The sequence below is a fragment of the Enterococcus sp. SMC-9 genome, from assembly GCF_021011285.1.
GTDB lineage: Bacteria > Bacillota > Bacilli > Lactobacillales > Enterococcaceae > Enterococcus_C > Enterococcus_C montenegrensis.
This window is the reverse complement of sequence record NZ_JAILYE010000003.1, coordinates 346,028-392,136: the sequence shown is the minus strand read 5'-3', so window position 1 is coordinate 392,136 and position 46,109 is coordinate 346,028. Positions and strand designations below refer to the sequence as shown.

General features: G+C 39.1%; 44 protein-coding genes (1 of these 44 cut by a window edge). 17 read left to right on the top strand and 27 right to left on the bottom strand.

All coding sequences use genetic code 11. The features are described from left to right. Positions 1-466 precede the first annotated feature (466 nt). The 5 genes from K4422_RS06545 (at position 467) to K4422_RS06525 (ending at position 6,620) form a co-directional block, all read left to right on the top strand. Positions 467-1,156, top strand: coding sequence for a response regulator transcription factor (locus K4422_RS06545; protein ID WP_206903056.1), 690 nt, complete (start codon positions 467-469; stop codon positions 1,154-1,156). Then, positions 1,146-2,363, top strand: coding sequence for a sensor histidine kinase (locus tag K4422_RS06540; protein ID WP_206902888.1), 1,218 nt, complete (start codon positions 1,146-1,148; stop codon positions 2,361-2,363). Before K4422_RS06545 ends, K4422_RS06540 begins: the two co-directional genes overlap by 11 nt. Positions 2,364-2,763: 400 nt before the next feature. Continuing rightward, positions 2,764-4,041 carry a serine--tRNA ligase gene (gene serS / locus K4422_RS06535; protein WP_206902890.1) on the top strand — a complete coding sequence of 426 codons (1,278 nt, stop codon included), beginning with the start codon at positions 2,764-2,766 and terminating at the stop codon, positions 4,039-4,041. A gap of 357 nt (positions 4,042-4,398) precedes the next feature. Next, the gene (locus K4422_RS06530) at positions 4,399-5,862 is read left to right on the top strand and encodes a polysaccharide deacetylase family protein (RefSeq protein ID WP_230709912.1); all 1,464 of its coding nucleotides are present in this window, start codon (positions 4,399-4,401) and stop codon (positions 5,860-5,862) included. Between the two features lie 302 nt (positions 5,863-6,164). Continuing rightward, positions 6,165-6,620, top strand: coding sequence for a DUF2798 domain-containing protein (locus K4422_RS06525; RefSeq protein ID WP_230709910.1), 456 nt, complete (start codon positions 6,165-6,167; stop codon positions 6,618-6,620). A 203-nt stretch (positions 6,621-6,823) separates the two neighbouring features. On the opposite strand, the gene guaB is transcribed toward K4422_RS06525, so the two are convergent. From guaB to K4422_RS06485, 8 genes are all read right to left on the bottom strand, one after another. Then, complete coding sequence (gene guaB / locus K4422_RS06520; protein ID WP_206902893.1) at positions 6,824-8,308, bottom strand: IMP dehydrogenase; 1,485 nt, start codon at positions 8,306-8,308, stop codon at positions 6,824-6,826. Between the two features lie 186 nt (positions 8,309-8,494). Continuing rightward, positions 8,495-9,184: a DUF1129 domain-containing protein gene (locus K4422_RS06515; RefSeq protein ID WP_206902894.1), complete on the bottom strand. Its 690-nt coding sequence runs from the start codon at positions 9,182-9,184 to the stop codon at positions 8,495-8,497. 71 nt (positions 9,185-9,255) lie between these two features. Further along, complete coding sequence (gene ychF, locus K4422_RS06510; protein WP_230709908.1) at positions 9,256-10,356, bottom strand: redox-regulated ATPase YchF; 1,101 nt, start codon at positions 10,354-10,356, stop codon at positions 9,256-9,258. A gap of 268 nt (positions 10,357-10,624) precedes the next feature. Further along, positions 10,625-10,813 (bottom strand): DUF951 domain-containing protein, encoded by a 189-nt coding sequence (locus K4422_RS06505; RefSeq protein WP_071865595.1) that lies wholly within the window; start codon positions 10,811-10,813, stop codon positions 10,625-10,627. A gap of 44 nt (positions 10,814-10,857) precedes the next feature. Further along, positions 10,858-11,748 carry a ParB/RepB/Spo0J family partition protein gene (locus K4422_RS06500; protein ID WP_206902895.1) on the bottom strand — a complete coding sequence of 297 codons (891 nt, stop codon included), beginning with the start codon at positions 11,746-11,748 and terminating at the stop codon, positions 10,858-10,860. After that, positions 11,738-12,502 carry a ParA family protein gene (locus K4422_RS06495; protein WP_206902896.1) on the bottom strand — a complete coding sequence of 255 codons (765 nt, stop codon included), beginning with the start codon at positions 12,500-12,502 and terminating at the stop codon, positions 11,738-11,740. Before K4422_RS06495 ends, K4422_RS06500 begins: the two co-directional genes overlap by 11 nt. A 463-nt stretch (positions 12,503-12,965) precedes the next feature. Beyond that, complete coding sequence (gene rsmG, locus K4422_RS06490; RefSeq protein ID WP_206903058.1) at positions 12,966-13,679, bottom strand: 16S rRNA (guanine(527)-N(7))-methyltransferase RsmG; 714 nt, start codon at positions 13,677-13,679, stop codon at positions 12,966-12,968. Between the two features lie 258 nt (positions 13,680-13,937). Continuing rightward, positions 13,938-14,954: an NADP-dependent oxidoreductase gene (locus K4422_RS06485; RefSeq protein WP_230709942.1), complete on the bottom strand. Its 1,017-nt coding sequence runs from the start codon at positions 14,952-14,954 to the stop codon at positions 13,938-13,940. Positions 14,955-15,206: 252 nt separating this feature from the next. Between K4422_RS06485 and K4422_RS06480 the strand changes: the two genes are divergently transcribed. Further along, positions 15,207-15,545, top strand: coding sequence for an ArsR/SmtB family transcription factor (locus K4422_RS06480; protein WP_206902900.1), 339 nt, complete (start codon positions 15,207-15,209; stop codon positions 15,543-15,545). After that, positions 15,542-16,219: a type 1 glutamine amidotransferase domain-containing protein gene (locus K4422_RS06475; RefSeq protein ID WP_230709906.1), complete on the top strand. Its 678-nt coding sequence runs from the start codon at positions 15,542-15,544 to the stop codon at positions 16,217-16,219. The genes K4422_RS06480 and K4422_RS06475 overlap by 4 nt, the downstream gene beginning before the upstream one ends. Before the next feature lie 105 nt (positions 16,220-16,324). Here K4422_RS06475 and K4422_RS06470 read toward each other — a convergent pair whose 3' ends face one another. From K4422_RS06470 to K4422_RS06460, 3 genes are all read right to left on the bottom strand, one after another. Further along, positions 16,325-17,356 carry a Gfo/Idh/MocA family protein gene (locus tag K4422_RS06470; protein ID WP_230709899.1) on the bottom strand — a complete coding sequence of 344 codons (1,032 nt, stop codon included), beginning with the start codon at positions 17,354-17,356 and terminating at the stop codon, positions 16,325-16,327. An 87-nt stretch (positions 17,357-17,443) separates the two neighbouring features. Continuing rightward, the gene (locus K4422_RS06465; protein ID WP_206902903.1) at positions 17,444-18,412 is read right to left on the bottom strand and encodes a sugar phosphate isomerase/epimerase family protein; all 969 of its coding nucleotides are present in this window, start codon (positions 18,410-18,412) and stop codon (positions 17,444-17,446) included. A 49-nt stretch (positions 18,413-18,461) separates the two neighbouring features. Then, positions 18,462-19,541: a Gfo/Idh/MocA family protein gene (locus K4422_RS06460; protein ID WP_230709897.1), complete on the bottom strand. Its 1,080-nt coding sequence runs from the start codon at positions 19,539-19,541 to the stop codon at positions 18,462-18,464. A 710-nt stretch (positions 19,542-20,251) separates the two neighbouring features. Between K4422_RS06460 and K4422_RS06455 the strand changes: the two genes are divergently transcribed. The 4 genes from K4422_RS06455 to K4422_RS06440 all read left to right on the top strand — a co-directional run bounded on the left by K4422_RS06455 (position 20,252) and on the right by K4422_RS06440 (position 22,583). Further along, positions 20,252-21,112, top strand: coding sequence for an AraC family transcriptional regulator (locus K4422_RS06455; protein WP_230709895.1), 861 nt, complete (start codon positions 20,252-20,254; stop codon positions 21,110-21,112). 250 nt (positions 21,113-21,362) lie between these two features. Further along, the gene (locus tag K4422_RS06450; RefSeq protein ID WP_230709886.1) at positions 21,363-21,662 is read left to right on the top strand and encodes a hypothetical protein; all 300 of its coding nucleotides are present in this window, start codon (positions 21,363-21,365) and stop codon (positions 21,660-21,662) included. Continuing rightward, positions 21,620-21,988, top strand: coding sequence for a hypothetical protein (locus K4422_RS06445; RefSeq protein WP_230709884.1), 369 nt, complete (start codon positions 21,620-21,622; stop codon positions 21,986-21,988). Before K4422_RS06450 ends, K4422_RS06445 begins: the two co-directional genes overlap by 43 nt. A gap of 31 nt (positions 21,989-22,019) precedes the next feature. Continuing rightward, entirely contained in the window at positions 22,020-22,583 is a 564-nt protein-coding gene (locus tag K4422_RS06440; protein ID WP_230709882.1) for a hypothetical protein, read from the top strand. A 55-nt stretch (positions 22,584-22,638) separates the two neighbouring features. On the opposite strand, the gene K4422_RS06435 is transcribed toward K4422_RS06440, so the two are convergent. From K4422_RS06435 to K4422_RS06410, 6 genes are all read right to left on the bottom strand, one after another. Continuing rightward, positions 22,639-23,025, bottom strand: coding sequence for an MmcQ/YjbR family DNA-binding protein (locus K4422_RS06435; protein WP_230709880.1), 387 nt, complete (start codon positions 23,023-23,025; stop codon positions 22,639-22,641). A gap of 12 nt (positions 23,026-23,037) precedes the next feature. Continuing rightward, complete coding sequence (locus K4422_RS06430) at positions 23,038-23,289, bottom strand: hypothetical protein (protein ID WP_230709878.1); 252 nt, start codon at positions 23,287-23,289, stop codon at positions 23,038-23,040. After that, positions 23,279-24,709 (bottom strand): alanine/glycine:cation symporter family protein, encoded by a 1,431-nt coding sequence (locus K4422_RS06425; protein ID WP_230709871.1) that lies wholly within the window; start codon positions 24,707-24,709, stop codon positions 23,279-23,281. The genes K4422_RS06430 and K4422_RS06425 overlap by 11 nt, the downstream gene beginning before the upstream one ends. After that, positions 24,694-24,861: a hypothetical protein gene (locus K4422_RS06420; RefSeq protein WP_230709869.1), complete on the bottom strand. Its 168-nt coding sequence runs from the start codon at positions 24,859-24,861 to the stop codon at positions 24,694-24,696. The genes K4422_RS06425 and K4422_RS06420 overlap by 16 nt, the downstream gene beginning before the upstream one ends. A 145-nt stretch (positions 24,862-25,006) precedes the next feature. Further along, positions 25,007-25,156 (bottom strand): hypothetical protein, encoded by a 150-nt coding sequence (locus K4422_RS06415; RefSeq protein WP_230709868.1) that lies wholly within the window; start codon positions 25,154-25,156, stop codon positions 25,007-25,009. 181 nt (positions 25,157-25,337) lie between these two features. After that, entirely contained in the window at positions 25,338-25,946 is a 609-nt protein-coding gene (locus tag K4422_RS06410; RefSeq protein WP_206902910.1) for a TetR/AcrR family transcriptional regulator, read from the bottom strand. A gap of 148 nt (positions 25,947-26,094) precedes the next feature. On the opposite strand from K4422_RS06410, the gene K4422_RS06405 reads away from it, so the two are divergent. Next, the gene (locus K4422_RS06405) at positions 26,095-29,091 is read left to right on the top strand and encodes a YhgE/Pip domain-containing protein (protein ID WP_230709866.1); all 2,997 of its coding nucleotides are present in this window, start codon (positions 26,095-26,097) and stop codon (positions 29,089-29,091) included. A 153-nt stretch (positions 29,092-29,244) separates the two neighbouring features. Here the strand turns inward: K4422_RS06405 and K4422_RS06400 are convergent, their stop codons facing one another. Further along, complete coding sequence (locus K4422_RS06400; RefSeq protein WP_230709864.1) at positions 29,245-29,877, bottom strand: FusB/FusC family EF-G-binding protein; 633 nt, start codon at positions 29,875-29,877, stop codon at positions 29,245-29,247. 664 nt (positions 29,878-30,541) lie between these two features. Between K4422_RS06400 and K4422_RS06395 the strand changes: the two genes are divergently transcribed. After that, a complete protein-coding gene (locus K4422_RS06395; protein WP_230709861.1) occupies positions 30,542-31,240 on the top strand; it encodes a hypothetical protein in 699 nt (232 codons plus the stop codon). Positions 31,241-31,295: 55 nt separating this feature from the next. Here the strand turns inward: K4422_RS06395 and K4422_RS06390 are convergent, their stop codons facing one another. Then, a complete protein-coding gene (locus K4422_RS06390; RefSeq protein ID WP_230709935.1) occupies positions 31,296-32,180 on the bottom strand; it encodes an SPFH domain-containing protein in 885 nt (294 codons plus the stop codon). A 52-nt stretch (positions 32,181-32,232) separates the two neighbouring features. Then, positions 32,233-32,448, bottom strand: a complete 216-nt coding sequence (locus K4422_RS06385) for a hypothetical protein (protein WP_206903061.1) — start codon at positions 32,446-32,448, stop codon at positions 32,233-32,235. A gap of 174 nt (positions 32,449-32,622) precedes the next feature. Here K4422_RS06385 and K4422_RS06380 point away from each other — a divergent pair, with 174 nt between their 5' ends. Both K4422_RS06380 and K4422_RS06375 read left to right on the top strand, forming a co-directional pair. Beyond that, entirely contained in the window at positions 32,623-33,537 is a 915-nt protein-coding gene (locus tag K4422_RS06380) for a hypothetical protein (protein WP_230709859.1), read from the top strand. A 205-nt stretch (positions 33,538-33,742) separates the two neighbouring features. Continuing rightward, complete coding sequence (locus K4422_RS06375) at positions 33,743-34,936, top strand: amidohydrolase family protein (RefSeq protein WP_230709857.1); 1,194 nt, start codon at positions 33,743-33,745, stop codon at positions 34,934-34,936. Between the two features lie 153 nt (positions 34,937-35,089). On the opposite strand, the gene K4422_RS06370 is transcribed toward K4422_RS06375, so the two are convergent. The 7 genes from K4422_RS06370 to mnmE form a co-directional block, all read right to left on the bottom strand. Further along, the gene (locus tag K4422_RS06370) at positions 35,090-36,109 is read right to left on the bottom strand and encodes a DUF916 and DUF3324 domain-containing protein (protein WP_230709855.1); all 1,020 of its coding nucleotides are present in this window, start codon (positions 36,107-36,109) and stop codon (positions 35,090-35,092) included. A gap of 14 nt (positions 36,110-36,123) precedes the next feature. Further along, positions 36,124-36,756, bottom strand: a complete 633-nt coding sequence (locus tag K4422_RS06365) for a hypothetical protein (protein ID WP_206902918.1) — start codon at positions 36,754-36,756, stop codon at positions 36,124-36,126. A gap of 17 nt (positions 36,757-36,773) precedes the next feature. After that, on the bottom strand, positions 36,774-37,349 hold the full coding sequence (locus K4422_RS06360; RefSeq protein ID WP_230709853.1) for a WxL domain-containing protein: 576 nt from the start codon (positions 37,347-37,349) through the stop codon (positions 36,774-36,776). After that, entirely contained in the window at positions 37,342-37,620 is a 279-nt protein-coding gene (locus K4422_RS13615; RefSeq protein WP_230709850.1) for an LPXTG cell wall anchor domain-containing protein, read from the bottom strand. The genes K4422_RS06360 and K4422_RS13615 overlap by 8 nt, the downstream gene beginning before the upstream one ends. 10 nt (positions 37,621-37,630) lie before the next feature. Beyond that, entirely contained in the window at positions 37,631-40,213 is a 2,583-nt protein-coding gene (locus tag K4422_RS06350; protein WP_230709848.1) for a hypothetical protein, read from the bottom strand. Between the two features lie 229 nt (positions 40,214-40,442). After that, positions 40,443-42,335, bottom strand: a complete 1,893-nt coding sequence (gene mnmG, locus K4422_RS06345) for a tRNA uridine-5-carboxymethylaminomethyl(34) synthesis enzyme MnmG (RefSeq protein WP_230709846.1) — start codon at positions 42,333-42,335, stop codon at positions 40,443-40,445. Between the two features lie 617 nt (positions 42,336-42,952). Continuing rightward, on the bottom strand, positions 42,953-44,350 hold the full coding sequence (gene mnmE, locus K4422_RS06340) for a tRNA uridine-5-carboxymethylaminomethyl(34) synthesis GTPase MnmE (protein ID WP_230709844.1): 1,398 nt from the start codon (positions 44,348-44,350) through the stop codon (positions 42,953-42,955). A 465-nt stretch (positions 44,351-44,815) separates the two neighbouring features. On the opposite strand from mnmE, the gene K4422_RS06335 reads away from it, so the two are divergent. Then, a complete protein-coding gene (locus tag K4422_RS06335; RefSeq protein ID WP_206902924.1) occupies positions 44,816-45,145 on the top strand; it encodes a heavy metal-binding domain-containing protein in 330 nt (109 codons plus the stop codon). A 198-nt stretch (positions 45,146-45,343) separates the two neighbouring features. Beyond that, positions 45,344-46,109, top strand: the 5' portion of a protein-coding gene (locus tag K4422_RS06330) for a glycerophosphoryl diester phosphodiesterase membrane domain-containing protein (protein WP_230709841.1). It continues 1,013 nt past the right edge of the window; 766 of the gene's 1,779 nt are visible here — the first part of the coding sequence; its start codon is at positions 45,344-45,346; its stop codon lies beyond the right edge, outside the window.

The following is a 46,109-nucleotide window of genomic DNA, read 5'->3' as shown; positions in this document are numbered from 1 at the left end:
ATATTTCAGAAGTTCGCCGCTCATCAAGCAACTTCGTTAGTTTAACAGTCGTTGTAGCAACTGTCAACAACTTTTTTTAACTTTTTTCAAAGTTTGTTTTCTTAAGAATCTCGTTCTTAAGGACAAGTAATAATATACCAACTTTGAAAGTTTAAGTCAACGAAAACTTATTGATTTAACAACATTTTTCACAACTCTAAACTATAGATTTGAAACGACGGAAAATCGTTCGTGATTTTTCTGAAATAGAACTTTTTAAAACTAGGTTAAATGAAATTTCGTTCGTTAATTTTTTGAAGCTGATTTTTAAGGAATCGTTAAAAAGGGGCTCTGAGTGTTTTCTTTAGCACTTTTTTGATACTATAGCTGTAGAAAGTACGGTAAATTTTTCTACTTAAATTTGTTTTACAAATCTTTTCTTCTATAGAAAGAACAAATTATTTTTAATACAGGAGGATTTTTTATGATGAAAATTTTAGTTGCTGATGATGACAAAGAGATTGTCGAGTTATTGAGCATTTATATTCACAATGAAGGTTACGAAGCGGTCAAAGCTTATGATGGTAAAGAAGCCCTGTCAAAAATCCGCACAAATCCCGATATTGAGTTAATGATTTTAGATATCATGATGCCCGAAAAAGACGGGATGCAAGTTGTCAAAGAGCTACGCAAGGAATCACAAATTCCGATTATTATGTTAACGGCTAAAACAACCGACATGGATAAAATTAAAGGATTAGTTGCAGGCGCTGACGATTACGTAACAAAACCATTCAATCCATTGGAAGTTATGGCCCGAGTAAAATCTCTTTTACGCCGAACAAAAATGCAAGTTACGCCAGATCAGCCTGATATTCTAGAAGTAAATTCATTAATCATTAACAAAGATTCCCATGAAGTGAAAACAATGGATGGTAAAGAAATACAACTAACAGCGTTGGAATTTGGTATTTTATATCTATTGGCTTCTCATCCAAATCGCGTCTTTAGTGCCGATGAAATCTTTGAACGCGTTTGGAAACAAGAAAGTGTTGTTTCAGCTAAAACCGTAATGGTCCACGTGAGTCACTTGCGAGATAAAATCGAAGAAGCCACTGGCGGCGAAAAAGTGATCCAAACAGTTTGGGGTGTTGGCTATAAGATCGATGCAAAATAAAAGTAGACAACGCAAAGTCGAAAAGAAAAAACGCATAACTTTGACATCAAAAGAAATCAGCGAACTTTTGGCCGAGGGAATTGTTACGATTATCTTACTACTATTAGTAAACGTAGCTGTTTTAGTAGTCTTAGCTTCGATTATTAAAAACTCCCCTTCTCTGGAAAACGCCATTTGGGATTCTAAAAATATTTTTGCCCACCGGCTTGATTCTGACTTTTTCTGGAATGGTCGAAATTTTATTTTGCCGCTATTTTTATTACTTGATGCTGGTGTCTTGTATTGGCGGCTGATTCGCCGTTATCGTCAAATGCAATTGCGGCATATTATCAGTGAACTTCACTATATCGCCAACGGAAATTACGATCATCGCATTCCCTTTGAATTAAGCGGCGATTTAAGTCGTGTCGTTTCCAGCATTAACGGTTTAGTCGATAGTACCGTTGCGGCTATTGAAGATGAGCGCAAAATTGAAAAGTCCAAAGACGAACTCATTACAAATGTCAGTCACGACATTCGCACGCCCTTAACTTCTATTATTGGGTATTTGGGGCTAATCGAAGATGGCCAATATCAATCAGAAGCTGATTTGCTAAAATACACCCACACAGCTTTTGTGAAAGCCAAACAGATGAAGTCTCTCGTAGATGATTTATTTGAGTACACAAAAGTACGTCAGCCTAGTGTGCCGATCAACGTTACTTCTTTTGATATGATTCAGCTGGTAGAACAATTGGCCGCAGATTTTGAATTGGAAGCCAAGAAAAAAAATATTACAATTGAAGTTTCTTCACCAAAAGAACAGCTGATTATGGATGGAGACACCGAAAAAATTGTGCGCGTTTTTAACAACTTGTTCACAAATGCTTTTAAATATGGCAAAGGTGCTACTAAAATCGTGATTGAAGTCGATCAAATTGGAACAGAAGCAGTTATTATTGTTAAAAATAATGGCGCGATGATTCCAAAACAAGCGTTAGACTCCTTGTTCGACCGTTTTTATCGTGTAGAAGAATCTCGTAATCAAGCTACTGGCGGAACCGGCTTGGGCCTTGCCATTACGCAAAGCATCGTTGCGCTACACGGCGGCTATATTTACGCTAAGAGTAATCCTAACTGGACTTCTTTTATTATTCACTTGCCGGTGAAAAGCAATGTCTCACCAAAAGCGCGGAAATCTGATCACTATTTGTATCCAAAAGAGTAAGTTTATGCTGTTTTAACGTTTGACGGGTTAAACTTTTCTACGAAGATGCCAGTTGACGAAAATTCAAAAGTTGAGTATGCTAAAGTTAACTTGATAGAAAAACGAGAAAACCTAGTAAATGGTGTAACTTTAAAGAGAGCTGATGGTGGTGTGAATCAGTAGGCCAAACCGTTGAATCCAGTTTTTGTTTACGTACGCTTATGACAAATAAGCGCGGCTGACTGACGATACCAGTCAACAAGGGCAGCGTAAGCTGAACTTGGGTGGTACCGCGAACAAACTATTTCGTCCCAAGCAATTTGGGATGGAATAGTTTTTTTTATTTCTCCTGACGTGATAAAGTTCGCAGCTGTTATACGTTTAAAAAGTCTTATCGAAAAAAATAAAGTGAGGGAAAATAATGTTAGATATCAAAATGATTCGCCAAAACATGACGATGGTAAAAGAAAAATTAGCAACAAGAGGTGTGCCCGCAGATGTCTTAGATGAATTTGTTAAATTAGATGAAGAACGCCGCACGCTTTTAGTCCAATCAGAAGAATTGAAAAAACAACGCAATGATGTTTCAGCAGAAATTGCCCAATTAAAACGCAATAAAGAAAATGCCGAAGAAAAAATCGCGGCCATGAAAACTGTCGGCGCAAAAATTAAAGAATACGATACTAAAATCGCGGCAATTGACGACGAATTAAAAACAATCGCGACAACCTTACCAAACTTGCCTAACGACTCTGTGCCAATCGGTAAAGATGAAGAAGATAACGTCGAAGTCCGTCGTTTTGGTACGCCACGAAACTTCGCTTTTGAACCAAAAGCCCACTGGGAAGTAGCAGAAGACTTGGAAATTTTAGATTTTGAACGGGGCGCAAAAGTTTCCGGTAGCCGTTTTGTTTACTATCGCGGTCTAGGCGCACGCTTAGAGCGGGCCTTGTATAACTTTATGCTGGATTTACACGTCTATGAACACGGCTATACTGAAATGATCCCACCTTACATCGTGAACAGCAATTCTATGTTTGGTACCGGTCAATTTCCGAAATTCAAAGAAGATGTCTTCCAGTTAGCAGACACTGACCTAACCTTGATTCCAACAGCTGAAGTGCCTTTAACAAACTATTATAATGGCGAAATTTTAGATGGTGCAGACTTGCCAATTTATTTCACTGCACTAAGCCCATCTTTTCGTTCTGAAGCTGGTAGTGCCGGTCGCGATACCCGCGGCTTAATCCGCCTGCACCAATTTAACAAAGTTGAAATGGTGAAATTCTCTGATGCCGAGCATTCTTATGAAGAATTGGAAAAAATGACCAATAACGCCGAAGAAATTTTACAAAAATTGGGCTTACCTTATCGCGTGGTGGCTTTATCTACGGGCGACATGGGCTTTTCTGCTGCTAAAACGTATGACTTAGAAGTCTGGATTCCAGCGCAAAATACGTATCGCGAAATCAGCTCATGTTCAAACTGTGAAGATTTCCAAGCTCGTCGCGCTATGATCCGCTATCGTGATGCAGAAGGCAAATTGCACTACGCCCACACTTTAAACGGATCTGGTTTGGCAGTTGGCCGCACTGTCGCTGCTATTTTGGAAAACTATCAAAATTCTGATGGCACCGTTACTATTCCCGAAGTTTTAGTCCCTTACATGGGTGGTTTACAAAAAATCGCCAAAGACTAATCCACTATTTAAAAGCACAGTTGGAAATTTTTCTTACCGAAATTTTTCAACTGCGCTTTTTTACTATCAGGAAAATATGAAATTTTTACATAAATAATTGCTTTGCAAACTAGCTTTAACACCCCTAGGTAAAAATGTTTTTGATTTGGGCAATAATTTCGAAATATTCTGGTCCCATTGCCCAAAAATTAAGGCAGACGGGCAGTCTTTTTACTTAAAATGCCAGGAGCGGTTTTTCTTTAAGAAATTTGAAAATGACGATAATGTAAGGCTTGCGCCAACCTTTTTGTGTTGAATGGATAGGCCAATAATGGTACAGTGAAAATAATCACGGACAATTAGGGAGTTACGCGTAAAATGGAAGAAAACAACAGTACCCGCAGCAGTCGGCACTCGCAAAAACCAAGTAACAACTTGGGTAAGAATATTTTTACCTTGCTTAGCATTTTATTAGTCGTCTTGTTCGGCTTTTTCGCCTATACCTTTTATCAAATGAAACAAGCAGAGGCCAAAGCGCAAAAAGTTTTTGAAGAAAAAACGACTGCGCTCTTACAAGAAGTACAAGAAGAACGGAATCAAAGTGGGATTCCTAGCGAAAAAACAGAAAAAAAAGCGACTGATTTGGTGACGGTGACTTACCTACCAAAAGAAGACAAAGTTTTTTCTGCAGCAGATAGTAACAAAGAATTAACCGCCCTAACCAATAAAGCCAAAGAAAGTCTAAAAGATAAAAAAGGCCTGATTGTCGCAAAATTGGAAGTTAATCCTGTTAGCGATCAGTTAGATACTTACGAATTAGTCGCTGAGCCTTATGTGTGGCACAAGGATAAACAAAGTTTCACCAAAGGTAAACCAGTCAGCAACAAGCCCGCCTATATTGCCCATAAAACTGGCAAAGCTGTAACAGTTAAAGAGCTGATTCCAGAAGAAGGCGACCTACTTGGCATTCAACAAGTGATTCAACAAAAGATTTTCAATGAAGCAAAAGATAAAAAAGCGGTTATCGATAGTATTTTGGATTTACCCCGCATTAATTATCAAAATAAAATTGAATTCACACCAGATGAATTAACCATCGACTTGGCAAAAAATAAAACCGGCGTTGATCAGGTTACGCTGGATTACAAAGATATTGCCGCCTATGTGAATACAGATTTTGTCAATCCAGAAAAAATCAAGGATGCCTTTCCGCAACTTGATCCAAAGAAAAAATACGTGGCCTTAACCTTTGACGATGGTCCTAATCCAGCCACAACGCCTAAAATTTTAGATATTTTAAAAAATAAAAAAGCTAGCGCAACTTTCTTCATGCTGGGTAAAAATGTCAGTGACAACCAAGATATCGTCAAACGTGTTGTAGCCGATGGCCATGAAGTTGCCAGCCATTCTTACACCCATCCGGTCTTACCTAGTTTGTCAGATGCGGCTTTGAAAAAGGAAATTCGCGATACAGATAAAGCTATTTTTGAAGCTTGCGGTATCTTACCACGAAACCTGCGTCCGCCTTATGGTGCTGCAGATGAACGCGTGGCCCGCGTGGCTGGAAAACCCATCATCAACTGGGATGTTGACTCAGAAGATTGGAAATCCAAAAATGCCGGCATGATTCAAGGCCGCATCAAAGCCACTTTAACTGAAAATGCTATCGTCTTGATGCATGATATTCAACCCGCCACCGTTGAAGCATTACCTGGTGTAATCGACAACATGCGCCAACAAGGATTCGAATTTGTGTCCGTTGATACACTCTTGAAAAAACAACAAAAACCAATGTACGTCTACTTCGGCGCCGAAGACTACCGCTTAGCTAAAGACCTATAGAAAAGCTTTATGAACGCGCCCAGCTTCCAAGTATTAAGTCGGAAGTTTAATAAATTACGATTACCAAAGAGCCAATTACTTCTCTCACCTTGCACTCTGCTTTCCATTAGGAAATGCCGAGTACTGCAAGGTGAGTTTTTTTTGTATACATTGCGTGTTAACCAAATTATTAAGAAATTCTAAAGGGAGCAAAAAGAACTTACGAAGAAATTTTTCTCTTGATACGATAGCTAACGTTGCAATTGAAAAATAGCGTATTTACAGAAAATATCTGTCATACGCAAACTGAAAGGAAGTTTTGTATGCCCCAAACAAAAAAAGAAAGTTGGCTTTTCACCTGTAGTATGTGTCTATTCATGGTATTTGGCATGACGATTTATAATGTTGCTTTACATGGCGCGTTATCGTTTGGTGCCGTTTTTGGCGGTTTCCCCTTTGCCTTTATGATTGCTCTTATTTTAGATGTCTTTGTTGTAGCGAAACCGGCTAAAAAAATCGCCTTAAAATTACCTACTAATAAAGAAAAAATGTGGCAAGTTGGCATTTCCATTAGTGTCTGCATGATTTTAGGCATGGTTAGTTTTATGTCGTTATTTGGCATTGTCGTAGAATCTGGTTGGCACCAGCTAAGTTTGGCAACGTATTTGCATACCTGGTTATTTAATTTTGTGATGGCATTACCATTACAACTATTAATTGTGCGTCCACTCGCTTTGACTATCTTAAGTGCCAGCCGCAAAATGACAGCCTCAGCTTAAGTCGTACTATTAATTTAAGTTATTATGAGCCACTCGTCTAAAAAATTTTAGTCCCCAACAAGACGACTAAAATTCAACTTTTTGTCGCGATAAACGCTATTTTTTATCACGACAAAAAATACCCGAACCTGTTTTCTAGTTCGTCAAAAAGGTGACGACAAAAAACAGGTCCGGGTATTTTTAATATTTAATTTTAAAAGAAATTAGGATTCAACGGAGTAGTTTGGTGCTTCTTTTGTAATTTGAACATCATGTGGGTGAGATTCTTTCAAACCATTGCCACTCATTTGGACAAATTGTGCATCGTCACGGAGTTGTTTCAAATCAGCTGCGCCTACATACCCCATCCCTGATTTCAACCCACCAATCATTTGGAAGATGATATCAGACACGCTGCCTTTATAAGCCACACGACCTTCAATACCTTCTGGCACCAGTTTGTTGGCTTCATTGACACCGCTTTGGAAGTAGCGATCGCTAGAACCTTTTTCCATTGCGCCAAGCGAACCCATCCCACGATAAGTTTTGAAGCGACGACCTTGATAAATTTCAAATTCACCAGGAGATTCGTCCGTACCAGCTAACATGGAGCCGAGCATAACTGCATGACCGCCTGCGGCCAATGCTTTCACGATATCACCAGAATATTTGATCCCACCATCGGCAATAATTGCTTTGCCATATTGGCGAGCAACAGAAGCAGCATCATAAATGGCTGTTAATTGGGGCACGCCAACACCGGCAACAACTCGTGTTGTACAAATTGAGCCTGGGCCAATCCCGACTTTTACAACATCGACGCCAGCATCATACAATGCTTTTGTTCCTTCAGCAGTTGCAACGTTACCGGCAATCAAAGTGGCTTGTGGAAATTTTGCCCGAATTTCAGCAATTTTACGTAGAACGCCGGCACTGTGGCCATGCGCTGTGTCGATTACAATGGCATCTGCTCCAGCGTCAAGTAACGCTTGCGCTCGTTCAAAAGTGTCGCTCGTTACGCCCACAGCAGCCGCAACTAACAGGCGCCCGTGTTCGTCTTTTGCTGCATGAGGAAACTCGATTACTTTTTCAATGTCTTTGATGGTAATCAAGCCGCTTAAACGACCGTCTTCATCCACGATCGGTAATTTTTCAATTTTATGTTTTTGGAGGATATTTTCAGCATCTGCTAATTTGGTACCAACTGGGGCGGTAACAAGATTTTCTTTGGTCATCACATCGTCAATCTTAATGCTGTAATCTGTCACAAAACGCATATCGCGGTTGGTGATAATCCCAACTAATTTGCGATTTTCCATTGTTTCGACAATCGGCACACCACTAATGCGATATTTTGACATCAAATGTTCAGCATCTTGCACTAAATGATCAGGAGTTAAGAAAAATGGATCGATAATAACGCCAGATTCCGAACGTTTCACTTTGCGTACTTCATCAGCTTGCATCGCGATACTCATATTTTTATGAACAACACCTAAGCCGCCTTGACGTGCCATGGCAATTGCCATTTTACTGTCGGTTACAGTATCCATGCTGGCAGAGATGATTGGAATATTTAAACGGATATTTTTCGCTAATTGAACATGCATATCCACTTCATTTGGTAGGACGTGACTTTCACCCGGAATTAATAAGACATCATCGAAAGTTAGACCTTTTTTAGCGAATTTCGTTTCCCAGTTAGACATTGTTAGTACCACTCCTCAGTTTTATTTTTATCTATGAAACTAACAGAAAATAAGCGACAAGTCAACAGCTGCAATTGTTTACGTAATATTCTGAAAATTCATCGTAACACCTTTAGACAATGTTCGGAAATTACTTAAACAAAAAAACTGACCGGAATAATTTTTCCAGTCAGTTTTAGCGACGAATTAATTTTTGGGAATTGTAAGGGAACCTTCGATATTGTATTTTTTCTTCAAGTACCAGCGTAATGCAAAGACAGCGGCACCTAAAACCAATTGGATAAATGGATCCAACACAATATTGTATGGCAACATTGCGCTAACCGTAAAGACTAAAATCCATAAGAAGAATACAGGAACTAAAATTAACATTGTTTTCCATAATTTCGGCCGTTTGCTCTTATCTGCCCCTGGGCGTTCGTATTGGTAAATGTATTTATACATTAAGTAAAATGCATAACCCCCAAATAATGAGGCAATAATCAATGTCAATAAGCCGTAAGTTTGTTGTCCACTATTTTTCGTGAACAGGCGCATTAAGCCTAACATTACCGCAAACAAACCAAAGATGAACATCGCATTATCTGCCCACATTAAAAGTGGTTTGGTTTCTTTTTTAGGTTCTGGCTTGGCCAAAATAGCTTCTGTCCGTTCTGAAACCGTTCCAAATAATTGGCGCGCGGTTTTCCCGCCTTTTTGTTCTTTGACTAAAACCGGCAGAATTTCATTTAAAGCTGTTGCCATTTCTGCTTCGGATAAATTCGCTGCTTCTAAAGATTTCTTCAAATCAAAAATATATTGTTGGTTACGTTTGGTCAATTGCGGTTCTAATTCGCGATTTTGTGCAACCATTGCGCGTAGTGCTTCTGCATCCATGAATGACTTCCTCCTGAACTTCTTTTACAAAGGGCATTTTAACATATTGCAGCCAAGATGACACCGTTTTTTTAAACGTTAAAACGGAATAACATGACATCGCCATCTTGTACGACGTAATCTTTGCCCTCCAAACGAACCCGACCAGCTTCTTTAGCCGCGTGCATATTGCCGTATTTATCCAAATTTTCAAACGAAACTGTTTCCGCCCGAATAAAGCCCCGTTCAAAATCGGTGTGGATAATTCCCGCTGCTTGTGGCGCTTTAATTCCTTTGCGGAAGGTCCACGCCCGCACTTCTTGTTCACCGGCAGTAAAGTAAGTTGCTAAACCTAATAAATCATAAGCTGCATGAATCAATTGATCCAAACCAGATTCTTCAATTCCAAGCGCTTCTAAAAATTCAGCTTTATCTTCATCGTCCAATTCAGCAATTTCTTCTTCTGCACGGGCACAGACAACGATTACTTCTGCATTTTCTGTTGCCGCAAAATTCCGGACTTCTTGTACATAGTGGTTATCATCGGCATTGGCTACATCGTCTTCTGAAACATTGGCCACATATAAAACAGGTTTTGTTGTTAATAAGAATAAACTTTTCACGATTTTTTGTTCATCATCGGAAAATTCAATGCTACGAGCAGATTGGCCTTCTTCTAAAACTGGTTTGATTTTATCTAACACCGCTAATTCCGCTACGGCATCTTTGTCTTTTGTCTTCGCGATTTTAGCAATACGAGTGTATCGTTTATTAATCGATTCCAAGTCGGCTAAAACAAGCTCTAAATTAATCGTGTCGATATCTTCTAATGGATCAACCCGACCTTCAACGTGGGTGATATTGTCATCGTCAAAACAACGCACAACGTGACAAATCGCATCTACTTGGCGAATATGGCTTAAAAATTGATTCCCTAAACCTTCCCCTTTGCTGGCGCCTTTTACAATACCGGCAATATCAGTAAATTCAAAAGTTGTCGGCACCGTTTTTTTCGGATGCACAAGTTCTGTCAACCGTTGTAAGCGCCAATCTGGCACTTCAACCATTCCCACATTTGGATCAATTGTTGCAAAAGGATAGTTTGCAGCCTCTGCACCTGCTTTTGTGATTGCATTAAATAAAGTTGATTTCCCAACGTTGGGTAACCCAACGATTCCGGCAGTTAAAGCCATTTTCTTCACTCTTTCTTTTTTTAATTATAAAGTTGAATGAGCTTGTTTAGAAAAGGAGTAATAAGACAGAAAACGAAAAAGCTGCTCTTTAGCTTTGTAGTTTTCTTGCTTTGGTAAGCCTTGGAAACGAACTCGCTACGACAATAAGTTGAAATTTTGAGAAATTTGAAAAGCAATTTATCAAAATTCCACCTTATTGCTTGAGAGTTAAACACGTTTACAAAGCTCTCATGTCTTATTACCGACTTTTCTAGCTCATGAAACTGGATTATTTTTCGGGCGCTTTTTCCAGTATTTTTTTCATTTTCTTCTCAAAATCGCGGCGGGTCATCATGACGATGTGGCCACAATTGGTACACTTAATTTTAATGTCAGCACCCATCCGAATAATTTCCCAGCGGTTGGCTTGGCAAGCATGGGGCTTTTTCATTTCCACGATGTCACCTAAATCGTACATTTGAATCCTCCTCGCTTTAATAAAAATTTGGTTTTAACGATAGCTTAGGCCTCGTCAAAGCGAATATCTAAAATATCCAAAATACGGGTCAAATCTTTTTGCGATAAATATTCAATCTCGATTTTTCCTTTGCCGTCTTTTTCTAAAATTTCCACATTCGTACCGAATTTATCCATTAAACGGTCTTCGCCTTCTCGCAAGTAGTAAGGTTTTTCTTTGACCACGCGGGGTGGTGTTTTTTTCTCAACTTTTTTCTCGTTTAACGTATTTACCAACTGTTCTAACTGACGGACGGTCAAGTTTTCCTTCACACAGCGATTGGCTAATTTTAGAATTTGGCTTTTATCTTTTAGCCCCAATAACGTCCGCGCTTGCCCCATTGAGAGGCGGTCATCTTGTACCATTTCTTTAACCAGTTTCGGTAATGTCAACAAGCGCAGATAATTGGCGATATACGGACGGCTTTTACCTAAACGCTCCGCTACTTCCGCTTGCGTTAATTTCAAGTTTTTCATTAGCATCTCATAGGCTTCCGCCTCTTCCAGCGGATTTAAATCTTCCCGTTGCAAGTTTTCCAAAACGGCCACTTGCATCATGGATTCTTCGTCAAAATCTCGAATAATTGCGGGAATTGTTTCTCTTTGCGCTAATTTTGAAGCGCGAAAACGACGCTCACCGGCAATAATTTCATAGCCTTTTACTGCCGATTTGCGGACAATAATCGGTTGGAACACACCGGAACGTTCGATAGACGCGGCTAATTCTTGCAAAGAAGACTCATCAAATGTTTTGCGCGGTTGGTAAGGATTTGGGCGCAATTCACTTAAAGGAATATCGACAACTTCCTCGGTTTTTACATCTACTTCTTCTAAATCTTGCAAGTCCTGAAACAAAGCGTCAATGCCCCGACCTAAACCTTTTCCTTTATTTTTCACGGGTCAACACTTCCTTTGCTAGTGCTTGATAAACTTCGGCACCTTTTGAACTTGGATCGTAGTCAATAATCGATAAACCATGACTTGGTGCTTCTGAAAGCCGCACATTGCGGGGGATAATTGTGTCATAAACTTTTTCTTGGAAATAGCGGCGCACTTCTTCCACTACCTCAGCTCCAAGATTGGTTCTGGCGTCATACATCGTTAATAAGACCCCTTCGATTTCCAAACCAGGATTGAAATGTTTTTGCACCAAACGCACGGTGTTTAGTAATTGGCTCAAGCCTTCTAAAGCGTAATATTCGCACTGCACCGGAATCAAAATCGAATCACTCGCCGTAAAGGCGTTGATCGTCAAATGTCCCAATGACGGCGGACAATCGATGAAGATAAAATCGTAATCATCTTTGATTTCTTCTAGTGCTGATTTTAGCCGCGATTCGCGGGCCATCATGGAAGTTAATTCAATTTCAGCACCTGCCAACTGAATCGTTGCTGGCACAATGTCCATATTTTCCCGTGAACTTGGTAAAATTGCTTCTTTAATCGGTTCTTCATTCACTAAAACATCGTAAATATCTTTGGCTACATCCGGCTTGCGAATGCCCATACCACTGGTGGCATTGCCTTGGGCATCAATATCGACTAACAATACTTTTTTACCAATAAAAGCCAAACAAGCTCCTAAATTGACGGTTGTGGTCGTCTTGCCGACGCCACCTTTTTGATTTGCCACAGAAATAATTCGTGCCATTCTCTTGTCTCCTTTAATAAAAGTTGAAACGGCTTGTTAAAAAAAGAAGGAATAAGTCGGAAAAATTAGAAAGTCGCTTTCTGACTTTTTCATTTTTTTGCTTATTACCGGCTTTTTTGGCCGTTGAAACTAGATACAATAAAAGTTGAATGAGCTTGATTGGAAAATGAGGGACAAGAACAAAATAGACGGCTGACGCTTTTTGTCAGTTGGTTATTTTTGCTTGTCTCCGATTTTTCCAGCTCATGAAACTAGATACAATAAAAGTTGAATGAGCTTAATCGGAAAATGAGGGACAAGAACAAAATAGACGGCTGACGCTTTTTGTCAGATGGTTATTTTTGCTTGTCTCCGATTTTTCCAGCTCATGAAACTAGATACAATAAAAGTTGAAACGGCTTTTTTTCACCGTTTAAAGATAAAAAGCTGTCCAAAATAAAACAATTTTGCTATCGTTTTACCGCTATTTTAACGGCTGCTTATTGGGCGTGCCGGGTTTGCGGGGGTATTTTTTGGGCGTTTCTTTTTTCTTTTGGATCACCAAAATGTGTCGCGTATCACCATTGGGCAAAGCAAGCTCTTTATCTTCAATGAACTTGCCACCAAGTGTCGCAATCGCGTTTTTAGCTTCTGCTAATTCTTCCTCTGATTTTGCCGCTTTTAAAGCAAAGAAAAAGCCGTCTTTTTTCACCAAAGGCAGACACAATTCCGCTAAAACATTCAGACGTGCCACTGCTCGAGCCGTGACATAATCAAATTGGGCACGAAATTGTGGGTTTTGCGCGAAAGTTTCGGCGCGATCGTGATAAAAATCAACCCCCGTCAAATTCAAACTTTGTGCTAAATGATTTAAAAAGGTAATTCGTTTATTGAGAGAATCGACGATAGCGACTTTTAACCCAGGAAAAGCAATCTTCAGCGGAATGCTGGGAAAGCCCGCTCCTGCGCCAACATCACAAATAGCAGCCTCTGCTTTTAAATCCACTGCCACACCAAGTAAAATCGAATCGTAAAAATGCTTCAAGTAAACTTCTTTTTTTTCAGTAATCGCCGTTAAATTCATTTTTTCATTCCACTCGACTAACAGCTCGTAATATTTTTCAAACTGTTGCATTTGAGTAGAACTTAATTCAATGCCTTTTTGGGCCAACTGCTGCTGAAATTCTTCTGGTAACATGGCCTTTTCCTTTCTTTTTTGTGAAACAAATTTTTGTTTCACGCTTTCTCTACTTTAACGCAAATGGAGGTTTTTCGCAATGGGAGGAATTGAATTTTAAAGGCTTGTTTAAGGTAAAAAAAGAACCTAGGGTAAAAAGTCGCAATCACTTTTGCCCTAGGTTCTTTGCTTCATAGATTCAGGATGAAAAAACATTTGCAGCTACAAATGCAATTTTCATTCTTGATCACCTCATCTATCTTTTAGTTTACTGTATTTTTAAAATTCTTGTGCCAGTTTTTCATCCACTGCTAAAATAATTTTCCCCTTGGCGCGCCCAGAAGCTAAATTATCGACGGCTTTTTGAATTTCGGCTAGGGAAATAACGCTGTCGATGATTGGTTGTAATTGTTTTGCTTCAATTAGTTTGGTTAATGCAGCTAGTTGGTTGCCGTCTGGCCGCATAAATAAAAAGTCATAGGACACGTCAGTTTTTTTGGCTAATTTGGTAATGGGATAACTGGCAATCCCTAAAGCTATTTGCTTCCATAAGGGGAGATTATAATTTTTAGCAAAAGCATAATTAGGCGTACCCGACAAGGTCACGACTTTACCGCCAGGCTTCACGATTTTAAAAGCATCTTTTAAAATATCGCCCCCCATGGTATCGAAAACAAAATCGTAGTCTTTTAATTTTTCGGCAAAGTTTTCACTACGATAATCAATTACCTCATCTGCACCAAGACTTTTTACGAGAACTCGATTTTTTTCACTCGTTGTTGTAGCAACGTATGCGCCGGCAAGCTTTGCTAATTGAATGGCAAGTGTTCCAATTCCGCCAGAACCTGCTTGAATTAAAATTTTGTCTTGCGGTTTAATTTTCATCACTTCATGTAGGGCTTGATAGCTGGTTAAAGCAACTAAAGGAATACTGCTGGCTTTGGCAAACGTCAGATTTTTGGGTTTTAAGGCGACATCTTTCACATCTACAGCTATATACTCCGCAAAAGTTCCGATGCGATTTTTTTGCACCCGACCATAAACAGCATCGCCAACCTGAAATTTTTTTACTTGTTCCCCTCGCGCCACCACAATACCAGCAAAGTCGCTGCCTAAAGTTAACGGCATTTTATAATGAAGGAGCAACTTCATTTTGCCGTCTTTTGTTTTTAAATCAATCGGATTAATACTAGCGGCAATGACTTTTACAAGTAAGTCCTTCTTGCCAATTCTAGGTACTGGCTGCTTTTTTAAGCCAATTTTTTCACCGTAATTTTCAATTTGTGCTGCAATCATTGTATCTTTCATCATTTATCCTCACACATCGTTTATTCGTTTAAACTTTTAAACCGTTTAAAACTGACAATAGCCTACCGCAGAAATTTTTTATCGTCAAGAATTTGAAACGCACCTAAAATTCACCAAGCAGATTTTGGCAGATACTCCTTAATCTGCGTTATTTTCTCCCTTTTCCTAAGTTAAAAAAATTGACTTTTTTTTAAGCCTTTGGTTTAATGGTTTAAAAATATCGACCAAAGGAGTTTGCTCATGTCCCCTGATTTAACAAATTTGAAACAAGAATTTACCGAAGTCAGCGATTTTTTAATCGCATTGGGCGATGAAAAACGCCAAGCAATTATTATTGCTTTGCTGCAAGATAAAGCTTGTGAGGGATTGCGGGTGAATGATTTGACTACGGCCACCAATTTATCACGACCGGCAGTCTCCCATCACTTAAAAATTTTAAAGCAAGCTAACTTAATTGATTATCGCCAAGAAGGAACCAAAAATTACTATTACTTATCCCACGACACAACGGAAATTGATAAATTACAAGCATTGCTAAGTCACGTCAGTCAAATTATTGAAAAGGCGGGAAGAAAATGAAAGTATTGATTGTATTAACGAACACAACCCATTATGGTGACACAGAAGATGCCACTGGCTTATGGTTAGGTGAGGCCACTGAATTTGCAGCCGAATTGCAAAAACACGGCATTTCTTATGATTACGTCAGTCCCAATGGCGGATATGTCCCCATTGATCCCCGCAGTATGAAATATACGAATGAAGAAATCATGGACTTTTATAATACAACCGACTTTAAACAGCGGGCGCTAGCAAATTCCCTGCCGCTGGAAGTTGTCGACCCCAAAAATTATGATGCGATTTATTTCACCGGTGGTCATGGTGTGATGTGGGATTTTCCTAATAATGATACCCTGCACAAACTTGCCTTAGATATTTACAAACAAGGTGGTTATATAACTTCTGTCTGCCATGGTGTCGCCGGACTTTTGAATTTACAAGATGATGCAGGCAACTATTTAATTACAGACAAAAAAATCACCGGTTTTACCACCAGTGAAGAAATTTTAGCCGGCAAAAAAAGCGTCGTGCCCTTTTTAAATGAACACGTCGCCAAAGAACGCGGGGCGCATTTTCAAAAGAGACGGCCCTATAGCGAATTTGCCCTCCAAGATGGACAATTTATTACCGGACAAAATCCTTTTTCTGTTAAAGCCGTGGCGAAACTTTTGCTTGAAAATTTTAAGAAGTAAAGAGTTAAAATTACCTCATCAAAAAAGCGAGTCCCTATTGTAGCAACCGCAAAATTAGCTTTCGGCTAATTTATCCGGTCTGCTCAAATAGCGGACTCACTTTTTTTAATCTTTTCCTGCTGCTAAAATACTTTCCAGTAAGGATAAAACACGGCGAACTTCACTGTTTTTTACAATTGGGGCGGCATTATGCACAACAACATCGTAAAAATTCGCATAAAAACTTGGATAAGGGGATTCTACTTTAGGAAAAGCCAATTTTTCTGTGGCCTCCTCTTGTGGTGGTGCCATCGTTTTGGTTAAGCCCACGCCGGCTTGAATGGGTTTTGGTGCAGCGATTTCCTGTTGTGTACGCCGCATGATTTCACCGTTTAACGCCCAGTCAGAGATTTTCGCGGTTCCATTTAAACCTTTGACATACCAGCGCGGCAAGGTGACATAGTTTGTCGTTCCGACTTCAATGATCACTTTAACGCCATTTTCAAACGTCAAATAACTATGAAACCCGTCATCCACCTCATCGCCTAAAATGTAACTTAAGTCGGTGTGAATATATTTAATTGGACTGTCAATTAAAAAAAGTAGTTGATCAAATAAATGAACGCCCCAATCTAAGAGCATACCACCACCATGTTTTTTCAAATGACGCCAGTCGCCGGGAATACCGTTTGCTCCTTGAACCCTTGATTCAATTTGGAATAAATCTCCCAGTGGTTTTTCTTGATAGAGTTTGCGAATTAATAAAAAATCTGGGTCCCAGCGTCTGTTTTGGTGGACCATGAAGACTTTTTCGACACTTTCTGCCACCGCTAAAATTTCATCTAATTCTGCTGTATTCATCGCCACTGGCTTTTCACAAACGACGTGTTTTCCTGCCTTTAAAGCCGCAATCGCCAAGTCTTTGTGACTGTCGTTAGGTGTTGCGATTAAAACTGCCTCGATTTTTTCATCTGCTAAGAGCTCCTGTAAACTCCCATAAGCAAAAAAACCGTCTGCTTTTGCTGCTTCATTGCGTTCGGGTAATAGATCGTAAACACCTTTTATCGCCACAAGTTCTTGTGATTGCGGCATGATGGTCGTGGCGTGGTAAGAACCCATTCCGCCATACCCAATAATGGCAAATTGTAATTGTTTCATTTTTGCACTCACTTTCTTTTGACGTCTTTTTACCACAACAACGTCTTATTTTGTCCGCCTTTTTTTCCTAGTAATTCGCATTGTAATTTACGCCCACCACATATCAGTTGGTGTATCGCAAATCATGACCGAGCGTAAATTCGTGACTGCCCGTTGTAAGCCTTCATCAATTGACATCAACGGATCTTCATGCTCAATGCTCAATACGTAGTCATAACCTTGCAAACGCAAAGCAGAAACAATATCAGACCAAACTTTCAAGTCGTGACCACAACCGACAGAACGGAAATTCCACGAACGAGTTTTAACATTGCCGTATGGCTGCATATCCGTTAAGCCGTACATATTAATATTATCTTGATCTAAAAATGTATCTTTGGCATGGAAATGGTGAATAGCACCCGCGTTGCCTAAAATTTTGATTGCGGCGACTGGATCAATGCCTTGCCACCATAAATGGCTGGGATCTAAATTACAGCCGATCGCTTTGCCCGTTGCTTCCCGCAAACGCAACATCGTGTAAGGGGTATGGGCTAAAAAGCCACCGTGTAATTCAATCCCGATTTTCACGCCAGCACTTTCGGCGACAGTATTAATTTCTTGCCAGTAAGGAATTAACTTTTGCTCCCATTGATAGTTATAGCTGTCGCTATATTCTGTTGGCCACGGTAAAACCGGCCAGTTTACTTGCGTATCCGTTGCATTCCCGCCGGCAACACCAGAAAAACCATTGACCACTGGTACGTTCATTAACTGAGCTAATTTAATGGTTTTTTGTAAAAGTTCGTCCGCTTCTTTTGCCACTTGTGCCACTGGTGAAATTGGATTGTGATGGCAGCTTAAAGCCGAAATGCTCAGTCCTTTATCGGCTAATTTAGCCAAATATTCTTTGCGACTATCTGAGGAGGCTAATAATTGCTCAATATCTAAATGGGCAGAGCCCGGTGATCCCCCGGTGCCGATTTCCACTGTTTCCAAGCCATAGCTGGCGACTTTTTCAATCATTTCGTCAAAGTTTAAATTATTAAATAAGGGGGTAAAAACGCCTAATTTCATTGTTATCATCCTTTCGGTTTATATTCTTTTAATTTGGTAAAGTTAAAAATTATTGTTCAAAATAAACAGGTTCTCCTGTCGCCGAAGATTCATACATTGCTTCTAAAATTTCAGTGACGACTAAAGCCTGTTCAGGTTTTACTAAAGGTGCTGTGTCATTTAAAATGGCATCGATCCACGCTCTTGCTTCGTTATATGCGGGATCATCTGCGGCACCATCGTAAAAATCAACGCCACCTGGCTCCAATTCAATTTTCTTTTCATACAACGTGCTGTGATCCTCACCATTAATGGTTAGCCCATCATTCATATCTGCGCCAGCTTTTGTGCCACACAATGTTGTCTTTGCCTCTTTAACATCCAAAGAATTTAACGCCCAGCTTGCTTCTAAGAAAATGGTGGCCCCATTTTTCATGGTGATAAAACCAAATGCGCTGTCTTCCACTTTATATTTTTGTGGATCCCAAGCGCCCCACGCATTTGCCGCATTTTCAAGCTCCGCTAATTTACGATAGGCCGTACCCATGACAAATTTTGGTTCATAATTATCCATCATCCACAAAGTCAAATCCAAAGCATGGGTTCCAATATCAATTAAAGGTCCGCCACCTTGCGCTTTTTCATCTAGAAAAACACCCCAAGTCGGGACAGCCCGCCGGCGAATTGCATGAGCTTTCCCAAAATAAATTTCTCCCAATTCTCCCTCTGTACAAATTTCTTGCAAATATTGGGCATCCTTACGAAAGCGATTTTGATAGCCGATCGTCAACTTTTTCCCAGTCTTTTTTGCCGCTGCCACCATTTCCTTTGCCTGTGCGGCAGTTTTAGCCATCGGTTTTTCACACATTACATGACACCCGGCTTCCATCGCCGCTACTGAAATAGGGGCATGAGAATTATTTGGCGTCAAAACGTGCACTAAATCCAAATCAGAAAAAGCCAACATCTCGTTATAATCCGTAAAGACTTGGGCCGTTTCACTCCCATATTTTTCACAGTTTTTTTCTGCGCGCTCTTTTATCAAATCACAAAAAGCAACTAGCTCAACTTCCTGAATTTTAGCTAAAGCGGGTAAATGCTTACCCTCAGCAATCCCACCACAGCCAATAATGCCAACTTTTAAACTCATAATTATTTCTCCTTTGTTGGAAACGTTTTATTTTCTTCATTATAAAAAACAACCACACAAAATTCTTCCCGCATCCGTAACTAAAAATTCCCACATTTTATCTTTTAAAAAAAATAAATAAAGTATACTAAAATAAAAAGCGGAGCAAACTTGCCAGTCTTTAAAAAATAAGCGCGGAATTTGCGAAAATTGTTTTTCAAATTTTTGAAAAGTTCGCCTTATTTCTTGAAAGACTAGTTTGCGGAGCTAGATTAAAAAGAAAAGCTTCAAAAACGCGTTTAGCTCACAAGCAATAAGATGGAATTTTGATAAATTGCCCCTCAAATTTCTCGAAATTTTAGCTTATTGTCGTAGAGAGCTCGTTTTTGCAGCTAGACAAAATAAAAAGCGGAGCAAACTTGCCAGTCTTTAAAAAATAAGCGCGAAATTTGTGAAAATTGTTTTTCAAATTTTTGAAAAGTTCGCCTTATTTCTTGAAAGAATAGTTTGCGGAGCTAGACAAAATAAAAAGCGGAGCAAACGCGTTTAGCTCACAAGCAATAAGATGGAATTTTGATAAATTGCTCCTCAAATTTCTCGAAATTCTAGCTTATTGTATTAGAGAGCTCGTTTTTGCAGCTGAATCTAGAAAAACGAAAGGTAGCGTTTAGCTCGTTTTAAAAAATATCAGAAATTCGGATAGCCAAAATTTTAAAAAGCGGAGGAAAATTATGAGTTTGTATCTTGAAATACCGGAATTACATAGTGCTTTTCCTTTTCGGACGTTTATTAATGATGGTTGGGAAATCGTCTATCCCCATTGGCATAAAGAAATTGAAGTGATTTATTGTTTGACAGGGACAGTGAAATTGGGGGCCTTTGGGGAGATTTTTGAATTGGCAGAAGGAGAAATTTTTTTCTTTCCTAGTGGCGAGCCCCACTTTTTTCTTGCTTCCCCGGATAGTAAGCGTATTGTTTTTCAGTTTGATCTGCGTTTTTTTTATGAGCAAAACAATCTCGTCACCTCCGATCGCACCTTACTCCAGCTTTTTGATGAAGCGCCCAATTACAGCCAGCAGTGGCCCCTTTTGGCACAAAAAAATCTGAATCACCTGTTGCGGGAGATTTTTGACTGTCAAGAAACAAGGCACGAGGGCTGGCAATATGGTGTGACGGGGCTTTTGCCGCAATTTATTTATGCCTTATATCAACTGCCGAAAAAACCGAATGTAAAACAAAATACTGCTAAAGAAAATCTGAAAAGTCGTGAAACCCTCGAATTATTGGATCAAATTTTTGAATATGTTGAAGCTAATTTTGACTCTCCTATCACGTTAGCGGCTGCAGCTAAACAGGTGGGCTTTAGTCAAACATACTTTTCCCGCTTTTTTAAACAAAAGGTGGGACTGCCCTTTTCTCAGTATTTGAAAGAATATCGCATCGAGCAGGCCAAGTTTTTACTAGCTACAGAACAGTTGCCTATGAGTGATGTCGCGGCTAAAGCTGGCTTTGCCAACGTCAAAACCTTCCATCATGTTTTCAAAAAAACCGTTGGCTGTGCTCCTTTGCAGTATCAAAAGCAATTAACCTAGGGAACAAACCCATAACTTAATTGGTTATAAAACACTTTGTATTCAAATTTTCAAAATTTTTATTTTTTTATAATAACAACATACTTATATAACCATTATGTTTTTATAAGGAAATATTTTTAATTTATGACATCTTTTTTAATCTAATTGTTCTAAAATAAGGAACGCCAATTGTAATTAATAAATTTTTATTATTGTTTTACTTATCAAAGTGCTTTGGCAATATTAATAAACAAAAGGATGGTATTTCATGTTTAAAAAAATCTTGGCACTCACTGCTATCACTTCTTTAACACTTTTCATGCTAGCTGGTTGTGCCAGTGGTCAAAATAACAAAAAAAGCGATTCTACAATTTCTATGAGTTCAACAAAAAATAACGATAGTACTGAAAGTTCCCAAGTAGTAACTTCTTCTTCAACGAAAACACAAACGCAATCTTCAACACAGCAAACAGCTGTCGCTAGTACAAATACTAGCTCGAGTGAGACAATGCCGCGAGTTATGGCGTGGATGTTACGCAATTTGCGACACCAGTTACCTTTAATTTAAAAGGTATGAATGTGCCACCGGCTATTACTATTGCGACAAATAAAACGACGACCACCGTTACCTTTGATGCTACTAAAAATCAATATGAAGCAAACGTCACAACAATTCCAACAAAAGAAATCCGTGTTTTTTCCCATACTGATAATTCAATCCGAACCGTAAAAGTAAATACACAATTAACTTTGGCAAAAGGTTCAGGACAGTATTTAAATGATACCTTGTATTTGATTGCCAATAATCAAGGCGGCCTCTCACTGCTTACGCCAAACTATGCCGGTAATGTGCCCCAAGAACAACAAGACGTCATGCTAGAGGCGGTAAATTAAAAAAATATTCTATCTGATCTGAGGTAATAACGTGCCAATCTTAAACTCACCTGTTCTAGTTGCAGCCTATTTATTTAGTGTTTGCTTAGTCGTAGTTTTCATTTTTGTCGAAAAACTACTGACGACTTCTGCGACCAAACGAAAGCAAGAAATTGTAAAAGCGACATACCCTAACTTATCCAAAAAAGACTTAGCCTTTCGCAAAGCGAACCTGCTCAGTTATTATCGCATCTATTCTGCTAATTCGCTTAATAGCAAAATCATAGTTGCTTTGTATCTGGTGCTGTTTTTGGTTTTTGGTATAACCTGCGTCATTGCATTCACCCCTTCTACTTCAGGGTTTTATTTTGGGATAGGCCTGGTGCTATTTTTAATGGCAATAATCACACTTATTTTACCTAATCGCAGAAAATCACAGGCATTTTGGGAAAATTATTTACAAGAACACCCAGACAATTCGTTACGGGTAATTATTTTCCCGGCTGAAAAAGACCTTAAAATCATTGCATTTGCAAAAATAAGTGCCCTTTTCCGGTTATTTTGTAGCTTTTTTTCCTTTTACATGGCCTATTGCCTGTTCCAATTCAATCTTTAAAAGAAAACCTTGCTAACTAATGGGAACTGGACACCATTTTGCTAGCAAGGTTTTTTTATTTTTTATCTTCTTTCGTAATTTGTGCTTGTAATTTTTTGGGTAATTTACAGACGACCAGCTGGTAAGAAGCGGCAATCATATTGCAAATCTCCTCCTCGGTTAAGGCCGGACTTGCCAAATAAATAGAATTCCAATGTTTTTTATTAGCATAATAGCCAGGAATGATCACGTCGGGATAAAGCTCCCGTAACTCTTCATTTTTAGCAGGATCATTCTTTAACGTGATAATGGCTTTTTCTGTTTGTTCAGGACTCATCATGCCAAACATTTTTCCCATAATATCAAAATAATAAACGCCCCAATCTTGGCGAAAATAGACTTTGGCTTGTGGCAGGCTTTCGCCATACTGTTTGAATTTTTCCATTCGATTTTTTACAGACATCATCTGACCTCCTTAACATTTTCCAGTATACCAAAAGATACGCAAACTGCCCTCAGCTCGCAAAAATAAGCGGGAGATTTTTTTAATTGTATCGCAAGTTTTGTGTAATTTTCCCTTATTTTTTGGAAGGTTCATTTGTAAAATTGATTTTACCAACCTGTAATAAAACAATTTATTCTGGTGAAATTTTTTTGCTTTGTCGACAGTTAAAAAAACACCCTCTTCTTTAAGAAGGTGTTTTTTTAACTTGATTTCACTCTTCATCCAAAGAAAGTTCAGGTGCCAAAAGCGGTGTTGCTGCTTTTTTAGTGGCAAAGAATTGGCGGGTTTCGTTGACGACCACCGGGCTTAAAAAAATCAGCGCGATGATATTTGGAAAAGCCATCAAGCCGTTACAAATATCTGCCAGTGTCCACACCGCTGAAACGGTCAAATAGGGGCCAATAAAAACAGCTGCCACGTATAAAACTTTAAAAGGATTAGCAAATTTATTCGTATTAAAGAGATATGCCAAACAACGCTCTGAATAATAATTCCAGCCCAAAATCGTCGTAAAAGCAAAGAACATTAAACAAATCATCAACAAGAAAGAAACAACCGCCTCAGAGATCGGCAACGCTTGGCTAAAGGCGTAAATGGTGACTGCCGCGCCATCTTTTCCTATTTTCCATGCATCTGTTAAAATAATCGCCATGCCGGTCATATTACAAACAATAATCGTATCGATAAATGTACCGGTCATAGAAACCAAGCCTTGTCGCACAGGTTCTTTGGTCCGCGCGGCAGCTGCGGCAATCGGCGCACTGCCTAGACCAGATTCATTGGAAAATATTCCCCGGGCAATTCCTTTTTGCATAGCGATCATCATCGCCCCTAATGCTCCGCCGGCAGCTGCCTCAAAACCAAAGGCGCTGCGGAAGATCAAAATAATCACACCAGGTAATTTGTCCGCATTTAAAATAATCAGCCACAGACATAAACTCACATATAAAACGATCATTGCTGGGACAATAATTTCTGAAACTTTGGCAATGCGCTTGACCCCACCAATTAAAACACCGGCGACACAAATTGTGACCAATAACCCCGAAATAATTACCGCCCAAGAATAATTGTTGCCAAATAATTGTAAGCTGTGATTTTTATCAGGATCAAAAAAAGTTTCAGCAGCAGAAGTAATGCCGTTAATTTGCGTTAAAGTACCAATACCTAACAGCCCCGCTAAAATACCAAATAAGGCAAAGGCCTTGCCAAGTGGCCGCCATTTTTTCCCTAACCCTTTTTCGATGTAGTAAAAAGGGCCGCCTAATGCTTTTTCGTCCGTATCAAAAGAGCGGTACTTCACGGCTAGTAATCCTTCTGCGTATTTCGTTGCCATTCCCAAAAGACCTGCTAATTCCAACCAAAACAACGCCCCAGGACCGCCGGCAACAATCGCTGTTGCCACTCCGACGATATTTCCTGTACCGATAGTAGCAGATAGCGCTGTACACAACGCTTGGAAACTCGAAACATCCCCTTTGCCGTCCTCTTCATCTTGCACCATGAATTTCAACGCCAAGGGCAATTTTTTTAGCTGAATAAAACGGCAACCAACCGTCAAAATCAGCCCAATCCCCAAAATCAATAAAATCATGGGCGCTCCCCAAATAATATCGTTAATTTTTACTAACACCTTATCCATTTCATTCCCCCTTTTAACGATAAACCCTCAAACTTTCCACTAACTTGTGACGATTTTACTTTTTCACCGACGAAAACAACAACCTTTTTATTTTTTTCAATAATCTGAATATTTTGCCATTTTAACAGGTTTTCAGCTGACTTTCCACCCATTGATGATTTTTTTGTCAAAATGTAGCGGAAATGTTCGGGGTTTTACGAGGTAAACACAAATAAAAAAACTGTCGAACCTGCTTTTTTAGCGGAACCTTCGACAGTTTAAAAATATTATTGGCGCAATTTTTGCTTATGTATTCGCCTATTTCTTCCTCCGATAAAGCATAAAACCGATCACCACAACTGCGATAATTACAGCAACTATGACGGGCACAATAAAATTTGACCCCGGCACTAAAATATCTGTTGGCCCATCACTTTGTCCAATAATTTCACTGGTAGTATTTTTCATTTTTTCTCCCCTACGATCAATTTCTTTTTAGTATAGCAGATATTCTAGCGCTAAATATAGCTAAAATGAGCTGTCTGATAATTAATGAAGCTTATGACAACGAAACAATCTGCCAGCCTTAAATAACCCTAAGGCAGCTAATTATCCCTGCTTTTTTATTGTTTTTCTTGTTTAAATCGCTTTACAAAAGGCTTATTGGTCCTACAATACGGGCAGCGGAAATGATTTCACTGATTTTTTCTGGTGTTTCTTGCATGCCTTTTTCCATCCAGTACAAAATGATTTCAGCAGACGTATCAAAGAGAATAATGGCTAAATAATCATCTGGTACATTGGGAAACTTACTTTTTAGCTGCGGATAATAATCTTGCAGAAAATACGACAGCAGATCACGAATGGCATTTTTTAACTCGGTAGCAAAATGCGGATCGCCATGTTTGCCTAAGAGCATCATCACAACTTCTTTTTCATTTTCGGCATGTTTGATTGTTTCGACGAGATCTTTATAATCAATAAAAACAGTTTGATTACCTGATAAATCGATTGTACTTGGAGAAAGTTTCTTATCTTTGACACTTTCGACGAAAAAGTGAATATTGCCTTCCCCTAACTCCAAAATCAGATCATCAATATCTTGATAATGTAAATAAAAAGTTGAGCGATTGATTGCAGCTGTGCGACACAACTCTGAAACCGTCACATCTCGAATAAATTTTGTTTTAGACAATTTAATCAATGCTTGATAAATTTTTTTCTTTGTTTGCTTTTTTTTTAAATTTTGTTCTGCCATCGTATTCTTCCTCTCAAATCGACAAAAGCTAAAAATCTGTTGGTTGACTATCTTTCTACTCGATTATATAATTTCCAAGTTCACAAATCAACACGTTGTTGTTTTGCTTTTATTGTGAGCAGAATTAAATCGGGAAGAAGGCAAAATTATGATAAAACAAGAATGGCGCGCGTTATTCAAAAATAAATTTCTTTTAATCGTCTTGGGGATAATTGGCTTGATCCCAGCATTATACAACCTCATCTTTTTAGGTGGACTGTGGAATCCTTACGGAAATCTTGATCATTTGCCCGTTGCGGTGGTTAATCAAGATCAACCAATTGTCTATCAAGGCAAACAACTCGCCATTGGTAAAAATTTAACCAATAAATTAAAACAAACACACGCATTAGACTTTCATTTTGTCTCCAAAGAACAGGGACAAAAGGGAATTGAAAAAGGAAAATATTATATGATCGTGACGATTCCGGCAAACTTTTCCAAAAATGCAACGACAATCTTAACTAAGCAGCCAAAGGATATGGAAATTACGTATCAAACCTCTCAGGGTACTAATTTGACTGGGGCTAAAATGTCAGATTCCGCGATGGCCCAAATAAAAAATCAAGTATCCAGTCAAGTAACCCAAATGTATAGCGAAACATTGCTTTCACAATTTGGCAAAGCCGGCACTGGTATGCAAAGCGCAGCAGCAGGCGGCAAAAAATTAGCAGCAGGAACCGACAAGTTAAATACTGCCAGCCAGACACTTTCAGATAATTTAACAAAACTAGCTGCTAGTTCACTAAAATTTTCTGATGGAAGCCACACATTAAATAAAAGTCTGCAACAATATGTCACCGGCGCTAAAAAAGTTGATACCGGCGCTAAAAAACTTAATCTCGGCATTGCGACTTTAGCGGGTAAAGTGCCGGAACTAACCGGTGGGATCAGTCAACTGACCGATGGTTCTAAAAAACTTGCCACCGGCGTTTTACAATATACAAATGGTGTCGGCACTGTTACAAAGGGATCTAAAAAGCTAACCCGCGTAATCAATCAATTTGCTACAAATATTCCCAGTTTAACGACAGGTGTGGGGCAATTAGGCGCTGGATCGCAAACGTTGCAAAACGGATTAGGTCAATACACAAATGGCGTACAATCCGTCAGCGACGGCACACAGCAAATTTCAGCGGGACTGCAGAGTTTAGCTTCAAAAACGAAACAACTGCCTCAACAAGTAAAAGCTTTAAACGAAGGAACTAAAAAAATATCAGCTAGCTTAAGTACTGTGCAAATGTCAGTGGCAGAAAAAAATCAGCTTTTAAATTATACCGATAGCGTGAAAAGCTATCTTACACAAGTTGCTCAAACATTGGCCACAACTGATTTAAGCGGTCTAGAAAATATTGCACAAGTCACAGACCTTGTAGCAGAACTTTCTAATCAGTTAAATAGCGTATCAGAAAATGTTGCTGGAATTAATCAGCAAATCGAAACGACAAAACAGAATCTTAGCGCCAACTACCAAACAGATTTAGCAACCAATGCAAATGCCATCGTTGCTGCCTTAGCCACAAGCGGTGTGACTTTATCCCAAGAACAAAAGGACTTGGTCTTAACAACGATGCAACAACAAGATAGCCAAACTTTGCAGGCCGCAAATCAGCTTTCAATCGATACGACACCACTTTTTGCTTCACTAACAGCTCAAAAACAAGCTTTAGAAAAACTAACAAGTGGCCTTGCCGCCGTCCAACAAATTCCTGTTACGCAAATAGCTGACTTGAAAACCGGTGCAAATCAATTGACCCAAGTCAGCGCTACTGCTAGTAACGGAATTAATAAATCTGTGCAGGGACTTTACGATATTGCCAATCAAGTTGTTCCAGGCATCCAAGCAATTGACCAAGGTACAGCAGCATTAAATAAAAATATGCCAACTCTCACGAAAAGTATTCAGCAATTAGCAACTGGCAGTGAACAGCTCACACAAGGTGCCACAAAATTAACAGCACAAGGACAAACAATTAATCAGGGCGCTGGAAATCTAACGAACGGGCTCGCTAATTTACAACAAAAAGTTCCTGTTCTAAGTGGCGGGGTCAATCAATTAGCCCAAGGCGCAAAACAATTGGCTAGTGGAACTGAGCGCTTGCAGCAACAATCAGCCACGCTTACCCATGGTTCAAACCAACTAACAGCTGGCTTAAATCAAGTACAGCAAAAACTGCCTACTTTGCGTAGTGGCGTGTCTGCTTTACAAAATGGTTCCTTACAATTAGTGAATGGAACTGGACAACTAGCAGCAAATGGCGGCAGCATAATTTCAGGTGCGCAAAAATTAGACAGTGGTGCACAACAAATTTCAACAGGCAGTTTCCAACTTGCTACAGGTGAAAAACAAGTACAGCAATCTTTAGGAAAAGTCGGAAGTGGGCTAAAGGAAGTGAGCAATCAATTGGCTAGTGGTGCTGATAAAATAAGAGAAATCAACACGAAGAAAGTTTCAGCTGATGCCATGGCCAAGCCTGTAAGCACTATTCACCAAGATTTTGACTCAGTAGCAAATAATGGGACGGCAATGGCGCCTTACATGATGTCTGTCGCCTTATTCATTGGAACCATTACATTTAACTTGCTGTTTGATACTTTTACACCAAAGAAAAAACCGACAAGTGGTATCGCATGGTGGGCAAGTAAAGCCTCGATTTTAGGCGCTGTCGGAATTTTTCAAGCTTTAATGGTGTATTTCGTCTTGACCGTCTTTTTAGGTATGACTGTCTTACAGCCAGTCAAAGTGATTTTGTTTAGCATCCTCGTTTCCCTGACCTTTATGTCGATCGTCACGTTGTTCAATTTATTATTAGGAAAACTTGGTTCATTTTTAATGCTTATCTTTATGATCATTCAATTGGCAAGTTCTGGTGGAACGTATCCAATCGAATTAAGTGGCGCATTTTATCGGGTTATAAATCCGTTTTTACCAATGACTTATTCCATTCGCGCATTACGCGAAGGCATCTCCATCGAAGGCTCACTGTTAGTTGAAACCGGCCTGTTTATCGGGTTATTTCTAATCAGCAATCTCTTGATGATCGTCTTTTTTACCAAAAAGAAAAAAGATCCCCGCACTTTTGATGAAGAAATGTCCGAAGTTTAAAAAGCGGGCGTCTGAATCTATGAAAATGGTCTAGCGGATAAATTTAAGTTATTGCTACCACTTTTTTACAGTGAAATCAGCTAAAAGGCTAATAAAAAGACAGAAGGAAAAATCCTTCTGTCTTTTAAAATTTATAAATTGTAAACTGAAATTTTATTTTACTTTGTTAGCAAAATTTAGCAACTGTTGCTTATCATAAAGTTGATGATTGCATTTGTCGCTGTCGACGCAAATATAGTTACCACGTTTGGTATACGTACCGTCGCCGCCTTTTTTAGTCGTGGCTAAAAATAGCGCCACTTCACTGGTTTTATGACAAATGGAACAAACATTTTTCAAAATATTACTAGAAAAATTGCCTTTTAACCCTTTTAGGGCACCATTTTCATAATACAGCATAAATTTTTGCTGCTGCCCCGGATCGTTCCAGCCAATATAGGTGTGCTCTTTTAAATCCATCGCGTCAAAATTTGGTAAACGCAATTTTTTCGTCTTGCGAAAGACTTTTTCCACTTGTTTAGCACTTGGCGCAACAAAAGGCGTCACTTGTTCTTTTAATTCGTTTAAATAACGTTCAGCTGCGGCTTTTGTCAAATGTGGATTTAAAATAAATTGCACCAATGCTGCTTTTTTTGCAGAATCTTCCGGCAAAATGGTATTAATTTTTTCAGTTGTTAAAGCCTGTACGGCGTTGACTGTTTGTTTGTCATTGACGGATTGATAGACATTAATCAAATCGTCGATGTCTTTTGCTAAAGCAAAAAATTGATAAGGTTCTAAATTCATAAGATTTTCCTTTCTCCAAACCGCTGATGCGCAGAAGAAAGTCACAACTGCGCCATCAGTCTAACTGCCAGCCAATTGTGCGTACAGAAGATACAAATCGTATCATGTGACCACCACCTTGTTCTAATCTTCGTTATCATACCCGCATTTTCTAAAAAAAGCAACGGCCCTACGCCGGTAGTCAAAAAAGAAAAAAATTGATAGAGTAGAAATAGAAAAGCTTTAGGAACTTGGTCAGCTCTCAAGCAATAAGATGAACTCTTGATAAATTGTTCTTCAAATTTTTCAAGAGTTTGGCTTATTGTTGCCGAGAGTTAGTTCATAAAGCTAGACAATTAGAAAAGCTTTAGGAACTCGTTTAACTTCCAAGCAATAAGACGGAATTTTAATAAATTGTTCTTCAAATTTCTTGAAATTTTGACTTATTGCCGTAGGAAGTTAGTTCATAAAGCTAGACATGTAGAAAAGTGGAATGTACCGATTAGCTCTGTGGAAAAATGTCGGAAATTTGACTTCTGGTGTTCCTTACCAGAAGCGAATTTTTGAATTTTTCCCGCAGAGTTGGTACATGAAGCTAGACAATTAGAAAAGCTTTAGGAACTCGTTTAACTTCCAAGCATTAAGACGGAATTTTAATAAATTGCACTGTATAAGGAGGAAAAACATGAAAGTTTTATTTATTTTTGATGACGGTATTTTTTCAACTTTTTTTGTTTATGATTTGCAGGATAAGGGTTCTTTATGGCGCGTTAGTCCTGAAATCATGCTCCACAACATTACCTTGGGAGAATTGTATGTTAAAAATTCGATCACTGATTTTTTAAAATACTTCTCGGTTGCATTTTCTCAGTCGGTAACAAAATACTTCATCTTGAAAAAAGAAGAGGGATTAGCCGCGATTAAAGAAGCCGGTCTGGATACAGATGGCACCTTAACGATTACAGTTGAAAAAGATTTTACCGCTTTAAAAAACGGCCAAAAATTTTTATTAGGTCCGCAAAAGTTGTCTTTGACAGAAATTGATGCCTATATTAGCTATCAAATTGACGAAGATAAGTCTTTTGACGTTTTTAGCCGCCAGGAAGATTTGATTCGTTTTATGAAATGGAAGACCGTCACGCCCAGTCTTAGCGCTATTACGCAAAACTTGGGTACAGTCAAAGAGCACACCAAAAGCAATCTCGGCTTACGAGATATGTTAAAACTTGGTACAGGTTATTTGGCCAAAGGCAACGCCCGCATGCAAAAAATAAATGTTCCCACCCCAGGAAGTTACACCGTATCCGGTGATTTTCCTTATCGCTTAGACAAAATAAATTGGGCCAAAAATACCATTCAGCTCCATCGAGATTTACAAGCTTAAATAAGTGTGAGACAAAAAAAGTGATGATACCCAGACGTATCATCACTTTTTTGCTTTATTTTTTATCGGTTGCGTCCCAAACTTGTTTAATGGCTGGAATATTGCCGATTTCCGTTAAGTTACTTGGTAGGATAACCGTATTGTGATTATTTTCCACCACGTGTTTAAAGGCTTCAATGCCTAAATAAGATAACATTTTTTCATCCAATTCACTTTCTTGGATGGCTTTGTTGATCTCTTTAATACGTTGTTTTTCAGCTTCTGTTACGACGCGAATGCGTTCGGCTTCAGCGGCGGCATCGATTTTAATGCGCTCCGCTCTGGCAGTGGCATCAATTTTGGTTTGCTTGGCCCGCGCGGCGGCATCAATTTCCATCTCAGAGGCTTTGGCTTCAGAGTCCAAAATGACAGATTGTTTTTTACCTTCTGAAATTGTGATCAAGGATTCTTTGTCGCGGCTAGCTGTGATGAGCTTGTTCATGGAATTCACGATTTCATCGGAAACTGAAATTTCCCCAATATTAATGCGGTCAATGGACAAGCCGTAGCCCGCCGTAATATCTTTGACACTTTCAAATAGCGCCACATTGATTTCTTCGGTCCCATTTAAGACTTCGTTTAAATCCATTTTCCCAATGATACCCCGTAAATTAGACTGACAATCTTGGATCATGGAAACTACAGAATTTTGGTTATCGTATACAAAAGCACGGACGTCGGTTACGTGATATTTAATCGCTTCATCAATTTCAACGATAACATTGTCTTTTGTGATTACGCTTTGCGGATCAATTTGAATCGGAATTTGTTTTAAAGAAACCCGCTGCTTGACGTTGTACAAAACGGGGATCAAAAAATGTAAACCCGGATCAAGCGATTTCACATACTTCCCAAAGCTTTCAACGACTTTGACTTCCCCTTGCTCGACGATAATAATCATTTGCGACAAAATTAAAATAATTAAACCAATCAATAAGATAACAAAAAAGATACTAAAAATTGCCAATGTAATTCACATCACTTTCGTATAATGTATTGTTCACTTTTACCAATAGTGCATTAGGGGTGTAGTCGATAACTTCTAACATATCCCCAACTGCCGGCAAACCGGCAACCACTCTATAATCATACCAGCTGCCAAAAATCCTGACACTGCCAGTAAAACTTTCTTTCGTTGTCCGAAAGCATTTGCCTAACGTTTTTTCCATTTGATAATCTGCCAACGAATTTGCCCACCTCCTGTTACCAGCCAAACCTAAAACCCCAACGTGATTGCAATCATTATACCACTTGCAAAATGCTCTTAGTGAATCATTTGTTAATTAACAGCTTTTTCGACTAAAATAGAAGCATCATAAAAAATCAGACAAGGAGGTAAGCCCATGGCTTTTTTTAAAAAAGAACCCACGCAAGCAGAATTATTAAAACAAACGCTAACCTCTTGGCTTATTCAAAATGCAGGCAACGAGATTTTGTTAGCTGATTTAAATGAATGCCTCTACCAAAATAACTTTTTTTCCCTGCATTATTTTGCCCAGGTTGGTTTTCAAGCGGAAAATAAACAAGCCGTCTTAACGGCACGGGTAAAAAAAGACGCTGTAAAAAAATTAAATCAGCTAAAAGAAGCGGATTTTAACGCCGAATTTACTAGTACCAAAATACAAAAATCAATTTTAGACGGTATTCTTACCAGTGAGAGCTCCTATTTTCGCCTTTATGTCGCACCTTCTGCTTTAAAATGTGGCACCGACTTATTAAAAACATTCGCTGAAACCAAAACTTATCAAGCGGATAAAAAAACTGGGGCTTTTGTTGCCAGCAGCATCCAAGAATTGCTCTATTTATGCTACCGTTTTGATTTAGTGCAAAACCCGCAACTAGCGGTTAAAAATCTTTCTTTAACTAAACTTGTGCCGGCTTCTGTTACCGCACCAATTTTAACGACTTTGACTGCTATTCATAATAACACGATTTCAGAAGTTGATTTACAGTATTTATTCACGTGGGTGCTACAATACAGCGCTACGATTACGGCTACCAGCACACTGTTTGCCTCTTATTCCGCCAGCGCTTTGCCGCCAGAAGTCTTGGCTAAAACACAGGCGATTGTTCGTGAGCTGTCCAAAAATTTTGCCGCCAGCACCACTGTCTTAACGCCTCATGCAACGCAAGACGCACTGGGTGTCACTAGCCAATTACTTAAGCAAATTCCCGCCTTATTTGAAGAAGCCAACGAAAAAATGACCACTTTAAGGCAAAAGCTGCAAGCAGCCGCTGAAGATGAAAATAAGCCATAACCTGACTGTTACACCTTAAGCTTTTTTTCATGTCTACTGCTGTAAAATCAACTTTTTATTGTAACAAAAAATGTGACAAAAAAGTTTCATGTGAAACATTTGCTTGCTTACCTCTTTTTTGCGGCGTAAAAAAAACATCTGAAAGCAAAAATTCGCTTTTTATTTGTCTTTGGAGTACCCTTATGAAAAATAAGCGAGGTGTATTATGAAAACTGTACTTCAGAACGTCAGAATTGAAACAGATTATCTAAAAAACGCTGGTTTCACTTATGGAACCAAGACCAAAAAAGTAGCGATTACTTTTGAAGATGGTGTGATTACTGCTGTTAGTGATTCAGAGGAATCTTTTGATCCTAAAAGCGCCATAATTGATGGTAAAAATGCTTTAGTCCTACCGCAGTTACGCGAAATGCATGTGCATTTTGATAAAAGTAAATTAGGGATTCCTTGGTATCCCGTTGAACCAGCTGATAGCTTGGTGCAGCGTTTTACCAAAGAATTTGAATATTTAGAAAGTGCGCCTTTATCTTTTGAAGAGCGCATGAAAAACTTAATTGAATTAGAGCTGGCTCATGGTGTAACTCATTTTCGCTCCCACATCGACATTCATCCCAAGGTTGGCCAACGCTACTTGGAATCTGCGCAAAAAGTTTTAAGTGCGTATACTGATAAATTGGATTATGAATTGGTTGCTTTTCCGCAGCATGGTCTGCTTTTATCTGATGCCTATGATGAGATGAAAACAGCGCTGCGCAATGGTGCTACTTTAGTTGGCGGGGTCGATCCGGTCTCCCTTGACCAAAACTTAGCTCTTTCTTTAAATCAAACTTTTGAATTAGCCACTCAATTTAATGTGCCCATGGATTTACACATTCACGAACGCGGTGATAATGCGCGGGCATTCTTTTCTAAATTGTTGGAGCTGACCAAAGAAGCAAACTGGCAAAATAAAGTAACGATTAGTCACGCTTATGGTTTAAGAGACTTAGCTGGTACAGAACAAGATGAACTTTTTAGTGCCTTAGCAGAAAATGGGATTACGATTATTTCCAGCATTCCTTTAAATTTTGTTATTCCACCATTAACCAAACTAAAAGCTGCCGGTGTCAAAACCTTTATTGGCTGCGATAACATCTATGATTGCTGGTCACCTTTTGGCAATGGTGATGTGATGGATAAATTAAATCGCTATGCTGAAATTTTTGACCAACTATCACAAGAAGAATTAACCGAAAGTTTGGAACTTGTAACCGGCCAAAAAGCACTGGCTTTAGACGTCTGGCTTAAAGTGGGGATGGCAGCTAATTTCACTTTAGTAAACGCTGACTCTACGGCAGAATTTGTCGCCCGTAAAATTCCGGTTTCGGCCAGTTACTTCAACGGAAAACAAGTAAAATAGTAAAAAGACTTGGCAGAAATGGTGAAAGTAGCAAAAAGTTAGACGACAAAACTAACTTTTTTTGCTACCGCCTTTCATTTTGCCGGTCTTTTTTTTCTAAAAAATGGTAGCGGTGCTGACAAGTCAGCACCGCTACCACTTTAAAAGATATTTTTAGCTGTTTAATTCTTTGATGGCCTTAGCCTGCGGGCGGCGGGATTTTAGTAAAACACCACTTACTAAAACTAATAACGCTGCCAACGCACCGACTAGCCCATACAGCCATGGCGGTGTCTGAGAACTAGCTGCCACCGGAATAATCGCACTGTTAACTTCTTTGGCGTTTTTACTGCTCACTGTAAAAGACTCGTTTACTTGCCAGACATTGCCTTTGCCGTCGGTTACTTGCAAGTGAAGCTGATAGGCGCCTGGTTTAATTTCTTGATCGTTCATTGCAAAGACCAAATCAAAATTCGAGTTAGGTGCCATGGAACGATTTTCCCAGTTTATTTTTTGCAGCGCTGTTTTTTTACCCGCTTCTGTAATTTTACCGGTGTAGGTCATCTTGCCAATCGCGTCCAAGGTCATATTTTCCACGTTCACACTAAAAGCTGTCTCGCCAAAGGAAATAGCGGCTTTAGGATTGGTAATTTTCAGCTCTCGCTTCACTTGTGTTAAAGTATTGCGCAGCTGCAACCCCAGAATATAGCCAAATTGACTCGTGACAGCTGCCCCATCTTCTTCAATCAATTTTAAAACTTGAATCCCCGCCATAATTCGACCAGCGAATTTTTCTGTTGGCATGGTAACAGAAAGTGGCACTTGTATTTCACTTTGTGGTGGTACGGTTACGGTTTTGGGAGCTTGAACGACATCTTCAATTGGATATATCGTTGCAGCAGATGGCGCCTTTTTACTGCTGTAATCAATTTGACCACTGCTATTGGTGGTGGCTTGATTAATATTTACCACAAATTTTTGAGCTACAGCAGCATCGTTTTTTATTGCGATTTTGATTTCTTGTTTTGCACCAGGCTTTAATAACAAATCAAAATAAGTTTGCTCTTTATCAATTTGATTTTCCGGTAAGATACCACGAATGCTAAATTCTACATTGCCACTCGCCTGCGCTGTTGGCCCTAAAAATAAGAAAACAAAAGTTAAACATACCAAAATCCAGCCACTTTTTTTCATTATTGCCTCCTAAATTACTCCGCAACTTCCGGCAAAGCCGTTAGCGTGAAGAGTACCAAATTTTCTACGTCAATTTTATCCCCTTGTTTTAATTGGAAATCATGATCTTTGAATTCCATTGCGCCGCTTTCAAATTTTTTCATTAGGAAACCAGCTTTTTCTGTCACATCTTGACTAGAAAAAATAATGTCGCCATCCGCACCGGCACCATAAATCTTTTTGCCTTCGACTGTAAATTTGGTAATCGTCACCGCTTTATTGCCAGTCGCAATATTGGTTTTACCAGCTTCATCAACTTTATCTTTGTTTAAAGAAGCTTTTAAATTCCATGAAACACTTGGCGTATCATTAAAAACAACGTAATTATTTTTGAAAACTTTCTTAATTTCGCTATCGCTGTCATCTTTAATATTTTGATCGGTAAAGTCTACTGTGTAATTCCCGGTAGCATTAAGGGTGGTTGTTTGTTCAAAACGGTCGGGAACATTGATTAATTTTAGTTGTTGCAATTCCGGATTTTCATTGGCTAAAACGGTAATATTCAAATCGGTACTACCTTTTGTATCGCTTTCCACCTTGGCAAATGCCGAATTCCCACAACTTAATAGTGTCATTGTCATTAAACCTGCTGCTAAAAATTTTTTCATCTTTATTTCGCTCCTTTTTATATGGTTGGTACATTTTGTAAGACAATAATTTGAGTGGCCTTGTATAAACCGGCGGCAGCGTCAGGAGAAATTGTTAGCTGAATGTCTTCTTTTTTGACCCGATATTCATAAGAAATCGCTGCTTGATCTGTTTCGCCAGTCTTTTTCACAATTGTATTTCCTGCTTGTTGCTGCTTTGTTTTAAAGGGTTGGCTTTGAAACTGGGAACTAACTTGCCACTGTTGGTGATTTTTTTTTCGTAATTTGCCTGTCCCTAACTGATAGTAGACGTCTTTTGCTAGATATTGTGCTTCTTTTTTGAAAGGTTGGAATTGATAAAGCAGCTGCCAACCTGCTTGTTTGCTGTAACGACTATCTGTAATTTGAATCACTAAATCCGTCTTGGAAGTGATCGTAAAGCGCTCCTTGCGTATTTTATGCCGGCCAAAATCTGGCGGCTTTACCATTTGTAATTGCAAGTCTTGCTCCATTACTTCAATAATCAAATTACTTGCGGCCAATCCTGTCGGCGGCCGGATAAAGAGGCTGCCAAACACGAGCAAGCCAACTAAATAAAGCCAGCATTTACGCATCTTTACGCCTCCTTTGATAAAATAAAATTGTGCCGCCAACTAGTAGCGTCCCCACAAAAGATAGCCCCATTTGTAAAACTTCTCCTGTTTTTGGCATAAAAATTAGCGGATTGTCTTTTTTTAAAGTTAAATCATTTGTATTTGCGTTGGTTTTTTCTTGATATAATTCCAAGGGTATCGTTTTTTGATCTTGATCATAGGTTATTTCTGCCCCTAAAGCACGCACTGGAAATAGGCCGCAGACTAGCACTAAAAAGCAAATTCTTTTCACCATTTTCCTCCTACTCCACTATCGGGACATCATGTAGCTGCCACTGGACTTTTATTTGATTAAGCTCTGGTTTTACTTGCATTTGAAGGGGATTGGTTTTGAGCAGTAGCCCTTCTTCTTTGGCATATTCCCGTTGACTCAAATAATTGTCTTCCTTTTGAAAATTTGCCGTATTTATCTGAATCGGCGCATTGGGGCGATTTAGTTCTTGTTCATCGTCGTCTCTCCAAATGAAACTGTACTGACCAATAAAATCTTCTGCTGGCAACAGCTGCAAAGTAAGATACCAATTGCTCCTTTTATTTTGCGGGCGCGTATCTAAAATTTCGATGCGTAAATTTTCTTTACTCTGGTGCGGCAAAATTTCAGCCTGGGCTTTTAACGGGACCTGCCAATGAAGCTGATCACTGACATAAGTAAAGCGTAGCTCTGGTGTATATTTTGTTTGCAAATAAATCTTGTTGGAAACAAGGGGGAGCGTTTTACCGCTGGCATCACATTCAATAACTTGTAGACTATACTCACTATCTGATTGCACATGTTCAACAAGCTCTGTGACAAGTAAGGTCTGCTGTTTTATTTCGCTGTTGTTGGCGATCATTTTGGTCCAAATGACCGACTCTTCTTTCCCCTCTTTTTTAGCCAACTGGACTTTTAGCGTCTCATTTTTTTTCACTTCATCTTTTAAATAAAAATTCAGCGGAGTCTTTAAGTTGGGACTAGTAAAATCAAACTGACGAATTTTGGTGAACTGATTTAATTTTTCATCCCAAGCAATCACCGGTGGCGTATCTTCTGTCACGGTATATTGCAACGCTTCTGTCGTAAATTGTACCTGCATCGTGTTACCTTCTACTTGATAGCTTCCTTTTAATTTCGGAATCTTAGTGATCGTAGTTCCCTCAGGTACTGCCTTGATTTTTGTCTCATAACGTAATGTCAGTTTTTCTTTGGGTTGTACAACAATTTTTTGTTGCGGATAAAACTGGCCATTCTGGTATGTGCCGGCAATTTCCACCCCGTTTTTTTCAAAGGTAATTTTTTTGTCATTTACAACTTCTTCTGCCTCTTTACCATTGCGATACGTGATGGCAATGCCATGCTGCCCTTGGTTATTTTGATGAATTTCAAAGGGCAGATTACCGCTGGTATGCTTGAAAGTGACCTCTTGTTGTAAAACATCTTCTTTTCTCACCAATTTGTTTGCCAGCGAGGTAGTTAAATCCGTTTTTAAAAATGCATCTTGCTGCAAAATTCCGGTCATGGTGTGATCAGGATTTTTAAAATCGGAAAAGAAAATCATGTTTTTGTTTAAAAACTGCTTGTTGGTATTTTGTAGTGAAGTATCCATCGTCGCAGTAAAACCCCAAACTAATTGGGGCGGCTGCTGTTCATTGTAGCCATCAATATAATGGCGTAAATCAACATCAAAACTAGCCAGATTTTCTTCTGTCGTCGCCGTAAGCAATTGAATACTAATCGTAGCGTAATGGGCTCTAATATTGGCTAAACTGAATTTAAACCATTTTTTATTAAAGTAGCCATTTCCGGCATAAACTGCCCAACGTTGAGCAGCACCATTGCGATTTTCATTGGCTAATTCCGGTTTAAAAACATGGGGTTTATTGCTGTTATAAACCGATAAATGGGATTTCCCCTTCGTTTCACTATTGGCTAAAGATGAATCCGATCCCAAGTGCGTGTGTCCATCATTGGACCAGTTATCAAAAGCAACTAGCATAGCATCTTGAATACCAGTAACGCGATTTTTTTGTTCCGGATTTTCTTTTGAACCATGATAATAGGCACCTAACCCTTGCACTTCATACTTTGTCGAATCTGCGCCTTGATAATCGTAATAATCAGCTGAGGAAATTTGGCGTTGTGGCCGCATAAAAAAGGTCAAACCTTCTGTATATTCCGCCATATACAGATACGCATTAAAAACTGTGCCACTATTTCCCTGACTAAAATCCACCGTATTCTGGGATTGCGCCATACCTGCGCGATAGTGATTGAAATAGGTTTGTTTACGAAATCGCGTTAAATTAAGCGTGTCACTAACTGTATCGGCCGCTTCAAAAGGTGTGGCAAGCGCACTTTCAATTTCCCTTTCATTTACTTTACTTCCACCAAGAGCCGCAGCATTAAAAACACGTCGCCCCTCTACTTTTTCCTCGTCCAAGTATCGCTTTACTTGTAAAGGAATCGCAGCCTGCTGCGCGCCGATACCAACGCCAGTGCCTTGATCAATTCCCCGACGATTCAAAAAAGCATCCTTCACTTGAAGCGGTGCATATGACAAAATCGACTCCTGATTATTTTCTTCTTTAATTTTTGGTTCATTTGTTTTTGTACTTTGCAACAAAGAACCCGCTTCATTATTCCCATTCAAAACATGAGAGTCTCTAGAACTTCCCTGTTGATTAATGAATTTTTGATTAGAATTTGTCGGCGCAAACGTCTCCGTCTTTTTTCGGTCTTGTTTTGCTGATACTGCTTGAGCAAAATCAGATTTATTTACGCTGACAACGGATAATAACAAACAAATCATCATACCAAAATGAAACGCTCGTCTTTTTAAATTCTTCATTTTCTACACCTTAATTCATTTTATTATCACTTCTTTTTAACTATATCATTATTTTATCATCATTTTCAAATTAAAATTATTCCAATCGTGCTAAAATGGCTCGTTATTTTATTTCATAATAAAAAAACAAATTTAACAAAACGCGTCCTAATCGAAATTTAGGCAAAAAAAAACAGCCCGAAAAAAATTTCAGACTGTTTAAAAAATTTTTAAAATTTATATAAGCAAACTAATTCGCAACTTTAGCAATTCTACCTTGTTCAATGTAAACCATTAAAATACTCAAGTCAGCAGGATTAACACCACTAATGCGGCTCGCTTGGGCAATGGTTTCGGGTTGAATCTTGGTTAATTTTTGACGCGCTTCTGTCGCAAGACCATTAATGGCCGCATAATCAATGTTGGTTGGAATTTTTTTGGCTTCCATCCGTTTTAATTTTTCAACTTTTTCTAAGGCTTTTTTGATATAGCCTTCGTATTTGATTTGAATTTCAACTTGTTCGATCTCTTTTGGGGAAAGATTCTCGTCAGCAGGGATAAATTGTAATAATTCAGCGTAGCTAATTTCCGGACGGCGTAAAAATTCATTGGCTAAAACACCATCTTTCAATTGTGCTGCACCCTTTGTTTCTAAAAAGGCTTGAACTTCAGCCGTCGGTTTAATCCGGATTTTCATTAAACGGGCAATTTCATTTTCAACCGCTTCTTTTTTGGCTAAGTAAGCTTGGTATTGTGCTTCTTTTACTAACCCAATTTCATGACCCATTTGTGTTAGACGCAAATCGGCATTGTCATGGCGCAAAATCAAACGATATTCCGCGCGGCTGGTTAATAAGCGGTAGGGTTCTTGGGTGCCTTTTGTAACTAAGTCGTCAATCATCACACCGATATAACCATCGCTGCGTTTTAAAATCAATGGTTCTTTACCTTGAACCTTTAAGCCTGCGTTAATTCCGGCAATCAAGCCTTGGCCGGCAGCTTCTTCATAGCCAGAAGTACCATTGGTTTGTCCTGCCGTATAAAGATTTTCAATTAATTTTGTTTCCAAAGTTGGACGCAATTGATGTGGCACGACCACATCGTATTCAATCGCATAACCTGTCCGCATCATTTCGACATTTTGCAGTCCCGCAATCGAACGCAACATTAAAACTTGCACATCTTCTGGCATTGAAGTAGATAAGCCCTGCACGTAAACTTCTTCTGTATTTAAGCCTTCTGGTTCCAAGAAAAGTTGGTGACGTTCTTTGTCTGCAAAACGCACAATCTTATCTTCAATTGACGGACAATATCTCGCCCCCACACCTTCTACAATCCCGGTAAACATTGGCGCGCGATGTAAATTATCGCGAATAATTTCGTGGGTTTTAGGACTTGTGTAAGTCAACCAACAAGGTTCTTGATCTTGTTTATAGGCACTATCCGGCGTTGAATAACTAAAGTGATTGGCTTCTTTGTCTCCAGGTTGGATTTCTGTTTGCGTATAATCAATTGATCCAGATTTGACCCGTGGTGGTGTCCCTGTTTTAAATCGGGCAATTTCAAAACCTAATTCTTTTAAGCTATTGGCAAGTCCAACTGATGGTTGTGAATTATTCGGACCAGAAGAATATTTTAATTCCCCAATAATAATTTCACCTCTTAAAGCTGTACCGGCTGTAATAATAACCGCTTTTGCGCTGTAACGTGCACCTGTATTGGTAATTACGCCTTTACAAACACCATCTTCAACGATCAATTTTTCTGCCATTCCTTGACGCAGGGTTAAATTTTCTGCTTGCTCAATTGTATGCTTCATTTCTTGTGCATAAGCATGTTTATCTGCTTGTGCCCGTAATGCACGTACTGCCGGACCTTTACCTGTATTTAGCATCCGCATTTGAATATATGTTTTATCGATGTTCTTGCCCATTTCGCCGCCCAGCGCGTCAATTTCCCGCACCACAACACCTTTTGCTGGACCACCGACTGAAGGATTACATGGCATAAAGGCCACCATATCCAAATTAATCGTCAAAAGCAGCGTCTTATTGCCCATACGCGCATTGGCTAACGCCGCTTCACTACCCGCATGACCCGCGCCAACAACAATAACATCATAACTCTCCGCTTGATATTCCATGAAATAAATCCGCTCCTCTTAGCTGCTGTATAGACTGGGCTGACAGTGAGTAATAAGATAAAACCAACTGGATGACGTTCTGTGGCATTTAGTTGGTTTTTCTTATTATCGAACTGTTAAGTCTATTACAGCGCGATTTAATTTAGCTGCTAAAACAGCTCGTTTAGAAAATGAGCAATAGGCTGTCTTCGTTTCACTACGCCTGCAGTTCAACTAAATAGAAGACATTAAGTTGAACTTGCATATTGTCGATTTTTCTAGCTGTTTTAGCGCGATTTTGTTCATATTACTGTATTAATTTTCTTGCGAAAATTAGTCTGATTTTCACTCCGTATATCATTCTACTAGCTAACCATTACAATTTGATTACCTGCCAAGTAATCACTATTTTTTTATACAGACAGCTAGCTGTCTTCAGTAGAACTGACATCCTCAATTAGCTGCTGTATAGACTGGGCTGACAGTGAGTAATAAGTCTGTCTTCGTTTCACTACGCCTACAGTTCAACTAAATAGAAGACATTAAGTTGAACTTGCATATTATCGAACTGTTAAGTCTATTACAGCGCGATTTAATTTAGTTGCTGAATTTTATTATTTTAAAATTTTTAACCGTTTTTATTTGCCTAGACAGAATTGGCTGAATAGTTGGGTGATAAGTTCGTCTTGTACGCTATCGCCGACGATTTCGCCTAAGAAATCCCAACAGCGGGTCATGTCGATTTGAACCAAATCGACTGGCATACCAGCTTCTATTCCTGTTACCACATCTCCTAGCGCTTGATTGGCTTTTTCCAACAAGGCGATGTGACGGGTATTGGAAATGTACGAGGCATCTTTTTCGCCGGTTTGCCCAGCGAAGAATAATTCTGCGATTGCCTGTTCCAATTGATCCAGACCTTCATTTTGCAAAACAGAAACAGCAAAAATTGGGGCATCGGCTGCGAGTTTCTGTAATTTTTCTTGTTCCAATTTAGCTGGTAGGTCAGTTTTATTTAGCAAAATAATTCGTTTGGTATCTTGGGTTAATTCCAATAATTCCAAATCGGCTTTGGTTAAGGCTTCACTTTGATTTAATACCAGTAAAATCAAGTCTGCTTCTTCTAACGCTTTGCGGCTGCGTTGCACGCCGATTTTTTCAACAATATCTTCTGTGTCGCGAATTCCGGCGGTATCGATTAATTTTAATGGCACCCCTCGCACATTCACGTATTCTTCAATGACATCTCGCGTTGTGCCGGCAACGTCTGTTACAATTGCTTTTTCCTCGGCTAATAAATGATTCAAAAGACTAGATTTGCCGACATTTGGTCGCCCGATAATCGCCGTACTTAGACCTTCCCGCAAAATTTTCCCTTGTTGGGCGGTTAAAAGTAATTGTTCGATTTGCCCTTGCACTTGATTGGCTTTTTCCAGCAACAAGCGCGTCGTTAGTTCCTCTACATCGTCGTATTCTGGGTAGTCAATGTTGACCTCCACTTGCGCCAATGTTTCCAAAATTTCTTGGCGTAGGGAACGAATTAAGCTGGATAAATTTCCATCTAATTGATTCAGCGCCAAATTCATCGCCTTATCGGTTTTCGCCCGAATTAAATCCATCACGGCTTCTGCTTGGGATAAATCCACCCGCCCATTTAAGAAGGCCCGCTTGGTGAATTCGCCTGGTTCTGCTAGCCGGGCGCCTTGTCGCAGCAATAATTGCAAAATTTGATTCACCACGACGATTCCGCCGTGACAATTAATTTCAATCACATCTTCTCTGGTAAATGTTTTTGGGGCCCGCATCACGGAAACCATTACTTCATCTACCATCTGCGCTGTCGCTGGATCAAAAATATGCCCGTAGTGAATGGTATGGCTTGCAACATCTGCCAGACATTTGCTACCGCTGCGATAGACTTCATCTGCAATTTTCACTGCATCATCCCCACTTAAACGGACAATACTGATCGCCCCTTCGCCAGGCGGCGTGGAAATTGCGGCAATCGTATCAAATTCTTGGGTAATATTTGCCATTAGTTAAACTCCTTTTTTTAACTGTATCGCCTGCAGTTAGTGATTAAAACTATTTTTGTTAAAATAAATTTTAAAATAAAAATTTGCGATAATCCGCGGTCTAAAAGGATTCTGCCACGATTTATTGCAATAAAAAAAGTGCTTCATCTTTTGCAAATAGGAAAAAAACTTCTACTTAGAGAAGCTTCCAACAATTTACAAAAGACAGCGCACTTTGACTGCAAGTCCTTAAATTCTGGTCATAGACTAGCATAAAATTAGCCGTCTTGCAAGATTTCATGCCAGAATTTGTGAGAGGTTTTAGCTTTACTTAAAGGTTCTTATCACGGTAAAATTAAATTACAGTTAATTTCAGCTCTTTTGGGGCTGTTTGCAACAATAAATTTGGTTTCTGCTGGTGAATTATTATTTCGCAATTTTGACAAAATAATCATTTCAGCACCAAACCTACAAGGAGTGAGCGATATGACATTTGACAAACAAAAAGAAGACGACATGCGCATTCACGAAGTTATTATCTCCACTGGTAACGTCAACCGTAGCTACGCTGTGCGGGACGTAATTTTCGTTGCCGAAAAATTTGAAACAGATTTATTTGATGAAACTGTCGACCCCAACGAATCACTGCAAGATATTATGTTGATGTTAAAGAAAAAGGCCTTTTCTTATGGCGCCAATGCTGTCATCAACTGCCATTTTGATCACGATCACGTGCAAGTTGACGGCAAAACGTATTTGGAAATTTTCGCTTACGGCACCGTCGTCCAATTTATTGAAACAACCGTTGGCGGCTAAGTACAAACAGCTAAAAACTTATTGTAAGTCTGTGCTACAACAAATTAGCTTTAATTTGTTTAGTTCAGACTTTTTTTTCAGATACATTACATTAATAAAGCAGAAGAATTTTTAGACAGTTAAAAAAACAAGTGGTAAAATTCAGCCCACTTTTTAACTAAGGGCTTTTTTTCTTCTCATCCAGAAAGGAAAACAATTATGAATCAATCCATTCGTGCCAGTACCAAAGAGTTTTTTCACCACTGGGGCAGTTATGTTTTATTAGTTTTGACAATGAGTTTGGCTTTGGAGTGGCTCGTTATCCCTTTAGCCCGTTTTCTAACAGAATACGTGTTAAAAGTTGGTCGCATTCCTTATCTAACCATTACCAATCTGCCCACTATATTGATGAGCCATCCTTTTGTCACCTTGGGGCTTTTAGCTGTCGTCTTTTTAATTTTAATCGCCTTATTTTGGCAATTTTCTTTTTTGCTCTACGGCATAAGCCTCATTCAAAAAGAAGGCAGTTTAAAACCAATGGCGCTCATTCGTTACTCGGTGAAAGAAATTTTTCACTTGCCTAAGAGCACCTTCTTTTATTTTTTGATTTACGGCTTTCTAATTTTACCCTTTGCAAATTTCTTTTTCCAAAGCGTGCTTTTAAGTAAAATTAAAATTCCCGATTTTGTTTTAACCTTTTTAATTGCCAAACCGCTTTTTGCCGTTTTAATTTTCTTGTTCTTTTTGGCGATGGGCTATCTCGGGTTGCGTTCTCTGTATTTTTTACCTAATTTAATCTTGCAAAAACAACCGGCGCGCCAAGCCTTCTTCAATAGTTGGCAAAAAAGCAAGGGGCATCTAATCAAAGTCTTTTTCCGTTTGTTTTGGCTTAACTTATTAACAGCTATCTTAACGATCGTCGTTATTTTCTGCTTGTATCTACTTCAATTGGGACTAGATCAGTTACCGAGCTATTGGCCATTAG

Bases quoted from the DNA above. Each gene is read 5' to 3' on its own strand.
- K4422_RS06425 (WP_230709871.1), bottom strand. From the start codon at position 24,709: ATGGATAAGGTGTTAGTAAAAATTAACGATATTATTTGGGGAGCGCCC.
- K4422_RS06360 (WP_230709853.1), bottom strand. From the start codon at position 37,349: ATGCGTAAATGCTGGCTTTATTTAGTTGGCTTGCTCGTGTTTGGCAGC.
- K4422_RS06460 (WP_230709897.1), bottom strand. From the start codon at position 19,541: ATGAGTTTAAAAGTTGGCATTATTGGCTGTGGTGGGATTGCTGAGGGT.
- K4422_RS06335 (WP_206902924.1), top strand. From the start codon at position 44,816: ATGACATTTGACAAACAAAAAGAAGACGACATGCGCATTCACGAAGTT.
- K4422_RS06395 (WP_230709861.1), top strand. From the start codon at position 30,542: ATGAAAGTTTTATTTATTTTTGATGACGGTATTTTTTCAACTTTTTTT.
- mnmG (WP_230709846.1), bottom strand. From the start codon at position 42,335: ATGGAATATCAAGCGGAGAGTTATGATGTTATTGTTGTTGGCGCGGGT.
- K4422_RS06455 (WP_230709895.1), top strand. From the start codon at position 20,252: ATGAGTTTGTATCTTGAAATACCGGAATTACATAGTGCTTTTCCTTTT.
- K4422_RS06525 (WP_230709910.1), top strand. From the start codon at position 6,165: ATGCCCCAAACAAAAAAAGAAAGTTGGCTTTTCACCTGTAGTATGTGT.
- K4422_RS06375 (WP_230709857.1), top strand. From the start codon at position 33,743: ATGAAAACTGTACTTCAGAACGTCAGAATTGAAACAGATTATCTAAAA.
- K4422_RS06380 (WP_230709859.1), top strand. From the start codon at position 32,623: ATGGCTTTTTTTAAAAAAGAACCCACGCAAGCAGAATTATTAAAACAA.
- K4422_RS06475 (WP_230709906.1), top strand. From the start codon at position 15,542: ATGAAAGTATTGATTGTATTAACGAACACAACCCATTATGGTGACACA.
- K4422_RS06405 (WP_230709866.1), top strand. From the start codon at position 26,095: ATGATAAAACAAGAATGGCGCGCGTTATTCAAAAATAAATTTCTTTTA.
- K4422_RS06365 (WP_206902918.1), bottom strand. From the start codon at position 36,756: ATGAAAAAATTTTTAGCAGCAGGTTTAATGACAATGACACTATTAAGT.
- K4422_RS06505 (WP_071865595.1), bottom strand. From the start codon at position 10,813: ATGTACGATTTAGGTGACATCGTGGAAATGAAAAAGCCCCATGCTTGC.
- ychF (WP_230709908.1), bottom strand. From the start codon at position 10,356: ATGGCTTTAACTGCCGGAATCGTTGGGTTACCCAACGTTGGGAAATCA.
- K4422_RS06450 (WP_230709886.1), top strand. From the start codon at position 21,363: ATGTTTAAAAAAATCTTGGCACTCACTGCTATCACTTCTTTAACACTT.
- K4422_RS06515 (WP_206902894.1), bottom strand. From the start codon at position 9,184: ATGGATGCAGAAGCACTACGCGCAATGGTTGCACAAAATCGCGAATTA.
- rsmG (WP_206903058.1), bottom strand. From the start codon at position 13,679: ATGTTACCAGAAGAATTTCAGCAGCAGTTGGCCCAAAAAGGCATTGAA.
- K4422_RS06470 (WP_230709899.1), bottom strand. From the start codon at position 17,356: ATGAAACAATTACAATTTGCCATTATTGGGTATGGCGGAATGGGTTCT.
- K4422_RS06370 (WP_230709855.1), bottom strand. From the start codon at position 36,109: ATGAAAAAAAGTGGCTGGATTTTGGTATGTTTAACTTTTGTTTTCTTA.
- K4422_RS06420 (WP_230709869.1), bottom strand. From the start codon at position 24,861: ATGGGTGGAAAGTCAGCTGAAAACCTGTTAAAATGGCAAAATATTCAG.
- guaB (WP_206902893.1), bottom strand. From the start codon at position 8,308: ATGTCTAACTGGGAAACGAAATTCGCTAAAAAAGGTCTAACTTTCGAT.
- K4422_RS06390 (WP_230709935.1), bottom strand. From the start codon at position 32,180: ATGATTATTATCGTCGAGCAAGGGGAAGTCAAAGTCGTTGAAAGCTTT.
- K4422_RS06545 (WP_206903056.1), top strand. From the start codon at position 467: ATGAAAATTTTAGTTGCTGATGATGACAAAGAGATTGTCGAGTTATTG.
- K4422_RS06465 (WP_206902903.1), bottom strand. From the start codon at position 18,412: ATGAAATTAGGCGTTTTTACCCCCTTATTTAATAATTTAAACTTTGAC.
- K4422_RS06540 (WP_206902888.1), top strand. From the start codon at position 1,146: ATGCAAAATAAAAGTAGACAACGCAAAGTCGAAAAGAAAAAACGCATA.
- K4422_RS06530 (WP_230709912.1), top strand. From the start codon at position 4,399: ATGGAAGAAAACAACAGTACCCGCAGCAGTCGGCACTCGCAAAAACCA.
- K4422_RS06385 (WP_206903061.1), bottom strand. From the start codon at position 32,448: ATGGAAAAAACGTTAGGCAAATGCTTTCGGACAACGAAAGAAAGTTTT.
- K4422_RS06430 (WP_230709878.1), bottom strand. From the start codon at position 23,289: ATGAAGAGTGAAATCAAGTTAAAAAAACACCTTCTTAAAGAAGAGGGT.
- K4422_RS06400 (WP_230709864.1), bottom strand. From the start codon at position 29,877: ATGAATTTAGAACCTTATCAATTTTTTGCTTTAGCAAAAGACATCGAC.
- serS (WP_206902890.1), top strand. From the start codon at position 2,764: ATGTTAGATATCAAAATGATTCGCCAAAACATGACGATGGTAAAAGAA.
- K4422_RS06410 (WP_206902910.1), bottom strand. From the start codon at position 25,946: ATGGCAGAACAAAATTTAAAAAAAAAGCAAACAAAGAAAAAAATTTAT.
- mnmE (WP_230709844.1), bottom strand. From the start codon at position 44,350: ATGGCAAATATTACCCAAGAATTTGATACGATTGCCGCAATTTCCACG.
- K4422_RS06485 (WP_230709942.1), bottom strand. From the start codon at position 14,954: ATGATTGCAGCACAAATTGAAAATTACGGTGAAAAAATTGGCTTAAAA.
- K4422_RS06415 (WP_230709868.1), bottom strand. From the start codon at position 25,156: ATGAAAAATACTACCAGTGAAATTATTGGACAAAGTGATGGGCCAACA.
- K4422_RS06435 (WP_230709880.1), bottom strand. From the start codon at position 23,025: ATGTCTGTAAAAAATCGAATGGAAAAATTCAAACAGTATGGCGAAAGC.
- K4422_RS06350 (WP_230709848.1), bottom strand. From the start codon at position 40,213: ATGAAGAATTTAAAAAGACGAGCGTTTCATTTTGGTATGATGATTTGT.
- K4422_RS06495 (WP_206902896.1), bottom strand. From the start codon at position 12,502: ATGGCACGAATTATTTCTGTGGCAAATCAAAAAGGTGGCGTCGGCAAG.
- K4422_RS06480 (WP_206902900.1), top strand. From the start codon at position 15,207: ATGTCCCCTGATTTAACAAATTTGAAACAAGAATTTACCGAAGTCAGC.